Raw genomic sequence first — 44,690 nt, 5'->3', positions numbered from 1 at the left:
GGCTATTTCAGCGTACTGAGCGGCACGAAGGCGGCCGGCCTTTTGGGCTCCGCGACCGCATCCTTCAGGACCTTGAAGACCCGTTGGTCGATTGGCGATGACGCCACGAAATCGGCATAGGCCTGCTCCAGCATCGCCTTGCAGCGCGCAGCGATCTCCGCTTCCGCGGCAGCGGCGAATTGCTCCTTGGCGAGATGTTGCCCCATGCGCTTGAGGATATGCAGGCGCGCGACATTGACGATCTTGGGATCGTAGTCGACGCCAAGCAGCGCAAAGATCTCCTCAGCCGAGGAGGCCCTGTTGAGCCGGTCGAGGATGCCGGCCCTCTGGGGTATATTGCTCATCGAGACTTCCCTGGATTGGGCCCGCCCGCCTCGGTCGAGGTCCGGCAGCGCCTGGTGAGTTCGCGGAAAAAGGCCGTTTCACGTGGGCCCTGCTGGACATGGCCACACAGCCCATGTCCTCGGACTTCAACGCGGTCTGCGCGAGTTTTGGCCGCCCTCCGATTGATTTGGTGGCGGGCCAAATGAAACTCGAGAGCTCACTCACATGCGATCGGAAGAGCATTCGCAAACATCGCGCCAGATCGCCGCCAGCGTGTCGCGCGCGACCAGACGCTTGTGCTCGACGGCGTATTTTCGCACTCGGGACAGGATGTGTCTGGTCTGTTCGGTGCTGGCGGCGAGTTGCAATTCGCCAAGCAGCGTGGTGATGGCCGAGAGCCCGGAATGCTTGCCGAGCACGATACGGTTGGAGCGACCGAGCAAACGCGGGTCGAGCGACTGATAGGTGCGCTCGTCCTTCAGCAACCCATCAACATGAATGCCGGATTCGTGAGTGAACACATGCTCCCCGACGATCGCCTTGTTGGGAGGAATCGCACGTGTTGCCGCGGCCGCCACCAGCGCGGCGACGTCTATGAGCTCCGGCAGCACGATGCCGGTATCACGCCCGTAGAGCTGCTTGAGTGCGACCGCAACTTCCTCGAGCGGCGCATTGCCGGCCCGTTCGCCCAGCCCGATGACAGTGACAGAAGCGTGGCTCGCTCCACCCCTGATGGCAGCAAGCGTGTTGGCGGTCGCGAGCCCGAGATCGTCATGGCCGTGAAATTCGAGCTCGAGATCAGTGGTCGCGCGCAGGCGCGCGATCAGCGCATAGGCGGAATCGGGATCGAGGACACTGAGCGTATCGGCGATCCGAAACCGCCGCGCGCCCGCGGCTGTCGCAGTCGCGATGAGGCTTATGAGAAATTCGACATCGGCGCGGGAAGAATCCTCGCCTCCGACGGCGACATCAAGCCCTCGCTCGCGGGCGTAACCCACCACCCGCTCCACCCGCTGCAATGCCTGCTTGCGGTTCCCACCAAGCTTGGCCGCGATCTGCACGTCCGAAGCCGGGATCGAAACATTGACCATCGACACCTTGGCCTCGATTGCCGCGTCGACATCGGCCTCACGCATGCGGCACCAAGCAATAGGCGTGAGCGGCAGCCCCTCCTCGACAATAGCGCGAATAGAAGCGATCTCATCATCGCCCATGGCGGGGGTTCCGGCCTCGATCTCCGTGATGCCGGCCCGGGCCAACGCATGCGCGATGGCCACCTTTTCCTCCGTGGTGAACGCAACACCAGGCGCCTGCTCGCCGTCGCGTAGCGTTGTGTCATTGAGCACGGTCCGCTGGTTCCATGCCGACTCGAACCATGACGGCTTGACAGCGATGGCTTTGGCGTCGATCAACGAAGCCTCCTGATTGCGTTTGGTAAGGACTGCTTTGGCAAACCGCATGCCACGCCCGCAGGATCCCAACCTACTGAAGATTCGCGAGCTCTCGCCCGCGACCGGATGCGCCAGGATGACAGTGTCGCAAAACCGACGCGCCAGTTGAGCTCTCACCTTTCTACGTCCTGGATCAGCTCGGGTTGCGGAGCGGATCGAATATCAGAGCGACGCCTCAGAGTTCATCGGTTCGCAAACCCGGGCACATCGCATCAGGGCGGTCATAGTGAGCAGCACGCCCACTGCAGTAGACAACCCTACGGATGCGGGGTGGTATCGGTGTCGAAAACGGTCGTGAGGCATCAAAATCCATCCAAACGCAACAGGACTGCTTGCGCGACTGATCCGCAATCTCTGGGGTTGAGCAATCTCGCCCGAACACAAGCCGCAGCGACCTCGCTTGTCCGCGCTGGCAAGGCACAGCTCCCTTCAGACCAAAAGAGCTTATCGGCTTGGGCGCAAGCCCGCCTTGAGCAGCAGATCGTCCCGCTGGTTCGCGCCGTAGTCCGCTGCAGCAGATTTGGCCGCATCATCTGCGCGTCCTCGACCGGCTGCGCGTCGTCCGCCGACAGTTGTTGCGACAAAGAACCATCTATCAGGCGGCGGGAATACGGGTCAGCTGCCGCCCGCGACCGGAGCGGCCGGCGCCAACAGAACGTCGCGCCGGCGCTCGGCCATACGGCTCTCACCGCTTTCATCGCCAAAGCAGTGGTTGAAGTCCTTGCACTCTGTGCACACCGGCATCGTGCACAAGATGAGGCCCTCGTCCTCGCATAGCCTGCGATAAAAGAAGCGCTTCCAGCGCATGTTGTTGACGTTGCGCCTGGCGAGCGGCCCGAAATGCCGGCTAAGGAGACGGGACAGTTCGCCACGATTCCGCAAGCCGAGATCTTCCCACAGATGATTCGGCTCCATGACGCGGCGCGCGATCATTGCGGCCAGCCAACGGCCGGTGTCCCCTTCCGTCGATCGTTGCGCGAGCAAGAGATCACGCACCATTGTAACCTCGTCGTTGTCGTCGCGCTTGGAACCCTGCGGCAAGTCATCGCCTTTGATCCGAACCGACGGAAAATTTTGCTTGAGCAACGCCGCCAGCTCATCGCTGGACAGGCCGACCTTCTCGAAGAGAAGACCACCTTCCATCACACCGGCCGCGAGAATAGACGCCAGCACGTGGCGGTCGAAATTGCTGTCATTGCCTGTGTCGGCATCTGCAGGGTGCATCCCGGTCAGGAGGCGATAGCTGGCAATTCCCCCACTTCCATGGACGCTCCCATCATTCGTCTCGACAACCATGACAGGATAGAACTGCTCTTCGAACATGGGTGTTCGCTACTCTTTCCACATTGGTCAAGGATGCATCACCGCATCGGCACTCGGGAGACACCCTTTCGCCCGACTGCCGGCCCTCCTTTTTTGTGGCTATTGGGAGGGCCGGGCTGCCGCGTTGTGCCCCTTTACGATGCCGCAAGTTCCGCGGCGCTCTTCCCGACGATGGACTCATCAACGGCCTTCATGATGCCGTGCTCCATCAGCATGTCCTCGAGCTCGTCCATGGTGATCGGAGTGGGGATGATGCCTTTGCCGCCATTGTTGTGGATCCTGCCCGCGAGCTTGCGGTAGTGATCGGCCTGCTGGGAGCCCGGCGCATATTCCAGCACAGTCATGCGCCGCAGTTCTGCATGCTGCACAATGTTGTCGCGCGGCACGAAATAGATCAGCTCAGTACCGAGCTTCTTGGCGAGCGCTTCGGCGAGCTCCAGCTCCTTGTCGGTCTGCCGCTCGTTGCAGATGAGGCCACCGAGCCGCACGCCGCCTGAGCTCGCATATTTCAGAATGCCCTTGGAGATGTTGTTGGCGGCATACATGGCCATCATCTCGCCGGACATCACGATGTAGATTTCCTGCGCTTTGTTTTCGCGGATCGGCATCGCAAAGCCGCCGCAGACGACGTCGCCGAGCACGTCGTAGGAGACGTAGTCGCGCTCCTCATAGGCGCCGTTCTCTTCCAGAAAGTTGATCGAGGTGATGACGCCGCGCCCGGCGCAGCCGACCCCGGGCTCCGGGCCGCCCGACTCGACGCAGCGGATGTCCTTGTAGCCGATCTTCATCACGTCCTCGAGTTCGAGGTCCTCGACGCTGCCGGCATCGGCAGCCAGGCTCAGGATCGTATCCTGCGCCTTGGCGTGCAGAATAAGGCGAGTCGAGTCCGCCTTGGGATCGCAGCCCACGATCAGGATCTTGTGACCCATTTCGGCCAGCGCCGCCAGCGTGTTCTGGGACGTGGTCGACTTTCCGATACCGCCCTTGCCGTAGAACGCGATTTGTCTCAGTGAAGCCATGTTGCTTTCTCCATCAACCGATTTGCCAAAGATTGCGTGCTGTTTTGCACGCGAGCTTGTTTCTCTTTCAGAAACGGGGCACACGGGTCCAAGGGTAGGAGAGCATCGCTCGTCTTGCGCGTCGGCGTGCACTCAGCCCTTACTCAGTGTTGCTGCATCGCAGTAGCAACTGCCGTGCCAACGCTGGGCCTCTCGTTTAAGCTTCTGACGATGCAGTGCAAACTTCGCGAGATCCCTCGCCGCGCTGGGTGTTTCGAACCTGACAGCAGCTGTGCGGCTGTGAGCAATCTGACAGCGCTCACAATTTTTCAGGGAACATAAGTCTGCTTGCGGCGCATTCATCCGCGAAGCGGAACTCCCTCAACGCAAGGCAAAAATGCAACTGCGGCCGAGCCTCTCGGCACGATTTTCAGAAGCGATGCTCCGATCAGCAACGAAGTTCGAGCGCCGTGCTCCAAAGACGGGTGTTCGCGTTTGATGAAAATGTCCTGACCGGTCGTCCTTCCCGTTCGCGTGGCATCAGGACAACCGAAACCGAGAAGCTTCCGACGCCAGCGCGCAGCGATGTCGAATCACCCGAATTCGACCTGTGCCGACCGCTATTCTCACGAGAGCGACGCATGAGCGGGCGCTGATCGGTCATCGCGAGCCCGACTTGGGCCGTTCGCATGCCGCTTCTTCAGGACAATCGACGGGGAGATCGCGATTGGGGCATTAATGGCTGATCCACATGCCGCTCCCGGACCGCCTGCCCTCGATCTGGCTCCAGCGGCTCCTCATAGATGGCTCCGCGCATGCCAATGTTGATGGGCGCACCGGCCATTATCCGCTCGATGAGCTCGATCCCTCATCGGTGCGAAAGCGGCAGCGCCACCGCGCCGTCGGCGGTTTTTCCGCATTCAGGAACTCGTCAAGGCGGTAACGGTGATGCGCTTGCCCGCACCCAGCAACAGGGCCGTAAACGTCTGCGAATGCAACCCCAGTCACCCCGAAGGGCCCCTTGTCGCCAGAACGATGCCAATCGCCAGCAGCGGATCGGCTGTGATCTGGACGCAGTGTTCGGATCGTTCGAGCATGTGCAGGTCGAGTTGCGGAAAGCTGCGGAAGGGCGGCTCGGTGACATCAGACGCATCGCATCGCACCAGGGCGAGATGCGGAAAGCGGCGCCGCAGCTCGGTAAAGGGGCTCACGCGGCCTTCTGCCGCCGTGATCACCTGTTCAAGTTCGATCAGTTCGTTTTCGTCCAGTGCCATGACCGCCTTTGTCGTTTGTGTGCGTAAACAATAGCGTTATCGCCAGAACACCCGGTCGAGATCGGCATTAACCTCATCGTTCACTGCGCTCAGCCGCCGATGGACGCTGTGGAATTGCCAGATTCCTCGCGCATGGTCTTTCCAGAACAGCTTCCACAGTTCGCATACGGCGTCATGATGGATCAACGCGACATCAATCACGCGGCCGTCCTTGTCGATGTCGCGTGAACAGCAGGGGCTCTCGATGAGATAGCCGTCCTTGACCGGCCTCACACTGGGCGAGACATAACGATAGCGTCTGCGGGAGCCTAATGAGCATTCGATCCGCTTGCGATCGACCTCGTTCGGGTGAGCGTTCAGGCCGACGACTGCCCTTTTCGTGACAGCAGCATTCATTGCGAAAGCCCCTTAAAGCCGCGTTCTTTGCTCTTCAAGACAGCCGACCGGCCGCCCGGCAAAACTCTAGAAGCCAAGTCCGTACGTTCGCTTGTGTGTGCGCTCTCAAGCGTACGATCTCGCCGATGCGGCCGATGCCGGCCAAAAAAGTCCATCAAGCGGCGACCATCCGTGAAACAGCCGTTTATGGGGTCGCTGGCGGATTTGATCCGCGGGCGCCATTCGGATGTCGAATGAAGGGGCGCGATCATGACGGGGGCCCTTCTCGCGATAGCGGCCCGTCTAGCTCGGTGCGTGCGTCGACCGAATTCAGTTCCTTGCATTTCATTCCGACGCGGTTGCCGGTTTGAAGAAACTCGACACCGTAGACGTAGAATTGCTGCAGGAACGTGCCGATGGAAACGACGTAGCCGACCTCACCTTTCTTGGCCAGGACGTCCCCGATCTCCTTGCCAGCATAGGTCCCGTCATTGCGGACGGTGCGGTTGGCCTTCACCTTTTCACCAAGGTTGAAGACCGGCGGTCCATCCAGCTCTATGACCTCAGTGTCGCGGATGATGTTGCTCATGCATCACTCCGTCGTGAACTTGGTCGAGCCGCATTCGGCGAGCTCGCAGGCCGCCGCGGCCGCAATTGCCGGGATGAAACGGGCGGGTTTCCCGGCAGCTACCGTCAACGTGAACGCCATCAAGCTTACTCTCGTTCAGGCCGGCGGCTGATAACGCGGCAATGAGGTGTCGATGACGCAGGTCTTGTCCACCGGGCAGACCGCGACACATTGCGGCTCCTCGAAGTGACCGATGCATTCGGTACATTTTTTCGGATTAATCACGAAGGTTCCGCCCTTCTCGAAGATGGCCACGTTGGGACATTCGGTCTCGCACGCGGAGCAGCCTGTGCATTGCGAAGAAATGATCTTGAACGGCATCCGATGTCCTCTTCACGCCACCGAAATCATCGGGTCCTGCCGGATCGTTCCGTCGCCCCGCTCGACATGCTGGATCTGGCCGCTTTGAACCTTCTCGAGATATGAGCTGAACCATGCGATCGCGGAGTTCTCGATGAACTCGTGCGCGTATTGATCGACCGGCTCGATGCCAGCCTTCTTGAGCTCGCTCGTTGGGCGGCCACCGATCCTGGCGACGAACACAGCATGGCAGTCATTGATGGAGCTGATGATGGCCGCAAGGTCATCCTGCGCGCCATAACCGCCTTGGCAGTAGTGATCGACGCGGCGGTGCCCGACGAATTTGGCGCGGGATCTCGAAACTTCATACACCTGGAACTCCTTGGCATGCCCAAAATGCTGGTTGATGAGGCCAGCGTCCTTGGTTGCGACCGCGATCAGCACTTTGATGTCGCTTGTCCCGCCTGCATGCTCCCGCACTTCCTCCCGCCCGGGCACACTTCTGGCGCGGCGCTCCTCCTCGATTCCAACCTGGTAGGCCTTGCGCGCCTCAGGGTCGTAGTTGACGGTCATGGTCACAATCTTCTCCTTCGTAAAGTCCGCGCTTCGATCCTCGCCGAGCAGTCCGACTGCGTCGGCGCGGCATTGGCGGCAATGGCGCATCATGTTCATTTCGCCTTCGCATGCGTCCTGCAGCGCCTTCAACTCGCGGGCCGTCGGCGTGCGCTGGCCCTTGAGACCGAACACGGTTCCGTGCTCGAGGGCTGCGATCAGCGGCATGATGTTGTGCAGGAACGCGCCGCGTGACTTCACGGCTTTGTTGACCTCAACCAGGTGCCGCTCGTTGATGCCCGGGATCATGACTGAATTGACTTTGCAGAGAATGCCTCGCGCGGAGAGCATTTCGAGGCCCCGGAGCTGACGCCTGGTCAGGATTGTCGCCGCCTCGACCCCGCTGTATCGCTTGTGGTTATAGAAGATCCACGGATAGATCTGGGCTCCGATCTTGGGATCGATCATATTGATCGTGATGGTGACGTGCTCGATGTTCAGTCGGGCGATGGTATCGACGTGATCGGGCAAGGCGAGCCCGTTGGTGGATAGACACAGTTTGATATCGGGCGCGGCTTTGGCCACGAGCTCGAGCGTCCTGAAGGTCTTTTCCGGATTGGCCAGGGGATCGCCGGGACCGGCAATGCCAAGCACGGTCATCTGCGGAATGCGGGAGGCCACCGCGAGCACCTTTTTGGCCGCCTGCTCGGGGGTGAGTTTCTCGCTGGTCACGCCCGGACGCGATTCGTTGGCGCAGTCATATTTGCGGTTGCAGTAGTTGCACTGCATGTTGCAGGCTGGCGCAACCGCAACATGCATGCGGGCGTAATGGTGATGCGCCTCTACGCTGTAGCAGGGGTGATTCTTCACCTTGTCCCAGATCGCCGGCGGCAGATCGCCTTGGTCTCCGTGTGCCCCGCAGCTAGCTTTGCCGTGTCTGGTCGAGGTGCCGCAGCCCTTGGGCTCTGCGGCCAGCATGGTCTCGCCGCCACCTCGTGCATTTTTGCCGCTGCTGCCGCGCTCCACTGCGTCCATATCCAATTCTTCCCCTAAGCCAAACAGGCTTACCAGAGCCACTCCTGAGGAGCCCCTGCACTTGGATTAGCAACTCGCATGCCATCGCCGCCGGCGATGGATTTTCTCATCAACACCAGTCGGTTAGCGGGAACGATCTGCCCTGTTGCGCCCCGACAGCGAGCATGGGGCGTGTCGGAAATGCGACAGACTTTGGGATGCTGGGAGCGATTGCCACGCCCGTCCATCAATGCGCTCCCGCTCAGCGGCACCGGTACTCTTTACCGTAGTCGAACGGTTGCCACGGGCTGGGCAGAGGCGAGCCGGCTTCGGTTTGACAGCGCCTCTAATTGGCCAGCAAGATCTCCACGGCGCGCGGGAGCGCCACCGCAAGCGGGATCAAGCCTTGGTCGAGCAGGAAGCTCCGCTCGTTTCGCGAGAGCACGTCCGGTTCGACAAGTGCGTAATGAACGTTTGCCGAGCGCTTCGTGATCTGCCGCGCATAAATGCGCAAGAGCTGATCGTCAAACCGACAGCCGATGAAAAGAAAGCTCCGCCCAATCCGCCGCTGCTTGACTACTTCCGGAATCGGCGTCTGGATATCGATCTCGGTCAGCACCTCGACATAATCGGCGTCGGAGATCAGGAAGTTTCTTGCCGGCAGCACTCCGCCATGCGGCTTGTAGAGGACCATGGTCCAGTTGCCGGCGGCCACGGAATCGGCTTCGTTGCCATCGGCATCGTAGAAACGATACCAGCGAAGCTCGCCGATGCTAGCGCGGGTGATGCCCTGGACCTCGCCCCATCCGTCACGCGCGCCAAGCGCCGCACGCATCGCGCCATCATACCAAGTATCGACGATCATCGGTAAGCGTAACGTAGCGAGATGACGATGCAAGGCCGTCGGCTCGACCGGTGCAGCAAACGCCTGAGCCATCAATCCCGTCACCGTGGACCGATGCTTGTTGCTCTCGATATACTGTGCCGCAGCCCAGGCATTGCCACGGGCCCGGCGCGGCAGCGCGACCTTGGTGCCGAAGAAGGTTGCCAGCGCATCCGGTGTCCGTGGCACGTCAGGCTTGGACAACTCGGCGACGCCGGGTCCGAGGTAGGGAACAATGCTACCGTTCCGCAGTCTGGCCGCGACATTGGCGAGCAAAGTGTCTGCATCCGTCCCCTCGAGAAAGCTGATTTGCGGTATTGCGTTCATCGTTCATCGCCGTTCCCGCCAAGCCTTTTCGCATTGATCGTGATCGGCAGCGGCGTATCGCTCGCCAGTTCGGGCAAATACAGCACCCATCCATTCGTTAATCTGATCCAACCGCCCCACAGCGTCTCGTGCTCGGATTCGACGATCTGCTCTTCAATATCCTTCTTCGGCACGTAAATCGACAGGCCCGCCTCAGGAGAGCGGCGGATCATGATTTTCATGAGATCAACTCCAGGGATTACGCGTTGCTGGCTGGATTAGCGAACTCGAGGGACATGCCACGCAGACGAGCCAGGATGTCGGACAGCGCGCGCACGACCTGGTCGATCTCTTCAGCGGTGGTTTCATGGGACAGGGAAAAGCGAACCGCGCCGCGCAGGCTGCTCGCCGGCACATGCATGGCGCGCAGTACATGCGAGGGCTCCATCGCGCCTGAGCTACAGGCCGATCCGATCGACGCGGCAATGCCGCCGCGATTGAGGTGATGGACGATCGCTTCGCCTTCAAGATGCTCGAAGGCGATATTGGCTGTATTCCACAGTCGGTTACAGTGGTCGCCAAGGACCTTGCAGTGACCGTTCTGCAAGATCGACTGCTCCAGACGATCGCGCAGCGCAGCAACACGAACGGGCTCTCGGTCGAGCCGCTCTGCAGCAAGCTCTGCCGCTTTTCCGAGGCCGACGATGCTGGGAACGTTCTCAGTTCCGCCGCGGCGACGGCGTTCCTGGCCTCCGCCCCAGATCAGCCGCCTGAATTTCGTGCCCTTGCGCAAATAAAGCGCGCCGATCCCCTTGGGTCCGTGCAGCTTGTGTCCGGACATCGACAGCATGTCGATATTGCTGACCTTCAGGTCGATAGGTACCCTGCCGACGGCCTGCACGGCATCGGTATGAAACAGCGCGCCACAGGCGCGCGTCCATCCGGCCAGACGTTCCACCGGGAAGATCGTGCCGGTCTCGTTGTTGGCCCACATCACCGATGCAATCGCCGTACGCGGTCCAAGCGCCGACCGAAACGCCTCACAGTCGAGCCGGCCGCGCGAATCCACCGCGATCAGATGAACCTTGACACCGGCTTTGGCCAACTGTTCGACCAGCGCCAGGATCGCCTGATGCTCGACCGAGGTGGTGACGATCTCGTCCCGGCCCTCCTGCGTCGCAATCGCCGAGGCAATGGCGGCATTGTTGGATTCCGTTGCGCCAGAGGTGAAGACGATCTCATCATCGTGGGCAGCCCCAACTAGCGCCTGGACATTGCGGCGTGCCTGCCGCATCGCGCCCGCGACCTGCCTGCCAAAGGCATGGGCTGACGAGGCATTGCCGAACTGCTCAGTGAAGAACGGCAACATGGCTTGCACGACCGACGGGTCCGTTCGGGTCGTCGCATTGTTGTCGAGATAAACCGCCACTGAAGCCTTGCTCAATATGGCGCCGTGGGGGCGCCGGCAACCGGGATCAGGCGAACGAATTCGCCGAGCTTTTCGATCAACCGCGCCTGAATGCCCTCGAGCGTCGCAGCTGACAGCTTGCAGAGCACGCAGGCCCCGGTCAGCTTGACCATGATCTTGGTGCCGTCGATCGCAACCAGCTGACAGTCACCACCGTCGCGTTTCAGATTGGATCGGATCTCCTCGATCACAGCGCGAATCACTTGGTCCCGGTCCACCTCGGCGGCGGGCAGTTGTTTTGGATGCTTGGTTTCGGCCAGCATGCTTGTGATCTCTTTCTAGCTGAAGGATTTGCCGCACGAGCAGCTCGCCTTGGCGTTCGGGTTGTCGAAGGTAAATCCCGAGCCCTCCTGCGCCAGCACGAAGTCGATGGTGGTGCCGGCGAGATATTTGTGGCTGTCGTTGTCAACGAACAACTTGATCCCGTCGCGCTCGATCACGGTATCGTCGGATTTCGTCTCATTGGCCAAGCCCATGATGTACTTGAAGCCGGCACAGCCGCCGGACTCAACCGTAATGCGCAAGCCGCTCGCTCCCGATGTTGAGATCACGCCCCTGACCGCATTCAGTGCGTTATCTGTCAAATTGATCATGGCTCACCCTTTCACCTGCGTGGCTCGGCTGACTGCAAGTTGGCAATTCGCATGCCAGCGCACACGCGCCTGATAAGGCTGCCTTTTCGCTTCCCGCCTGTTGGCTTTGCGACCCGTGTCGGCTTTCCGACCATGCTGCTTCCGGATTGAAGCGCGCTCGTCGCGTTTCTTCAGCGGTTACAGAGATGAAGCGCAGTGCCGGGGTCGGCAAGCAATTTGCATTCCGTGTTGTGCCGGTCGACGGCCGGTGATGAGCTTAGATCGAGGACACTTTTCATGACTGCAATCGAGAACACCGCACTCGGCCGACTGGACAAGGAGGGACGACTTCTCAACGCTGTTCTCAAGAGCAAGACGACCAGGCCGGGCCGATTCGGTTTTCGTGGCGATATCGCGTTAAAGTTCCAGGCCCAGCTCGCGGACGAGAAGCGGCCGCCGGATTATTCAATCGAGCAGGTCTTGACGGTTGCGCAGGACGGCGAAAGCACGATCCCGGTGCTGGCCGGTTATCTGCACTCATTGGCCTATCTCAACGACGTCGGCAGCGTTCTGGACGGCGCGCTGCGGCCCGACGGGCGCTACTTCATGTTCTGCAACAATATAGATCTGCTGGCGAAATATCGGACCAAGGTCGGCGACATCACCTTTCACATCCTCCCGTGCGATGAATCGACCGTCTGGAAAGAGATGATGGACCTGGCCGGGCTCGACAAGAACGACTTCAAGAAATTCGATGCAGGCGGCAAGCTGGATTACCTGCTCGACGCAGCCACGGCTCTCGATGTCTCCTATGAGGAGATCCCTTACGAAGTCGGGCTGAAGCGAATGGGGCCCGTGAAGAATCGCAACCAGAACCGACCGGTCTGAGCAGTGACTTTGGATCTCGCCAAAACGGCCTGCCCGACGAGTCGCACCGCCACCAGATGTCGCCGTCCATTTCCATCGCCGTGATGAGCGTGAGCCGCGCGCGTTGCAGCGCCATCAACGCAGCGCGCGTGCGGCGCTCGATGCGAATCTTCCGAGCCACGCATCAGCCAGATGCTGTCGCGACGAGGAACTGCAGGCTCGCACTCCGAATTGATGGGGATCCCAACCTAGAAAAGAAACGCTTACCCCAGCACACCGCAAAGGATGGACGACAGCCTGCGGCTGTCGTCCTCGTCAACGACCACGAGATGGAAATTCATGCGCCTAGGCGCACTGCGGGCGCTCGAACCGACGAGCAACGTGGATGCGTTCGGGCCTTCTACAGGACGTGCTTTTCCAAACAGGTCTGCGGCTCTGCAACAAGCCATACGTTTGCTTTGGGACAGAACTCACGCTGAACGGTCCTGCTGTCATTCGCGATACTAGTGCTCAGGCGCCTGTTGATTGGCGCGGCTCTTGCTCCCGTGTCTCACCGTAATCACGCAGCCTAACTGGTTGTCCGGCAGCGTTTGCTGCAGCGAGGACACTTCGCTTCGAGGTCTGAATGTCTCCAGGAACTGATCACCAGGGTCGACTGTTCGCGATTATCCTCGGCACCAATGAGATTGCATCCGCGATCGCCGTCCAGCTTGCACGCGGCGGAACTTGCGTGGTGCTGTCGCACGATCCCGATCCGCCTGTGATCCGGCGCAGGATGGCTTTCCATGACGCGCTGTTCGCCGGGATCGCACAGGTCGAAGATATTGTGGGTGAGCGCCTCGACGAGGCCATGCAGGTGCTTAGGGTGCTACGCGGGGACGCTAGCCGAGGAAGACGGGTGATCGTCTCCCGTCTCGGCCTTGTCGACCTGCTGCCGATCCGCCGTATCGATGTGCTGATCGATGCGCGTCTGCAGAAGCGCCGGATCAGGCCCGACCTGCGGCGGCTCGCGGGACTGACAATAGGTCTGGGCCCCGGCTTCTCCGGAAGCTCGAACTGCGATGTCGCAATCGAAACCCGGCCCGGCAGGATCGGCCTGGTCCAGCGAGACGGGTGGACGGACGCGGCTGACGGAATTGCGAGCCGGCTCGGTGATCTCGGCGCGGAACGTTTTGTCTATTCCAGCTTCGTTGGTACCTGGCGAACATCGATCGCAATTGGAACGCATGTCGAGAAGGACCTCGTGCTCGGTCATCACTCCGGCGTACCCATCATGGCGCCGCGCAATGGGGTACTGCGCGGCATCATCCGTGACGGGACCGAGGTTCCTTCCGGGGTCAAGCTGCTCGAGATCGACCCGCGCGGCATACTGGCGCAATGGACCGGCATCGACGACCGCGGTCGGGCAATCGCCAACGCGACGTTAAGTGCGGTCCTTCGAGGTTCGGCGCCGCGGTTCGGCCTGGTCATTGAAGCGGAGATGTCGGGACAAGCGTAACAGGCCGCCCTACCGGCCGCCTCAAACGCGTCACTCTGCCTTTTGGAGAGGGCCAAAAATCCGCTCCGCACGGTCGGGTGAGCTAGCATGGAGCAGGAACGTTGCAGACCTCCATCCTCAAAAGGCATTACGATGCCCGCCTGCCTTGGTACACCATCTATCCAACCGTACCGGAGTTCTCGGCGGCGGTCGGCGCCAGGGATTGTGAGGAATGGCTGAAGCGCCTGCCGACGGATGAGGCCGTGTCGCTCTATATCCACGTTCCGTTCTGCCGGTCGATCTGCTGGTATTGCGGCTTTCCGAGGAGCAGCACTGGCCGGGATGCGCCGATCCTCAACTATCTGGAGGTACTGCGTGAGGAGACCAATCTGGTGGCGGCGAAAGCGCCGGATGCGCTGCCCGTGAGCGATGTGCATTTCGGCGGCGGAACGCCGACCCTCATTGCGCCAGCCGAGTTCCTGGCCCTGATGGAATTCCTGCGCCGCCGGTTTAGCTTCAGGCAATCAGCTGCGGTCGCCGTCGAGATTGACCCTCGCACGTTCACAGTCGAAATGGCCGAAACCCTCGGAGCAGCCGGCGTCAACCGCGCGAGTCTAGGTGTGCAGAGCTTCGATCCGGTCGTTCAAAAAGCCATCAACCGGACCCAGAGTGAAGCGGAAACGGCGGCGGCCATCGAAGCTCTTAGCCGCAATGGAATAACCCGCATCAACTTCGACCTCATTTATGGTCTGCCAAAACAGACGGTGCAGTCCTGCATACGGACCGCCGAGACGGCGGTGGCGATGCGCCCCGACCGCCTTGCAGTCTTCGGTTACGCGCATGTTCCCTCCTTCAAGAAAAATCAGCGTCTGATCGAGGAGACCGCGCTGCCGGACACGCTTGCCCGTGCCGAACAGGCTGCGGCCGTGGCCGGCACGCTGGTTGCTGCCGGCTACCGCCAAATCGGGCTCGACCATTTCGCCTTGCCGGACGACGAACTCACGCTGGCGCAGAAAACCGGTCGCTTGCGACGTAACTCGTTGGGGTACTCGGCTGATACGCGTCAAACCGTTATCGGCCTCGGCGCCTCGGCCATCGGCCGTGTCGGCCACGGCTATGTGCTGAACGAGGTTGCAACGGGTTCCTACACGCGAGACATCCGAGCTGGCCGTCTGGCGACGTCAAAGGGCTATCCTCTCTGCAACGAAGACCGCGTTCGGGCCGCGATCATCGAGCGGCTGATGTGCGACCTGGAGGCTGATGTTCCGGCAATTTGTGCGGCCTTTGGCTTTGATCCGGTTCCCCTGCTCGATTCAGCTGAACGCTTGCCGATGCTCGCCGAAGACGGGGTCGTGGATATCGAAAGCGGCTTCATCCGCGTGAGGCAGGAGCACCGCTTCTTGCTTCGCGCTGTCGCTGCGGCATTTGACACTTATCTCGACCGCTCACCCTACTAACTCATGCGGCCGACATTTGTGGAAGACAACCACTAGCAACCGCCGCCGTGGTGGGTTGCTTCGTGCAAGTGGGCTGGGTTCGAAACTCAGCTGGGTCATCAATCCGGTGAGACTTGCGATGATCGCCCTGGCTCTCGGCTGGGCATCGCCTTCCCGCCCGCGCGTTCGCCAGTGACTTACGCGCGCCGCTCTGACACCAGAACACTCGGCCGCTTGCCAAACTGAACACGCTCCCAATACAGGCAAGCACCCGTCCGCGAAGATTCTTCGACAAGCGGTTTCGCCATGCCCGCGGGCGTCCCATCGCGAGCCGCTTTCATCTCCAAACCGCTGATCTGGAGCACATCCCGACGATTCAGGCAGCCGGGTTTATCCTTACATCGGCGAAACAGCTGTCTTTGCGCGAATACGCGAGTTTCGTGAAGCTCAACTCGAGACGATCACGATACCAGCATCGCGGCGATTTTGCGGTTCCGCTAAACAAAGCCAGCGACGTCGCATTGAGATATCAATTCTATAATCCCTGCGGCTAGCCTGCCCGCGAGATATGGCTGAACTCGGTGACCTGTCTCTCGAACAGGCCGCGATAGATTCCGCCGGGCCTCTTGGTCAGTGTAAGATGCGTGCCTTGCTCGACGATCTGGCCGCGGTCGAACACCAGGATACGGTCGAGGCCGCGCACCGTCGACAGCCGGTGCGCGATCACGATCGAGGTCCGTCCCTTCATCAGGCGCTCCATTGCCTGCTGGATCAGCGCTTCCGACTCCGAATCGAGGCTCGCGGTCGCCTCGTCCAGGATCAGCACCGGCGCATTGGCCAGGAACGCGCGCGCCAGCGCCACGCGCTGCCGCTCGCCGCCAGAGAGCTTGACGCCGCGTTCGCCGACCAGGGTGCCGTAGCCCTTGGGAAGGCGCAGGATGAAGTCGTGCGCGTTGGCAAGCCGCGCTGCCTGCTCGATTGCCTTCAGGCCGGCGCCGGGCTGGCCGTAGGCGATGTTCTCGGAAAGCGAGCGGTGGAACAGCATCGGCTCCTGCTGCACGATCGCGATCTGGCTGCGCAGCGATTGCTGCGTGACTAGCGCGATATCCTGTCCGTCGATCAGCACGCGGCCGCCAGAGACGTCGTAGAGCCGTTGCACCAGCTTGACGAATGTGGTCTTGCCGGAGCCGGAGCGGCCGACCAGGCCGACGCGCTCGCCGGCGCGGATGCAGACCGACAACCCCTCATAGAGTGGCGCGCAATGGTCGCCATAGTGGAAGGTGACGTCGTCGAACGCGATCTCGCCGCCCTCGATCAGGATCGGCCCCGCATCCGGTGCATCCTCGATCCCGTTCGGTACGTCATGGATCGCAACCAGCTCCTCCATATCGTTGACTGACCGCTGCAGGATGTTGATGTGCATGCCGACGTCACGCAAATAGGCGTGGATGACGTAATAGCTTGTCAACACATAAGTGACGTCGCCGGGCGAGGCATACCCCGACATCCATAGCAGCACCGAGACCCCGATCACCGACGTGCGCAGGCCCAGCAGCAGCAGGTGCTGCGATATCGCGCTGCAATTGTAGCGCAGCCAGCTCCGCCGCACGCGCACCCGCCAGCGGTTGATGACGCGGGCGAGCCGGGCATTCTCACGCGCGTCCGCGCCGAACGATTTTACCACCGCATTGCAGGTCAGCGCATCCGCGAGCGTACCGCCGATCTTTGAGTCGCAGGCATTGGCGACACGGGCAGCAGGCGTGATGTAGCGCGTCGAGAACAGCGCGGTCATCACGACGTAGAGCACCCCGCCCAGCGCGATCACCACGCCGAGCGAGGTCCAGCGCACCCCTAGCAGGATCATCGAGCCGAGCAGCACGCTGAATGAGGGCAGCAGCACCATCATGATGGTGTTGTTGATCTGTTCGACAGCCCACATGCCGCGCGTGATATCACGCACGGTCGAGCCGGCGAAAGAGTTGGCGTGCCACTCGGTCGAGAAGCGCTGAACGCGCATGAATGCCTCGCACGCTACGTCCGACATCGTCTTGAGCGTGAATGGTACGATCCCTTGCAGACCGACCAGGCGCAAGATGATCGACGCCAAGCCGAGAGCGACGATGCTTGCGAAGGCAACCAGCACCGCGCGTCGCGTCGCCTGGTCGTAAGGGCCTGACGTCAATGCGTCGATGAGATGGCCGGAGTAGACGGGCATGAACAGGTCGACCGCCGCTGCGCCAACAAAGCCAATGACCACGATGGCGGCCCGGTAGGGCTCGAGCAGCCAACGACGCAAGACGAACGGAATCACCGCGCGCATCGCACTCCGACGTTTATCAGCTGGGGCGCTCATAGCTCAATCCGGCCATGCTCACCGCGCAAGCTGGCTCGTACCGAATTACCCGCAGCGTCGCAAAGGCGCGAGAGATCGCCGGTCCTCGGTCGGTACCCCTTCGCGGAGCGAGACGCTCGACGCCAACAGCCCAAGTTGGTCGGACCCGGAAGCCTGGCATTCTTGGCCGACCGGGAACGCCCCGCCTCTTCCACCATACGGCTTCGGCATTTTCTCACACATAGCGTCTTGCTCGCGGCAAGACCTCTCCTTCGAGGGATCGCAGAGATCGGAAAGCAGGGCATCGCGCGCCTGCTCGGCAATCGCGACCGAACATCCATCATGCCTTTGTGTGATAAAACAACGATCGCGCTTGGAGTAACCCTTGTCGTTGCAGACGGCCAGTCAACATGCCCATCAGGCTCGTTCGCGCGCACAGACCTCAATTGCATTCCGATTTCCTCGACGCATGACATGCGCAGCGTCATGCCGCCACGATTGCCATATGTGCGCCGAAACGATCAATTGCTAAGGTTAGTAGTTGACTGGGGCGCAAGGCGTTCCTTCCGGTGCCCGTAACGCGGTTGTTACAGGCTCTGAGTGAGCACATCCCGTCATCTAGACGAACCCCGGACGTCTTGATTGGCGCCGCCTCGTCGGCGGTAAATTGCGGACAGGCGCCTTCTCGATCGTGCGTCGGAGGACAGGGCTGGCCCGAGCCATCGGAACGCCTCTAGTCTGAGGGTCAGATTCTGAAAGTCCTCAACCCTTTCAGACAAGAGGCGGCCGTGCAAATTCTCCTCGCATGTCACAATGCGTACGCTTCTCTCTTTCTCACCTCGAATACCGCAGGGTACGCTGTAGGTTTCCTAGCGACGGGCTTACGAGGCGTCGCAATACCCTGCGCGCCATTTTTGGATTCGCCGGTCAAGCACCACATTTCATTCGGCAAGCAATTTGCATCGCGTATCGCGCCACCGAAACGGAGGCATTGTCTTAGGTAGAGGGATCATTCTCATGACTGCAGCCAAGCATTACGCCACCAAGCCGCTGGAGATCGAGGCGCTCCTCCTGATCGCTCGATGCGAAGGTGCGGCCACAAAGCCGCGCGACTTCGAAGCTCACGGCGGGTTGAATTCGACGTCCCATCACGAGCGAGACACGGTCATGGGACTATTCAGCCAAGAACCGAACAGCGAGAGTCGCCAGCGCACCCCATTTGCGAAGCTGGCGTGGTCCATTCTCAGCCGCCTCACCGATCCAATCCTGTCATGGGAGCCAATTCATCCGCTCCATCTCATACTCTAAAGCGCATTGTCAGGCGGCCAGCTAAATCGCCGCCCGTCCCCAGCTAGCCTCTCGGTCTCGGGGACAGGAAGATGCAGAACTGCTGCACCGCCTGATGAAGTCCAGCTTTGCAGGCCTTTCGTCCCAGCGAGCTTGGATCGGTCCAGACTGGCGGAGGTAACCAGATTGACCGATTCCAGGAAGGCCCGCACGGGGCTCCGCCGTGCGGGCTTTTTATTCTCAGTTGTATCGGGCGTCGTTCGCGAGCGGCGGTATGGGCCACGTCGCCACCCAATAGAAACCACATCGCAATTCGATTTCGCTCGCACAAGCGGCCGGTTGTGGCGTGCCAACAACCCGCATTGTCGCAAGTCGCACCCATTACGCTCCGAACCGACGTCGCTTTGGCTGGTGTTGTACATCATCCAACGGCCGGGGCCAGAAAGACATCCGGACCATCAAAAGCTGGATCTGCCATTCTTTGTGCGGCGTCTGCATGATCCGGCTCACCGCTGCATGCATTTGACCTTCTCGCCAAGGAACGGCACGGAATCGAGATACACCCTTGGTGTCAGCAATGCTTGCTCGTGGTACTCGCTCCACACGCACGTAGCGACGACCATATTGCTGAGAATGGCGCACTGTATCGCTACTTGCGCCAATCGCACATCGTCAAACACCAGCGGCGACGCAATACAATTAGATCCTCAGCTCTTCTACCGCCACGGCTGCTGAGACATGACCCATGGGGATACAAGGGGTCTGACGCGCAGCATTCCCTCGTCAATCTCGCATGAACGTGGATAGGCCTAGGTCAACTACCAGTCTTTGTAATTGTCCGAGGTGACCGGGCATGTCAAACGGCCGGAAAATGAGAAAATGAGACGTCGTGCAGGTCGATCGTGGTCTCGTTGTTATCGCGTGAAACGCGCAGCAACGGGTCCATTCGCAGCGGCAATTGATAACGCTGCATGTGCCGTCCGATTCTGCGACTTACTCATTCGCGTCCCAGCCCAAAAGGTTGGTTTTGCGAACAGATGCGCTTTCAGGAGAATGACAGCATGACCAAGATATCCTCGATCGACAGTATCATTCCGCAAGCCGACATCGCAAAGCGCGCGGCGCGGATCGGCGCTGAAATCAGGAACATCAAGCTGTCGGGCGATTTGCCGGCGGAGACGATTACCGCGATCAACAGCCTGCTGCTCGAGCACAAGGTTCTCTTCTTTCGCGATCAGGGCCATCTCGACAACGCAGAGCAGGAGCGCCTTGCCCTTCGTTTCGGAACGCTTATGGCGTATCCGATACTCGGTGCCATCGAGGGAACGGTATCGATGATCGAGCTTGATTCCGCGCGCCCCCCTCGCCGAGCCGACCTCTGGCACAGCGACGGGACCTTCTTCGAGGCTTATCCTAAAATCGCGGTCCTGCGAGGCGTTGTGATCCCACAATTTGGCGGCGATACGATCTGGTCAAACACCGCGGCCGCCTATCTGGACCTCTCCGCGCCGCTGCAACGGCTTGCCGACGAACTCTGGGCGGTTCACAGCAATGCGTTCGACTACTCCGTCATGGCCAACAGCGAGGCCGACAAAAAGCATCTCGACGAGGTGTTCGCCAGGACGGTGTATGAGACCGAGCATCCCGTCGTGCGTGTCCATCCCGAAACCGGAGAACGCGCGCTGGTGCTCGGCGATGTGGTGCAACGCTTGGTTGGCATCCCGAAATATGACGGCCAGAAGCTATTCACCCTTTTCCAGTGCCATATCACCGCGCCCGAAAACACCGTGCGGTGGAGTTGGAAGGTGGGCGATGTGGCGATCTGGGACAACCGCGCCACGCAACATTATGCGGTCAGGGATTACGGCGACCAGCGTCGTGTCGTTCGCCGTGCCACCGTCGCTGGCGAGGTGCCCGTCAGCACGGATGGTCGATTGAGCTCGATGCGCATAAAGGCCGCCAAGGAGCCGTCCGCTTAGGTCGCTTAAGGCTCCCCAGAGACGTCAAAGATCCCGCCGACGCAGTCTCTTCCGCTCGTTTGCTCTTACAGCATCCACGAGCGTGGTCCGCTGTCGGCATTGAACAATGTCCAGTCCCGGCGCCTGCAGCGATGATCTCATCTCCGACCGCGATCTCCCCTTGCTCATGGACGTCCATGTCGCGCTTTCTGACGCAGCAGCTTCCGGGCGTTGCGCGTGAGCTACGGACCAATCTGGTCGGCGCACACTTTATCAAGGCCAGCAACAAGGAGGGGAAACTCACGTCGCATGCGAGCGTGGCGATGACGGTTCGCACTCGCTCGGCTGCGGCTCCGGTCTTCAGCACTCGATCAACTATGTCGCAAACCGGGCTTGCCGTCGCCGTATCCTGTGCGGCGAGTCTTGTCTGCAGCACGGCCTTGGAAGGAGCTGAGAAAACATCAAACACCCGGAGCGAGGCGCCGGATGAGGCTCCTGGACCAGCAATTCAAAAGCAGAGCGGCGCGACCATCAGTGTCCGAAGCCATCAGCTCAAACGAACAGCGCCTCTCGCCGGCCGCTCGGCGGCGGCTCAACCGATCAATGCCCCTGCGTCGAGGCACGATCGTCCGGACAAAGCTGCTACGACCAGGCCCCCAGAGAAGATAGACCCCTTCGCGAAGTTCGATAACCTGCGTGAGAAAGGCATTTGGCTCAATATACCCGGGCCTGCGGATACGATCGATCAGGACAAGGTTGGGGTTAGATCTGCGCTGGCGGATCTCGGGATCGGCTATGTGGGCTGGACACAAAACAGCTTGATTGATAACCGAATGCCGAATGCATCCAAGAGCACCACGTTCAATCAGCGGTATATCGGCGAGAGTCCGACATTCAGTACGGTAAATTCCATGATCGTGACCTACGATCTCGGCCGATTTGGAATTCCTGATGGTCAGATAACCGTAGGGGCCGAGCAACAATATTGGACCTGGAAGCCTGCGGGGCCAGATCGGGTGGGAATCAATACAATCGCCTATTACCAGACGTTCTTCGACAGGAAGCTCGAACTCAAGATGGGTTACCTCCGAAATCATGACGAATTCTTGGGAATGAATCCGTTCGGGCCGACGCCAATCATCTTGTCCCAAGCTGGAATGAGCAACAATTCCGCGCCGACGCCGGCTCTCAACGTGAAGTACAATCTTGACGACCGCCTCTACACCAAGATTTCGATCCAGCGATCGCTCAGTCCGGATGGACAATTGGTGCACATGACCGAAAATCCCACCGGCTTGAACTGGCGCACGGCCAATGCCGGCATTTTGTTGCTTGATGAATTTGGATATAAGAACAAGGCGGCTGTGGGATCGCCCGAGACCTGGTTGCGGGCCGGAATCGGTTTCAACGACAGCCGCTATCCGCACTTGGCATATCCGATCCAACCGAGAGCCAACGCAAACAGCGCTTATTACGTGGCCGTGGACAGGCAGTTTTGGCAATCTGATGCCCAGGGCTCGCCAGCTCGGGGGATCTATGGTGGGTTCTCCGCCATGTACGCTCCGTCTGACGTCAACAAGGTCAGCCGCTATCTCGAGCTTCGTCTTTATGCGAAAGGACTATTTAGCAGCCGGCCCGGTGATCAGATTGCCATTGCTGCCACCAACATCGCTTGGAGCCATTTTGCAGTCGATGCGGCCCTGGCTAGAGGCGATCTCGTCCATCGCGATAGCACGGCGATCCGGGGAAGATACACCGCACGGCTGGCGCCAGGGGTTTATGCAACCCTGGGCCTGCTATACATCAATAATCCGACAGCCATTACCTACACACGCCAAACCGGACATGCCCTGAACGTCTTGGTGTCGACATCCGTATTCTTCTAAGTCCGTTGGTGGATTCTGCCGCGAGTACCACGCCAGGGGCAACTGCCGAGTTCTGAGCGCGAGCTGCGCAAGGACTCCGCCGTCGCCAGGCCACCGCGAGCTTCAGTCCGAGCATCGAGTGGTCCCGCTCCTAAATGCGGCGGCACGAGGACCACGGCGGTGATGCCATCCACGCCGCGCGCGGAGATACCATCCATTGTCCCATGCGCTTAGCAAACCCTTCCTTGGGGCAAGTCCTGGCCAGCCTTCTCGCCCGAACATTGATCGCTCCAACATGAAGTGAGCGTACCTTTACGGACCGGACATCGTCATCAGGTCTCCGTCAAGGGAGACGGGCATGTTCGTGTGTTCGGATGCTCATCGAAGCGGGCCTAGCTACTGTCCGCGGCTTTCGCCAAATTGCGCCACCGAACACGCAGCATGAATTTGCAGCCGCCGAAATTCTTTCGACCACGGCTCCGCACCGAGCGTCCGTCCTTGTCCTCCACAGACGAACGGAGCCGGCCGTCAAGCCCCTTCTGCCGCGGCGGCCGCGTGAGTCTGGCAGCTGGTCGGACAGACCCGGGCGCAGGCGCCGCAGCCGATACAGGCACCCTCATCATTCATCACCATGATTTTCTTTTCGATCTCATCGTCCTCGTCGCTGTCAAGCTCAACAAGATCGCCCTCCTCGTTGATCCCTTTCAATATCATGACATGGCGACCACAGACCTTGAAGCAGCGTCCGCATCCGATGCATTTTCCGGAATCGATCGAGACGAGATAATCGGGCATCCAGCCGCGGCCGTCGCGCGTTGCAAATGACATGCTTGTATACCCTTAGGCCCTTTCCTGCGCTTTGAGATCCTCGCGCTTTTTCTCGAGCTCGGCAAACGCTTCATGTGCTCTTTGCGCCACCGCCATGATCGAGTGCCAGTTGAGCGGGAGCTCCTCTGACAGGTCGTGCAGATCCATCTTGGCCTGCGTCGCCTTGGCTGACAGCTTCTTGATGTCTGCCTTCAGCCTTTCAAGTTCGCTCATGTCCCGCCCTCAGTAATTCGCCGCGTCCGGAAACTTCTGGATCATCCCGATCCCGTCTGCGACATATTTGTCACCCTCGGCGGCGAGCTTCGCAAGATTTTCGAACCCGAAGCGATGCACATCGCGCAGCTGTTTGTTAACTGCGATCAGGCGGCCTCCGATCAGCACCATGCGGCCAAAGCCTTCATGATGCATCTTCAGCATCGGCTGGATCATCACGCCGGTTGCCTTCTCGATCGAGAGCGCGACCGCATTGAAGAACAACTCGACGCGCCATACCGTGTCTGGATCTGGATCGCCCACGATCGGCAGCGCGTGCCGCTTGTCCTTGTCCAAGATATAGGGCTCGAGCAAGTCGAGATCGCGCTTGCCCTCCCATGTCCCATGGCTGTCCTCAGCGCGCCAGATCTTGACCAGCTGCTTGACGAACGGCGCATCGAGAGCAGTATCGGGTTGCCTCGCTTTGGCGGCCTCAGTCATGTGACCCTCATTCCTCGAAATCGAACGTGCGCTCCCCGGCCTTCGCCAGGGCCTTGCGGATCCAGGGGGGCGGCGTGCCCTTCAGCATCCGTTGGAGCTTCACGAGCAGATCGAGGATGTTCTCGGGCTTGTCCACCTTGATGGGGTGGATTTTATTCGCCACCACCCGCGCCGCACCGGAGCCGCCGATGGCAACGACATAGAGGATGGCGCAATCCCTGATCGCCTCGATCTTGGGCGCGAGCTTATCCTCGTTGCCGTCTTCCCTGAGATCGCCGTCGAACTGCACCGCCTTCAGAAAGACGTGCCCGTCCGGCCCGACATCGTAGATGACAATGTTCTTGGCCCAGCCGAAATGCGCATCGACGCGCCTCAGGTCCTGGGTAGCGAATGCGACTTTCATGCAATCGAGCTCTCTGTTGCGTCGGTGTAGCTGCGTCCGGACTTGAGAGGCGGCGTTGAGGTCCGCCAGCTATTGGGGCAGGGCTGATGATTTTCCTCGCGGTCGGCGATGAGAAGGTTGGCGATCTGGAAGATCAAATCGCGCGTGCCGCGATACCCAACGGACAGCTGGTGTCCTGCGCCAACGCGGTCGAACATCGGAAATCCCGCGCGATGAAACGGGATCTTCAGCCGTGCCGCCGCTTGGCGGCCGTGCGAATGCGTGATCAACAGATCGCAATTCTGTCTCCGAGCTCGCTCTTCGAGGTCCTCGAGATCGCCGATCAGCACCTCGTCGGTCCTTATCCGCTCCAGCACCGGCGAGGGCGTGGTCGTCACAGCCGCCGTGACCTGCGCGCCCATGTCGTGCAGCATGCTGGACAGGTCAAACAGGAGGTCAGGCTCTGCACCGATCGCGAGCTTACGGCCGCCGATATGGAAATGAGCGTCCAGCATCGCATCGGCGAGCTGCCCGCGCTGACGCCGATACTTTGGTGGCACAGGGCGGCCGCTGATCTCGCTCAAGAAAGCGATGAATTCATCGCTGGGGATGAGGCCGCACAATCGCTCGAACAGGCGAAACGGCACCCCGGTCCTGGTCTGCATGGCCTCTGCCGCCCGCCGCATCTGCGCACCGATGGCAATGGTCCAGCCGGACTGGCCCATGCTGGCAATTTCCTCAATGCCGATGCCGCCGATGGCCGTTGACGTAAACTCCTTGGGGATATGCCCGTCCAGCGATCCCGCAAGGTCAGGCAGGAAGCTTGGCTTTAGCCCGAAATCCTCCAGAATCGTCCTGACCTCATCGAGGTCGGCGGGCGTCAGGTGACATCCGGGAAGGACATTCACCCGCGCGGGATCGCGCTCTGCCTCGATAGTCGGAGCGCTTACAAGCACCTCGACCATGCGCGCCACTGCCTTTTCCCAGCCGTCCTGAAAAGCATCCTTGAAATCGGGCGTCGAGACATGGACCAAAGGAAATGTGGCGAGTTGCGGATGCTTCTTGCGGATAAGCTTGATGGTACCGTCGATATCGTCGCCGTTCGTTTCCGTTACCCCGGTCGAGCAGATCCCGATGATTTCCGCCTTGGTTCGATTGTGGATGTTGAGGATGGCCTGCTCGATATTTTCATACCCGCCGAGCACGGTTGTCACCTCGCTCATCGCGGTGGTCTGCAGCGGGACCGGCTCCTTGAAATGCCGCACGAACAGCGTGAGCCCAAACGAAGTGCAGCCTTGCGAGCCGTGCAGAACCGGCATCGCCCCGCGCAGGCCCATGAACGCGAATGCGCCACCGATGGGCTGGCTCATCTTCAGCGGGTTGACCGTGCAGGCCTTGCATCGCGTGCTGACGATAGCCATGGCGCCGTCCTATTCCGCGGCCTGCTGCATGGCAGGCGGCTGGGAGACCGACATCACCTTAAGGATGTCCTGGATCCGGCTCCTGCAGCAACCGCCGAACGCGTTGGTGTGTTGTCTGACAGAATCGACGCTGGTCAGACCGTGCAAGCGAATTGCATCTTCGATCGTGCCGCGATCAACCGTGTTGCAGAGACAGACCCTTTTTGCGCGGCGGCTTACCTCCAAAAGCGCAGGGGTCTCGGCCCCCTGCCCATCCGCCTGCGCGAGGACCATGGCGTTGAGGTGGCCATCCTTGGCGATCCCGTCCCATGGGGCCGGCCGGCGCAGCTGCTCCCACATCGGGTTGAACAGCGCCTTGTCGATCTCCTCGACCAGCTTCACGATCCCCAAATAGCCCATATAGGCATGAGAGCGCTCCTGGTTGATGTCGAGCCAGGGCATCGCCGCCTTCAGTGCGACGAATTGCGACTTGCCGCCGGAGAGCATGATGTCCGCTTTTGCTCCCTTCAGCATCTTGTAGATGTCGCGTGGCGCCATGTCGTCGATCATATGGGCGTCCTGCCCCATTCGCTGCTTGATGCGCTCCTTGTCGTCTTTTGTGGATTTTTTGACGCTGGTGCCAACCAGCTCAAGGCCGGCCTCCTGCAATGCGGCCAGCACGGACCAGGATTTCACGCCACCTGTGATGAGGAGTGCTCTCTTTCCGGCCAGGCGGCACCTGTAGGATCCGATTGCGGCCCACGCGCGCGCCTCCTCCCGCGCTATGACCACCTCGGTACGGCCGATCAGATCTTCCGGGGCCCCGCGCGCGACCAAGACGCGTGCAATGTTGCGCAGGGCATCGCTGGAGTCCTGGATACCGTAGAACGAGCCTTCGAAGAACGGGATGCCGTAGCGCTCCTGCATTTTGCGCGCGACATTGATCATCGACTTCGAACATACCAGCATGGCGGCGCGCGCCCGATGCGATGAGGCAACTTCACGATATTTGCCATCCCCGGAAATGCAGGAGAGGATGCGGATGCCCAGCTCGTCCAACAGCGGCTTGACCTGCCACAATTCGCCCGACAGGTTGTATTCGCCGATCAGGTTAATGTCGCAGGGCGTGGTGTAGTCCGGCTCTTCGGTGCCGATGACATGATCAAGCAATGCTTGCCCCGCAAGCTTGTTGCCGAGATTTTTCGAACCTACGAAGCCTGGCGAATTGACCGGAATTACAGGCTTGCCGAGCTTCCGAGAAGCCGCCTTGCAGACGGCATTGATGTCGTCGCCGATCATGGCAGGAATGCAGGTCTGATAGACAAAGATAGCCGCCGGATTGTATTTCTCCAAGATCTCCCTGATTGCCTTGTAAAGTCGCTTCTCGCCGCCGAACACGATATCGGTTTCGTTCATGTCAGTGGTGAAGCCGGTGCGCCAGATGCTGGCACCGGACGAAACTGCACCGCGGTTGTCCCAGGAATTGCCCTCACAGGCGATGGGTCCATGCACCAGATGGGCCACGTCGGTAAAGGGCTGCAGCGCGATCTTGGCGCCGTCGAAGGCGCAACCGCCGGCCGCGCTGCCCGGCTTAGGTTGCTTGGTGCAGCCCTTCTTGCGGTCAGCCTCCGACTTGTCGGCGTTTTTGGCGCAGCCCGGCTCGTTGAAGACGTCCAGGATTCTGGCCGAAAGCGAACTCATCGGTCTCTCCTCTCAATCGCGATTATGTGAAAAAGCGGCCCCTTCTTCGCTCAGCCATCGCCGATGTCTGCTGGCGATGGCTTCGCGTCGTTCGTCATCAACGAATGATGTCAAAGCTATAGTCGGTGCCCGCCACGCTGGTCTTCTTGTCGATCTCGTCGAATATCTTGTCGAGGATCTTCACCAAAACGTTCATGCCGCCTTGATAGCCCCACACCGGAGAGCGGTGATGGTGATGCCGATCAAAAATGGGGAAACCGATGCGGATCAGCGGGGTGCCGGTATCGCGCTCCAGATATTTGCCATGCGTGTTGCCGATCAGGAAATCGACCGGCTCCGTGAAGAGCAGCGAGCGCATGTGCCAGAGGTCTCGCCCCGGATAGGCATGGCAGTTCTGGCCAAAGGGCGAGCTCGCAAACAACGCCTGCATTTTATCGTGCCAGGCCTTGTTGCCGTTCGTGGACAGCACATGGACCGGTTCGGCGCCCAGTTCGAGCAGGAAGGCAGTTAGCCCATAACATAGGTCTGGATCGCCGTAGATCGCGAATTTCTTGCCATGGATATGCGCGCTGGAGTCGGCCATCGCGTCCACCAGGCGGCCGCGCTCTCGCGCCAGCGCCTCGGGGATTTCCTTGCCGGTGATGCGCGATAACGCCATGAGGAGCTCGTCGGTCGCGGAGACGCCGACCGGATGATTGAACGCCAGGACCTCCTGGCCATGGCCGGCGATGAACGCAAGCGTCTTTTCCGTGCACCATTGCTGCGCAGAGAGCGTCGCCTTGGCGTGAACCGCGTTCGCGGCGTCTTCCAATGTGGTGCCGCCGTCATACATCCTGAATTCGCCGTCGGTCGGCGTATCGAACACATCGGAATTATCAGCGAGGATAGTGTACTGGACATCCATCAAGTCGAAGATGCGCTTGATTTCACGGGTATTGCCAACAGTGAAGCCGTCAAAGCCGCCGATAAAGTTGATCTTCTCGTTGGGGGTGCGATCGAGCTTCGGTGCTGTTCCGGCTTTGCCGTCCCAGAAATGCTCTAGGATACCCTTCAGCGCATTATCATAGCCCGTAATGTGGCTGCCGACGAAGGCTGGCGTGTGCGCGAACGGCACATCGAAATGCTGCGGGACCGATCCTCTCTCCTTGGAGGTCTTGATGAAGGCGTTGAGGTCGTCCCCGATTACCTCCGCCATGCAGGTCGTGGAGACCGCGATCATCTTGGGCTTGTACATGTTATAGCTGTTGGCGAGCCCATCGGCCATGTTGTTCAGGCCGCCGAAGACTGCGGCATCTTCCGTCATCGACGAGGAGACGCAGGAACTCGGCTCCTTGAAGTGCCGCGACAGATGGCTGCGGTAATAGGCGACGCAGCCCTGGGAGCCGTGCACGAAGGGCAGCGTGCCCTCGAATCCGACGGAGGCGAAGACCGCGCCAAGCGGCTGGCAAGCCTTGGCCGGGTTTATCGTCAGAGCTTCCCGCGCAAAGTTCTTTTCGCGATATTCGGGCGTCTTCGACCATTCCCTGATGCGTTCGACCTCCGCGGGATCTCGAGCGTTCTCGAACATCTTCTTCTTGTTGGCCAGCATTTGCTGGTATTCCGGACCGCGGAACAGCTCGACATGATCGAGCACGTGTTCTGCATTCTGCGCCATTTCGTGGGAATCCTTTTGATATCGTGGTCAATGTCGGCTCGACGCCTCTGAAGAGAGGCGGAGAGGCCGCCTATTCCGCAGCCATGAGCCTCGGTTCTGCGACAGCCTTCCAAGGCGCCTTGGTCTTCCTCCAGACTGGCGAGTTGATGGCCATGTCCATGTCGCGCGCGAAGATCGGAAAGCCGTCATAACCGTGATACGGACCCGAATAGTCCCAGGAGTGCATCTGCCGGAACGGCACACCCATCTTCTGGAACACATATTTTTCCTTGATGCCCGAGCCGACCAGGTCGGGCTGCATCTTCTCGACGAAGCGCTCGAACTCATAGCCATTGACATCATCGTAGATGAGCGTGCCGTCCTTGACGTAATGCTGGGCGGTTCGCTGATAGTCATCGTTGTGGCCAAACTCATAGCCCGTGCCGACGACTTCCATGCCGAGGTCCTCGTAGGCTCCGATCACATGGCGTGGACGCAATCCACCAACGAACAGCATCACGGTCTTGCCTTCCAGGCGGGGGCGGTATTTTGCGACCACCGCATCAACAAGCGGCTGGTATTTCGCAATCACCCGCTCGGCTCCTTCCTTGATCCTGTCGTCGAAATAGCCCGCTATCCTGCGAAGTGACTCCGCGATTTTTGTGGGACCGAAGAAATTGTATTCGCACCATGGAATGCCGAACTTCTCCTCCATGTGACGGGAGATGTAGTTCATCGAGCGGTAGCAATGCAGTATGTTGAGCTTCGCCTTGGGTGTGGCCTCGAGTTCGGCCAGCGACCCATCTCCGGACCACTGGGCGATGACGCGCAGCCCCATTTCCTCCAGCAGGATCCGAGACGACCAGGCATCACCGCCGATGTTGTAATCTCCGATGATCGCAACGTCGTAGGGCGTCGGCTCGAAGCGGGACGACTTCTCGGGCGTGAGCCTGTCGAAGACCCAATCGCGCACGGCATCGTTGGCGATATGGTGCCCGAGCGACTGCGAGACGCCGCGGAACCCCTCGCAGCGAACCGGCACGATCGTCTTGCCGCCATATTCTTTCGACTTGGCCTTGGATACTGCCTCGATGTCGTCGCCGATCAGGCCGATCGGGCATTCCGACTGGATGGTGATGCCGTTGTTGAGCGGGAACAGCTCCTGGAGCTCGTCGATGAGTTTGACGAGCTTCTTGTCGCCGCCGAACACGATATCCTTTTCCTGGAAGTCGGACGTGAACTGCAAGGTCACGAACGTATCGATACCGGTCGTGCCAGCGTAGTAGTTGCGCCGCGACCCCCAAGAGTACTGGCCGCACCCCACCGGACCGTGGCTGATGTGTATCATGTCCTTGATCGGCCCCCAGACCACGCCCTTGGAGCCTGCATAGGCGCAGCCGCGGATCGTCATCACGCCGGGGATGGATTTGAGATTTGACTTAACTCCGCAATCCGCCTTCCCTGCCTCATGAACGTTCAGATGCTTGGCGCGCCGTTTTGCAGTCTTGTCAGGATAGACCGTCAGCACCTCCTGGATGAGTTCCTTATTGCGAGCCTTGATCTCTTCAATGCTTTCGGTCGTAGCGAAGCTCATGCTGATTACCTTTGAGAGTTAGCGCGACAGTGCTCGGCCAGGAGTTTAGCAACGACCGTGCCAGCCGCGTGCAATCGCAAAAACTAGCGGAATTGGAAGCACATAGCTTTGTCGGCAAGCCCGACCAGACTGTGTTGCAAACCCGACATCGGGAGCTTCCCCATAGACGGACTCGTTTGCGCCTGTTCGATAGAAAACAGGACCAGCGTGTCATGCACCGCTGATATTCGACTGCAAAGCGTTAGCCTTGGGTGGGCTTGGCGCGCCCGCTGCCAACTGCATCATGGCCGGGCGGGCACCAGCTCAAACCGGTCGCACCAGCTGATGCGCTGAGGTGTTAAGCCAGAGAAGCGCGCGTGGATGTATCCGCCAGGTCGATGCGTTCTATCAAAACAATGAATTGTTCTAATCGGCCGACGAGCAATATGAACGAGCCAGGTGGCGTGGTGGGGCTGTCTAACAAGGAGTATTCGCGGTGGACAAACCAATTGTTGGCGGTCCGGGCAGCAACAGTCTCTTTGGCGGCGACGGTAACGATATAATCATCGACCCCAAGGGCGATGACTGGATCGACGGTCGTGCCGGAAACGACGTCATCTCGGCCGGTGAGGGCAATGACCGAGTCTTCGGTGGCGAGGGCAACGACAACGTCTTCGGCGACGAGGGTAACGACTTCCTCTATGGCGACAACGGCCCCGACAAACCGCGAATCATCAATGAGGGCAATGATAAACTCTACGGCGGTCCCGGCGACGACGTCCTCTTCGCCGGTGACGGAAGGGATTCCCTGACGGGAGGCACCGGCAACGACACCTTTGCGTTCCAGTTCCACAATCCGATCCCCGGGTTCGACAAACAGTACGGGCCGGACGCCGACCACACTACTATCGTGGATTTTGACCCGGCACAGGACACCTTCGCATTCGACGCGGTCGGCTTTGGCAGCGACGGTCTCAACGCGAACTTCCTCAATCACGCGCGCCCGGGCAATCAGGTGGACACGTTCTACAGTGGCCCGGCCTCAGGTGCTCACGGGGAACATGTCGTGGTGATCACCGATCGGGGTTTTTCCAACGGCTCTGACGCAGCCAGCGCCATTTCCGCGGCCCCCGGCGACATTATCGTCTACTTTGGATACAATAGCATGAGTGCGAATCTGGCCTACGTCACCTCCGCGAACCACGTGGATGAGTTCGCCCACCTGAGCAATGTGCACAGCGTGGACGGCCTGGCCAGCTTGGGCCTGAGCGCATCGGACTTCACATTCCACTGACCCGCAACCCAACCGCGCCCGCCCTCTTCGGGCGGGCGCTTTCGTTTTCCGCTGCTTGCCAGGGCAATGGCCGGCGCAGCGTGTTCAGCTTGATGAAGCTGTGCGAAGCGCGCTGCCGCAGTCCCGACCCCCTGAAGCTCGTCGGGCGAACACCCCAAAGTCAATCAATGAGTTTGCTGCCGCCACTTGATCTTTTTTGCCTCTGTCCGAGATCAGGATGACTTCATCGAAGCCGCAGTACGCTTCGCGTCGAAGGGCATGTCGGGTGCAGTCCGGGTCTCCGGTTCGGTCGGTTTGGTGGCAAAATAGCGGCCACCGTCTTCACCCCAACGACAGCAAGGGCGAAGACCGGTCTGGATCCGGCGCGTCGTAGCGCGCATCACCGCGAGCAGGACCTGCGGATTGAAACGTGACTTGGCAGGGATGAAAGCTCCAGCATTGCAACCGGATTTTCATGTCGCTCGCATCGGCCAATGCCGCGCCATTGTCCTCCAGCGCGCGTGCCCTCGTTTTTGGTCGCGACGAAGAACCGCCTTAACCACGCCGGCAGGGGCCACACGCTAATAGGATTACACGTATTGATGCGGCGATGCGACGGAGCACCCGCCCGTTTATGCGAGCAATTCATCGACCGCAATAACAGCCCGCGCGAGTGCATCAACATTTGCATGCGTGTTGTAGAGCGCCAATGACGCACGGCACGTGGCCGGCACGCTGAACAGCTCGATCAGCGGCATCGCGCTATGGGGTGCCGGCGCGCATCGCCATCCCGAAGATTTGCAGCTCCAGCTTGTTGCCGATCTTGGCCTGGTCAGACAGGAGCAGCGCCCGCGTTATTATCCTGCCCTGCGATTTCTGTGGGTTTCCGATGATGCGCTCCTGGAACACGGAATGGCCGCGATCGCCACCAGGGAGCGGAACTCTCTTTGCCAGCTCACCGGCAACCAGGTCAGCACAAGACAGGCAGCAGCGCTCCATTGTGGGACCGGGCTGCTCGTACCGGCCATCCTCATCAGCGCTCCACTAGACCGCGACACACGTGTTGGGAACGGGGCAGACAGCGGCGCATTGGGGCGTGTCAGAATGTCCCTCGCATTCGGTGCACTTCTTCGGATCGATCACATATACGTCACGTTTGAGGTTGACTGCCGCGTTGGGGCATTCAAACTCACATGCGCCGCAGGCGGTGCACTGGGACGCGACTATCTTGTAAGCCATAATGGTGATTTCCTGGGAATGCGATGCGGGACAGCCTTCGCCCGTTCAAGGCACGTGCCAACTCACAACGCTGCAATTGTCTTGCGTATTTTCTGGTCTTGCAGGTGTATGGGCGGAGCAGCGTGTCACAAGCCGGACCTTCGGGGCGCGAGGCTTCATCGCAAATAGCAGCATGCTCCGCCCCTTCGGAAAGGCCGCCCTAACCGGGCTACCTTTAGTCTCTCGACTTGCTCTCGCTGAGCGCAGCCTCGAGCTGGACGCCCGTTATCCCGACTGTCGCCGCAACGGGCGCTACCCCCACAATCCAAACCAATTCCGCCGGCGCTCGATGGCTTGCGCCCCTCAACATTTCGTTCTCGCTGCGCAAGCCCTGCGAATATCTGGATAATCTCGAAAGGGGTCCACGGATGGGCTTGAATCGCACGTAGCGTCAGATTGTAGGTTTTCCGACACGGACTGCGAGACGCGTCGGTCGCGTCGGAACATCCTGACAGCTAGCAGACTTGCGAATGTCTCGAACCCTTAAGCTTGCACCGCAACCTCTTCAAGCTTCGCGCGGTTGCAGGTTATCAATATGGCCGGTGGGAAGGCGGGAGAACCACCGCCGACCCACTTGCGCCAGGACCAGGACGGTCAGTTGGAGATCAACGATGGCTGTGTTGGCGTGGCTCTTGTCGGATCGGTGAACGACCTGAATTCGTCGCAGATTGACGAAAGAAGATGAAATGCGAACACTCTTGGTTGATCATCACACCGGCTTTGCGCGTTCCGTCCAAGGAGCTCTGTTGAACTGCGGGTTCGCCGTCGACGTGACGCACACTCTGGATGAAGCGGGGGCCGCTGTTGGTTGCGCGCGGTACGACATTCTTCTTCTCGAGTTGGCTCTACCCGATGGGGACGGCTTGGACTGGCTGAAGCAATTGAGGCGGAACGGAAAGGCGATGCCCGCGATGGTGATAAGCGATCTCGATCGCCGGATTGCAAGTTTCAACGGTGGTGCGGACGATTTCATGTGCAAGCCCGTGTCCACTGATGAACTCATCGCCCGGATGCGAGCCATGTTGCGGCGATCAAAGCAAATGACAGCCCCACTTATCGGGCTTGGGAATGTCGAGTTCGATCCGATCGGCCGGCAAGCTTGGGTTGATGGCCGGCCGCTAAGGATCGCACGCCGTGAACTGTGCATTCTGGAGCATCTGCTCAGTCATGCAGGCCGCACGGTGCCGCGCGCGTCACTGGAGGATAGCATCTATTCGTTCGACAATGACGTCTCGACCAATGCGCTTGAAGGCGCAATCTATCGCTTGCGCGGGCATTTGAGGAAGTCCGTTGCGACGCTACGGATCAGGACCGCGCGCGGCATCGGCTACTCAGTTGAATTGAATGGCGCGGCATCCGTCCCGCCCTGAGTCGGACTAGAAAAGCACGGCTTCCTTGAACATCGGCCGTGACAATCATTCCGGCGACGATCGATGATCATCATAGAGCCTCGACCCCGTTGGTTTGCTCTATCTGTGTGACCTCTTTGCGGCCTTACTGCTATGTCCAGTTCGTGCCGCAGTCCGGATCAAGCGCAATGAATCAAGCGGCGCAGACGCGTGCCGCTCCTTATCGCATCATCGGCAGGCCGGCTTTTCTGCTCGCAGAAGATTCACTTGTCCGTGCCGCCCTCATAGCCGACCCGACGATCGGGGATCATCAGGCGCCCGAACACCAGACGGTTTTCGTCGCCTTGTCTCTTCTCGGTATTTCACAGCCTTTCAAAGCAGCGGTGCGTTCAAGACAGGATAGAACATTGGCCGGCGCATGCGACGAGACCAAGAACTACACCTCGGACGAGATCATGATCTAGTGCTGAATCCTTGTCAGCTGGGTCTCGGCGGACAGTGCGAGAGCTGACGGACGTCGGCTCCTCCGACGTTCAGGCATCGATGGCACCCGAACGATATTCGCGCGATGGCCTACCTGTTCTCACCGCACGCAGCCGAGGTTCGCATCGGGCAACCACAGAGCGGTACTCGCAACGAGCTAGCTCTCTACGTCGTCCACACTCGTGCAGGAGTCACGTCCCCGACGCGCCGCCCACAACATCTTTTTGGGACCTTACAATACGTATTTCATGTTCCAGGCAAGATTCCGAGCTCCAACGACATCCCGGGCGGCGCAATAATTGATCAAACGATCAAACGGCAGAGGCAACGGCTATTACAATTTTGATGAGTGATCCCGGCTCAAGCTGATCTGTTACAGCACGTCCTAGAATGAGTTTGGCGACCTCTGTTCGATAACCAAGAGTTCGCATATCTTCCGGTAAAGCCGCAACTGCGTCGTCAAAGATACGTCCGAGAGCCGAGAGCTGTTCTGGATCGCATACGCTGCAGTGATCCTGTAAGAATCGCCCTGTCCCACCACTTATGACCGCCTTGTCGGATCGCTCGTCTCGTTTCGGCCCGAGCCCTGCGGATATCAGCTCGATTGTGAGTTCAGTCAGCAATTGCGTCGCTTCCCGCTCGTTCCTGCCATCGTCAATCAGGCTCCTAATCTCTTCGACTTGCTGCCCAATCCTCTGCTTGAGGCGCTGGACACCCGAATTGCAGCGATGAAACTGAGCGATGCGCTCCACAGGGAGAGGTTCAGCTGGACCCGGCTGTTGACGTGTCCTCACTGGGACTACGAAGAACGCTTGACGCGCCTGTGCAGGTGAAATGCGAAAAGTCGAAGTGGGAGCGCCCAAAACGCTGTCACTCGATACGCTTACTTCAGGCGCTCTATTAGTCCCTTCTCCGGACCCGTCCACGCTCATAGTCATGACTGCCTCATGCACCCTTCTGGCACGCGAATTTAAAGATTGAGACCTGCCGGCCCGCAGATTGCGTTGGGCTGCCTGACTGCCTCACCGATCGACAATCGATCTTGACGACGTGCCTCAATTCCATTTCAGCCGGCGCTTGACTATCAGCGATCAGGTCGATCGGTAAAATCGATTGTTATGATCGAATGTATCCACAGCATGGATGCAAAGGGGGACCGTTATACGATTCAAGCCGTAGACGGTGTTGCCTTGACTCTCTTGATTGGCGGCGCACCATTGCTCGCCCGCCCAACCGATTATGAGAGGTCCTGCGCAAGGAGGCCTACACCGCGCGTACATCGGACCATGAACCCTGATCAAAGCGCGAGTGCTGAAGTAGGCTAGCGGGCTGGCCGTCTTTGTCAATGATGCTTATCGCTGACGATCACGGCCGCGCGACGGCCGGTCGGACGGTTTCGAACACGGGCATGGCCGCGGTCTACTATGGCCGATTGCGCGTTTCGCATCAGGACACGACTTGGAAACTCACTCGTGCCGGGACACCTCGCGCTCGATCGAGTTAATTTGGTGGACCCTCCGGGCGATCAGCTTTTGGCTTTGCAAGACAGCATCTGCTGGACCGATTGAGCAGTCCCAACAACATCCTGGGCCGTCGGAGTCAAATCCGGGTCAACGGGCAGGCTCAGGCAGAATGGACAGACGCGTCCCAAGGGTGCGCTGAAAGACGTTGAGCTCGCTTGCGAACCCTGGCCCGCTAAACGCGGATGGATCCGGCCGCATAAAAAAGAGCCCGACCCTTTGGGGGCCGGGCGAAGTTCAGTCTGGGAGGAGCGATGCTTCAAGACATCGCACCAGCTTCCGTCGGCAGATGGAGGGCTGCCGGCGGTTCATTTACGGCGAGGGCATTCGCCGTTAACCTTGGCGACGAGCAGGCTGATATCCATTACGAACACAAAGTGCTGTCGCTTGCGATTTTTCTATTGATGGCGCGAGTCAACAATTCTTCCGCGCACTCGCGCGTAGACAAGTCGACATCGACGTCGTGTTTGTTCATGAGGCCTTCAACACGTCAAAATGAAGGCCATTGCCGAATGACGCCCGCCGCAAAGATGCGTGATGACAAGCCCCTCAAGAACCGACAACCGGCATCTGAGACGGCCCTCACATGAAACGAGGCAAAACCGGCCTGATGATCTATTTCTCCAACTGAGCTTTTTTTTATCCGCCATTCCGCACGATTGGTAAAATCGATTCTGTCGATGGCGCACATCCAGACGATAAATGGAGAGAGTCGCTCCAGGGCTTCGGTCTTGAAATGGAGTTGATCTTGATCTCCTCATCTCATAACAAACGGCTTCGAGCACGCGAGTGAGGTAGTCATTGCAGATGCAATCTGTTCCCACCTTTCTCCGTTCTCAACCCTTGCGCCGGCGGGATATGGAAACGAAAGCTGCACGTAAGCAAGGCACTTGATCTGGATCAGTTTCGAGAAGCTCACGCGGATATTCGGCGTAATTGCTGTTCACCGTGACGAACGTTGAGAGCGGCCCCATGAGCTACGGCAAGCTAGATCATCGAAACGGCGACTTGCCGCGCGGCGAACATCAGATGTTCAGAATGCACGCACAAAATATCACTAAACCACAGACTCGCACGCTGCCGCGGCGTCTGCGGCGGCTGGAAGCCGAGTCCATCGAGATCATGCGCGAAGTGGTTGCCGACTTTCGAAAGCCAGTCATGCTCTATTCGATCGGCAAGGACTCGAGCGTCATGCTGCACCTGGCGCAGAAGGCCTTCTATCCGGCGAAGGTCCCGTTTTCGCTGTTGCATGTCGACACAACCTGGAAGTTTCGCGAGATGATCAGCTTTCGCGATGAGACGGCCCAACGTCTTGGCATCAACCTGATCGTTCATGTGAACCGCGACGGGATCGAGCGCGGCATCAACCCGATCGATTCCGGATCAACGCTGCACACCCAGGTGATGAAGACAGACGCGCTCAAGCAGGCGCTCGACCTCTACGGCTTTGACGCAGCGTTCGGGGGCGCCCGGCGCGATGAGGAAAAAAGCCGGGCGAAGGAGCGCATCTTCTCCTTCCGTTCGCGCGGACATGTCTGGGACCCGTGCAACCAGAGGCCGGAGCTGTGGAATCTCTTCAACACCCGCAGCCGGAAAGGCGAGACGATGCGGGTATTTGCCATTTCGAATTGGACGGAACTCGACGTCTGGGAATACATCATGCTGGAGGACATTCCGGTCGTTCCGCTTTATTTCGCGAAAAAGCGGTGGGTGGTCCATCGCAATGGCGCGCTGATCATGGTGGATGACGAGCGCCTGCCCTTGGTGTCGAACGAGACGCCCGAGCTCAAGATGATGCGTTTCCGCACGCTTGGTTGCTATCCGCTGAGCGGCGCCATCGAGTCCGACGCCATCACCATCAAAGACATCGTCGCGGAAATGCAGGTTGCGACAGTCTCCGAGCGTCAGGGACGGCTGATCGATACCGATGAAGTTGCCTCGATGGAGAAAAAGAAGCGGGAAGGCTACTTCTGAATGGATACTGATGCGCTGCGAGAGCTCACCTTTACCGACAGCAAGGATCAGCTGCGCTTCATCACTTGCGGCTCGGTGGGCGATGGAAAATCGACGCTAATCGGCCGGTTTCTGCACGACAGCAAGGCTATCTATGAGGATCAGCTGCAGACGCTTGCGCGCGACAGCGTCAAGCACGGCACAACCGGAGATGCTATCGACTTTGCCCTGCTGGTCGATGGACTTGAGGCCGAACGCGAACAGGGCATCACCATCGATGTCGCCTATCGCTTCTTCACCACGCCGCGCCGATCGTTCATGGTGGCCGATACGCCCGGTCACGAACAATATACGCGTAACATGGCGACCGGCGCCTCCAACGCCCAGCTCGCAGTCATTGTGATCGATGCGCGCAAAGGGGTCCTGGTCCAGACCAGGCGGCACTCCTATATTTGCTCGCTCCTGGGCATCCGGCACGTGGTCGTGGCCCTGAACAAGATGGATCTGATCGATTACCGCAAGGAAGTGTTTGATCGCATCGTGGCCGACTATGTCAAGTTCGCTTCGAATCTCGGCTTCACGTCGGTCGCGGCTATCCCGATCTCCGCACGACACGACGACAACATCATCAACCGCTCCCGCAATACCGACTGGTTTCACGGCCCTTGCCTGTTGGACTATCTCGAAAGCATCGACATCCAGTCCGAGACGGCTGGCTTGCCGTTCCGTTTCCCGGTCCAATGGGTGAACCGGCCGAATATGGATTTCCGCGGCTACGCTGGAACGGTGGTCTCCGGCAGCATTGCGGTTGGCGACGAAATCGTCGTTCCGGCATCGGGACGCAATTCGCGCGTCAAGCAGATCGTGACGTACGATGGCGAGCTTGTGCGCGCCGAAGCCGGCGATGCGGTGACAATTACACTGGCTGACGAGATCGACATCGGCCGCGGCGATATCATCGCTAAGCCGACGGAACGACCGGAGGTCGCTGATCAGTTTGCCGCCCACGTGATCTGGATGGACCAGGAGGACATGGTCCCGGGCCGATCCTATGGCTTCCGGATCGGCACGCAATCCAGCGCGTCCGGCAGCATCACCGCGATGAAATACAGGATCGACGTCAACACAGGCGCGCACGTGGCAGCCCGCACTTTGCGCCTCAATGAAATCGGCTTCTGCAAGATTGCAACCGCATTGCCAGCAACCTTCGATGCCTATGAAGCGAACCGGCGTACCGGCTCCTTCATCGTGATCGACCGAGACACCAACCGGACCGTCGGCGCTGGCATGATTGCCTTCCCGTTGCGGCGTGCCGCCAACATAGCCCGGCAGCCGCTCTCACTCGGCAAGAAGGAGCGCACCGCTCTCAAGCACCAAAGACCCTGCATCATCTGGTTTACCGGGCTTTCCGGCGCTGGCAAATCGACCATCGCCAATCTCGTCGACCAGAAGCTATTTGCGATGTCGTATCACACCATGCTCTTGGACGGCGACAATCTCAGGCACGGTCCCAATCGGGATCTCGGCTTGACCGAATCCGATCGGGCTGAAAACATCCGCGGTGCAGGCGAGGTTGCCAAACTGATGGTCGATAGCGGCTTGCTCGTCATCTGCTCGTTCATCTCGCCCTACAAGGCTGAGCGAGACATGGTCCGCGATGCCGTGGGCGACGGCGAATTCATCGAGGTCTTTGTGGACACGCCGATCGGCGAATGCGTGCGGCGCGATCCGAAGGGGCTCTACGCCAAGGCGAAATCAGGCATGGTCAAGACTTTCACCGGCGTCGATGCGCCGTACGAGGCGCCGAGCGTGCCAGAGATCCATTTGACAACACTGAACCAGCAGCCGGAACGGTTGGCCGATACGGTGCTAAACTGCCTGGCCGCACGAGGGATCATCGTGCCGACTAACCGGACGGAGAATTAGCCGGCCGGCTGTCAGAGCTGTTTGCCGACGGACTGACATTCTCACCTCCAACCCAATCTGGCTGAGCGGACCAAATACCACGCCGTCACATGATGCCAAGCTCCTGCACCATCCGCTGAGGTCGAGCTTTGCGGGCTTTACATCGCTAGCGAGCCTGGATCGGTCCAGACTGGCCCGACATTCTCCATCATGAAACGCGCGGCCAGACGCGGCGCGCTCGGCTTGGCTTCTCTGGCTCATGTCATGCGTTCCTGCGTCAGTCGGGGCACCGACCAACAGCTGACTACGGTCGCTCTTGTAAAAGACGCCTTGGTGTTGTGGTAGAGCTCGTCTCCGGCACTAGCTTTACCCACACAGGCTTGTGTCTCCGGTTCAGAACGACGTTGTCGATCAAACGCGCGGCCTGCGAGCCCGGCTCGCCACATCGCGCCACCTGGGATAGGCACGCGCTTGCCGTTGCTGCTGAAGTGCGACGAGGTTCTGAGCAGTTCTTGGAAAACGACCCTGCTGCCGATTCAGCGCCGCCTGATGCCGCTCCTACCCAAACGAGCTGCTTGCATTCGACGTTACTCCGCCGGTTCGGATAGTTTACGCAGAAACATATCGCCGCGGAGAGATTCCTTGATCACCTCTACCACGCGCTCTTGAACGGAGCTGCAGGCCGCACGATCTACCGAGACTCGGTCGGTCGTTACACAACTCCTCTCGCCTTCGTTCTGGACAAAGCGAACCCAACAAAGAAATCGCATTCCAAGGGTTCAGTGTCACCTCCGCTAAACATGTTTCTTGTATGTGTCGGGTGAGACGGCAACCAAGCCGACTGCACCAATCACCAGACGACACGGGATTATCGAACGGTGGGCTTCGACGGATCTTCTCAGGAACACTGGCTGAGAGCCGAAGCCAACGCGCACAGATTTGATCCGTTGGATGAGCCCCATGACAGCTGCGAATTCAGAAGCTCACTTGCGTGCCGTGTTGCGGCGCGTCCTGGACGATGCTGTCCAAATGGCACCGGAACCTGCGCGGACGTCTTCCTTAAAAGCATGCCTTGCCGAGAGGATCTTAAATCTCGCCGCGGGCGGCGAAACAGATCCCAAAACTCTAGCGCGGCTTGCCATTCGGCTGATTCAGGACTCATGTCCGAGCTGTTCGGGGTGTGACGGTTGGCGACCGGCCGTTACCGCGACGGAGCGGACCGATCACCCACATGCTGCACATCCACTACCTTCAGACTAGCGCGACCCGAGGCGAACGACGTATGCACGCCGTGGTCTTCATAGATGGCGTCGTCTTTCCTGAGCGGTCAGCCGAAAGATTGCGCTGCAACGTCGGAAGACAGGCCGCAGCTGACAGAATGGACCCCAGGGTGATCAACCAGCCCGCCGCGCAACAAGAAGTGAAGCTCGACGTGAAGATCCCAGCGTCCACATAGCTGCACCAGATACTGGTCGCATTTTGGCGAGGGCAGATGGTCGCTTGGCCAGGCCCGCTCGTGCTTTGGCCGCCTAATGGGTCACGACCACATCGGCAGCAGTATTGAGCGCAACTGAAACGATCCCAAGGATGACAAACTGCCGGGCGACATCGGCGGTTGTTCGATAAATTGCGGGGCGAAGGCGAGAAAGAATGCAGCCGACTTCGGATTCAGTGCTTCGACAATAATGTCTTGCCGAAATACCCTCCGACACGGCTATCTCCACTCCGATCGGGTCGACGATCTCGGCTTCGTTCCATGTCTTGAAGCCAAGCCAGATCAGACAGACAGCTCCGGCGAGCTTGAGCAGAGTGAAGGTTTCCGCACTCGCCATAACGAGCGCAGAGATCCCGACCGCCCCGGCAATGACATGCACCAGACTCCAACACCGGTACCAAAGCTCGATGCCAGACCATGCGCACGGCCACCTGTAAACGTTCGTGCCGCAACGTAAAACATCCCGGGTTCTGGTGTGATCGCCACCAGGCGCGCAGCTCCCAAGAACAGCAGGAACGCCCGAAATTCGACGATCATTCACCCCATCCCGGCAGCCTCCAGCTCATCCTCTCGGTATCAGAGCGGCCACAATATGGTCTTCAGGGCGCTCGCTCCTCGACAATCCATCGATGACGCCGGCGCGATCCGCTGCGTTGCGGTTCTGGCTCACCTTCCGTTTGGCGTCGCACCTTGTGATCGGCATGCGCAGGCCGACGATCGCCTTGAGCTGCGCTTGGATGAAATCAGCCGGAGCGTCCGCGACTGCCCAGCGGTCCTTTTGCGATTGCTCGTGCAGGTCCGTCAGTCGCCTCACTATGTCGAGTAACCGATCCGCATCGTCGAAAAATTCGATCGCACCGTAGGCATGTACCGCAACGTAGTTCCACGTTGGCACGACCTTGTGCGTCTCCTGCTTCGTCATGTACCAGGACGGAGTGACATAAGCCTCAGGCCCCGCAAAGATGGCCATCGCCTCACAGGAAGGCCGCAGCTTCCACTGTGGATTAGACCTTGCCACGTGCGCGTAAAGCGTGCCATTCGCACCCTCCGTCTCGTCGAGAAGCATCGGGACCGGCGTTCCGACCAGCCCCTCTTCGGTTGCAGTGACAAGGGTTGCCGAGCGGGCCTCACGCATGGTCCGGTGAATCTCGGCGATGTCCTCGACGCGAAAGGCTGGCGGCATATACATTGCTAGAACTCCTCCGCATCCGAACACCTCGATCGGATCTTGATGCCTGACCATCTAGGCCGCACACAGGCCACTTTGAAGGACCAGTTTGGAGCGGTATTGGTGGGCCAGTCAGAGACAGGAAAGCGGTGCCATAAGCCAAATGGGGCGCGGCAAATTTATGAAGCATTGAAGGCCCAGATCGAGGATGGCGTCTACAGACCGCGCGACCAGCTTCCTTCGACCCGCGCCCTCGCAGCCGAGTTTGGAGCCTCACGAACCACGATTACGGCAGCCTACGAGCAGCTTCTGGCGGAAGGCTTCATCGAGACGCGGCAGGGACGTCGGGCCTTTGTTGCGCCTGCGCTTCAATCGGGGCGCCTGTCGCGGGCGGCCGGCAAGCAGGCGCCAAGAACGGCGCGTCTATCGGCGTTCGGGCGACGGCTCCTCGCCTTGTCCGGACCGCCGATCGCGACCGAGGCCCTGCCGATCGACTTTCGATACGGCGATATTGCAGCTGCCGATTTCCCGAGCCTGACCTGGCGGCGCGCTCTGACGAAAGTCCTGACGGCGTCTGGTCCGCGCAGCCTGCGCTATCAGGACCCGCAGGGATCAATGGAGCTGCGAACAGCGCTGCAGGCTTATCTGTGGCGTGCGCGCAGTCTGCGCTGCGGCGTCGAGCAGATCATCATCGTCAACGGATCACAGCAGGGTCTGGATCTGTGCTCGCGAATATTGCTCGATCCCGGCGATCGCTTCGTGATCGAGACGCCATGCTATTGGGCCGCCCGGCATGTTTTTGAGAGTTCCGGAGCCACGCCTCAGTTCGTCCCGGTCGATGAAGACGGATTGCAGACACAAGCCCTTAAGGATGTCAAAAAGGCTCGGCTTTGCTACGTGACGCCTTCACATCAATTTCCGTTAGGTCACGTTCTCTCAGCATCGCGTCGTGCTCAACTGCTGCAGTGGGCCGATAAGGCGGGAGCCTATGTCATCGAGGACGACTATGACGGCGAGTACCGATACGATATTGGTCCCATTCAGCCCTTGCATGTCTTCGATGAGGCGGCTCACGTCATCTATCTCGGAACGCTGTCAAAGACGCTCTCGCCCTTGCTGCGTCTGGGGTATGTCGTGGTTCCGCCAGAGCTCATCCACGCATTCCGCACGGCCAAGCGCTTGACCGATCGGCACTCGCCGACGCTTGAGCAAGCGGCGCTGGCCAGCTTCCTACACTCGGGCGCCTACGAGCGGCACGTGAGAAAGCTGCGGCGAAAGAACGCGCAGCGCCGCTCGGCCTTGCTCGAGGCCCTCGCTGAACATTTTGGTGAGGCTATCGAAGTGCAGGGCGCGGAGGCCGGGCTCC

The 44,690-nt window shown here is 59.7% G+C and carries 41 protein-coding genes (1 of these 41 only partly in view); 13 read left to right on the top strand and 28 right to left on the bottom strand.

Features of this window, described 5'->3' with window-relative positions; all coding sequences use genetic code 11:
- Positions 1 to 2 precede the first annotated feature (2 nt).
- The 14 genes from nifW to YUA_RS0135200 form a co-directional block, all read right to left on the bottom strand.
- Positions 3 to 344 (bottom strand): nitrogenase stabilizing/protective protein NifW, encoded by a 342-nt coding sequence (gene nifW, locus YUA_RS0135275; RefSeq protein ID WP_027534365.1) that lies wholly within the window; start codon positions 342 to 344, stop codon positions 3 to 5.
- A 201-nt stretch (positions 345 to 545) separates the two neighbouring features.
- A complete protein-coding gene (gene nifV, locus YUA_RS0135270; RefSeq protein ID WP_051383495.1) occupies positions 546 to 1,718 on the bottom strand; it encodes a homocitrate synthase in 1,173 nt (390 codons plus the stop codon).
- 672 nt (positions 1,719 to 2,390) lie between these two features.
- The gene (locus YUA_RS0135265; RefSeq protein ID WP_245285342.1) at positions 2,391 to 3,071 is read right to left on the bottom strand and encodes a nitrogen fixation protein NifQ; all 681 of its coding nucleotides are present in this window, start codon (positions 3,069 to 3,071) and stop codon (positions 2,391 to 2,393) included.
- 161 nt (positions 3,072 to 3,232) lie between these two features.
- Positions 3,233 to 4,117 (bottom strand): nitrogenase iron protein, encoded by an 885-nt coding sequence (gene nifH, locus YUA_RS0135260; RefSeq protein ID WP_027534893.1) that lies wholly within the window; start codon positions 4,115 to 4,117, stop codon positions 3,233 to 3,235.
- 983 nt (positions 4,118 to 5,100) lie between these two features.
- Positions 5,101 to 5,370 (bottom strand): hypothetical protein, encoded by a 270-nt coding sequence (locus YUA_RS0135250; RefSeq protein ID WP_027534891.1) that lies wholly within the window; start codon positions 5,368 to 5,370, stop codon positions 5,101 to 5,103.
- A 36-nt stretch (positions 5,371 to 5,406) separates the two neighbouring features.
- Positions 5,407 to 5,766, bottom strand: a complete 360-nt coding sequence (locus YUA_RS0135245) for a DUF3024 domain-containing protein (RefSeq protein ID WP_027534890.1) — start codon at positions 5,764 to 5,766, stop codon at positions 5,407 to 5,409.
- Between the two features lie 247 nt (positions 5,767 to 6,013).
- Complete coding sequence (locus tag YUA_RS0135240; RefSeq protein WP_027534889.1) at positions 6,014 to 6,334, bottom strand: nitrogen fixation protein NifZ; 321 nt, start codon at positions 6,332 to 6,334, stop codon at positions 6,014 to 6,016.
- Between the two features lie 135 nt (positions 6,335 to 6,469).
- Complete coding sequence (locus tag YUA_RS0135230) at positions 6,470 to 6,694, bottom strand: 4Fe-4S binding protein (protein ID WP_027534888.1); 225 nt, start codon at positions 6,692 to 6,694, stop codon at positions 6,470 to 6,472.
- Positions 6,695 to 6,706: 12 nt separating this feature from the next.
- Positions 6,707 to 8,203 carry a nitrogenase cofactor biosynthesis protein NifB gene (nifB, locus tag YUA_RS0135225; RefSeq protein ID WP_245285341.1) on the bottom strand — a complete coding sequence of 499 codons (1,497 nt, stop codon included), beginning with the start codon at positions 8,201 to 8,203 and terminating at the stop codon, positions 6,707 to 6,709.
- Positions 8,204 to 8,585: 382 nt separating this feature from the next.
- Positions 8,586 to 9,449 carry an SIR2 family protein gene (locus YUA_RS0135220; RefSeq protein ID WP_027534886.1) on the bottom strand — a complete coding sequence of 288 codons (864 nt, stop codon included), beginning with the start codon at positions 9,447 to 9,449 and terminating at the stop codon, positions 8,586 to 8,588.
- Positions 9,446 to 9,670, bottom strand: coding sequence for a putative nitrogen fixation protein NifT (gene nifT, locus YUA_RS0135215; protein ID WP_027534885.1), 225 nt, complete (start codon positions 9,668 to 9,670; stop codon positions 9,446 to 9,448). Before nifT ends, YUA_RS0135220 begins: the two co-directional genes overlap by 4 nt.
- Positions 9,671 to 9,687: 17 nt before the next feature.
- Positions 9,688 to 10,857: a cysteine desulfurase NifS gene (nifS, locus tag YUA_RS0135210; protein WP_256375399.1), complete on the bottom strand. Its 1,170-nt coding sequence runs from the start codon at positions 10,855 to 10,857 to the stop codon at positions 9,688 to 9,690.
- Between the two features lie 11 nt (positions 10,858 to 10,868).
- Entirely contained in the window at positions 10,869 to 11,159 is a 291-nt protein-coding gene (locus tag YUA_RS0135205; protein WP_027534883.1) for a NifU family protein, read from the bottom strand.
- A gap of 15 nt (positions 11,160 to 11,174) precedes the next feature.
- Positions 11,175 to 11,489 (bottom strand): iron-sulfur cluster assembly accessory protein, encoded by a 315-nt coding sequence (locus YUA_RS0135200; protein ID WP_027534882.1) that lies wholly within the window; start codon positions 11,487 to 11,489, stop codon positions 11,175 to 11,177.
- Positions 11,490 to 11,765: 276 nt separating this feature from the next.
- On the opposite strand from YUA_RS0135200, the gene YUA_RS0135195 reads away from it, so the two are divergent.
- From YUA_RS0135195 to hemN, 3 genes are all read left to right on the top strand, one after another.
- Complete coding sequence (locus tag YUA_RS0135195) at positions 11,766 to 12,356, top strand: hypothetical protein (protein ID WP_027534881.1); 591 nt, start codon at positions 11,766 to 11,768, stop codon at positions 12,354 to 12,356.
- 604 nt (positions 12,357 to 12,960) lie between these two features.
- Positions 12,961 to 13,833, top strand: a complete 873-nt coding sequence (locus tag YUA_RS46020) for a xanthine dehydrogenase (RefSeq protein ID WP_051383543.1) — start codon at positions 12,961 to 12,963, stop codon at positions 13,831 to 13,833.
- A gap of 101 nt (positions 13,834 to 13,934) precedes the next feature.
- Positions 13,935 to 15,269, top strand: a complete 1,335-nt coding sequence (gene hemN, locus YUA_RS0135185) for an oxygen-independent coproporphyrinogen III oxidase (protein ID WP_027534880.1) — start codon at positions 13,935 to 13,937, stop codon at positions 15,267 to 15,269.
- 529 nt (positions 15,270 to 15,798) lie between these two features.
- Here the strand turns inward: hemN and YUA_RS0135180 are convergent.
- Entirely contained in the window at positions 15,799 to 17,601 is a 1,803-nt protein-coding gene (locus YUA_RS0135180; RefSeq protein WP_027534879.1) for an ABC transporter ATP-binding protein, read from the bottom strand.
- Positions 17,602 to 18,597: 996 nt separating this feature from the next.
- Here YUA_RS0135180 and YUA_RS0135175 point away from each other — a divergent pair.
- The 3 genes from YUA_RS0135175 to YUA_RS0135155 all read left to right on the top strand — a co-directional run bounded on the left by YUA_RS0135175 (position 18,598) and on the right by YUA_RS0135155 (position 22,711).
- Positions 18,598 to 18,888 carry a hypothetical protein gene (locus tag YUA_RS0135175; protein WP_027534878.1) on the top strand — a complete coding sequence of 97 codons (291 nt, stop codon included), beginning with the start codon at positions 18,598 to 18,600 and terminating at the stop codon, positions 18,886 to 18,888.
- Positions 18,889 to 19,928: 1,040 nt separating this feature from the next.
- Entirely contained in the window at positions 19,929 to 20,846 is a 918-nt protein-coding gene (locus YUA_RS0135160; RefSeq protein ID WP_027534877.1) for a TauD/TfdA family dioxygenase, read from the top strand.
- Positions 20,847 to 21,022: 176 nt separating this feature from the next.
- The gene (locus tag YUA_RS0135155; protein ID WP_245285339.1) at positions 21,023 to 22,711 is read left to right on the top strand and encodes a carbohydrate porin; all 1,689 of its coding nucleotides are present in this window, start codon (positions 21,023 to 21,025) and stop codon (positions 22,709 to 22,711) included.
- Positions 22,712 to 23,218: 507 nt separating this feature from the next.
- On the opposite strand, the gene fdxB is transcribed toward YUA_RS0135155, so the two are convergent.
- From fdxB to nifD, 8 genes are all read right to left on the bottom strand, one after another.
- Positions 23,219 to 23,518, bottom strand: coding sequence for a ferredoxin III, nif-specific (fdxB, locus tag YUA_RS0135150; protein ID WP_027534875.1), 300 nt, complete (start codon positions 23,516 to 23,518; stop codon positions 23,219 to 23,221).
- Positions 23,519 to 23,530: 12 nt separating this feature from the next.
- Positions 23,531 to 23,731 carry a CCE_0567 family metalloprotein gene (locus tag YUA_RS0135145; protein WP_027534874.1) on the bottom strand — a complete coding sequence of 67 codons (201 nt, stop codon included), beginning with the start codon at positions 23,729 to 23,731 and terminating at the stop codon, positions 23,531 to 23,533.
- Positions 23,732 to 23,740: 9 nt separating this feature from the next.
- Complete coding sequence (locus YUA_RS0135140) at positions 23,741 to 24,211, bottom strand: NifX-associated nitrogen fixation protein (RefSeq protein WP_027534873.1); 471 nt, start codon at positions 24,209 to 24,211, stop codon at positions 23,741 to 23,743.
- 7 nt (positions 24,212 to 24,218) lie between these two features.
- The gene (gene nifX / locus YUA_RS0135135; RefSeq protein WP_027534872.1) at positions 24,219 to 24,614 is read right to left on the bottom strand and encodes a nitrogen fixation protein NifX; all 396 of its coding nucleotides are present in this window, start codon (positions 24,612 to 24,614) and stop codon (positions 24,219 to 24,221) included.
- Positions 24,611 to 26,014: a nitrogenase iron-molybdenum cofactor biosynthesis protein NifN gene (gene nifN, locus YUA_RS0135130; protein ID WP_027534871.1), complete on the bottom strand. Its 1,404-nt coding sequence runs from the start codon at positions 26,012 to 26,014 to the stop codon at positions 24,611 to 24,613. Before nifN ends, nifX begins: the two co-directional genes overlap by 4 nt.
- A gap of 9 nt (positions 26,015 to 26,023) precedes the next feature.
- On the bottom strand, positions 26,024 to 27,694 hold the full coding sequence (nifE, locus tag YUA_RS0135125) for a nitrogenase iron-molybdenum cofactor biosynthesis protein NifE (protein ID WP_027534870.1): 1,671 nt from the start codon (positions 27,692 to 27,694) through the stop codon (positions 26,024 to 26,026).
- A 97-nt stretch (positions 27,695 to 27,791) separates the two neighbouring features.
- Positions 27,792 to 29,348 carry a nitrogenase molybdenum-iron protein subunit beta gene (nifK, locus tag YUA_RS0135120; protein WP_027534869.1) on the bottom strand — a complete coding sequence of 519 codons (1,557 nt, stop codon included), beginning with the start codon at positions 29,346 to 29,348 and terminating at the stop codon, positions 27,792 to 27,794.
- Between the two features lie 70 nt (positions 29,349 to 29,418).
- Positions 29,419 to 30,921, bottom strand: a complete 1,503-nt coding sequence (gene nifD, locus YUA_RS0135115) for a nitrogenase molybdenum-iron protein alpha chain (protein ID WP_027534868.1) — start codon at positions 30,919 to 30,921, stop codon at positions 29,419 to 29,421.
- Between the two features lie 475 nt (positions 30,922 to 31,396).
- On the opposite strand from nifD, the gene YUA_RS0135110 reads away from it, so the two are divergent.
- Positions 31,397 to 32,194, top strand: coding sequence for a calcium-binding protein (locus YUA_RS0135110; protein WP_027534867.1), 798 nt, complete (start codon positions 31,397 to 31,399; stop codon positions 32,192 to 32,194).
- Positions 32,195 to 32,805: 611 nt separating this feature from the next.
- Here the strand turns inward: YUA_RS0135110 and YUA_RS50540 are convergent.
- Genes YUA_RS50540 through YUA_RS49200 form a run of 3 tightly spaced genes read right to left on the bottom strand, consistent with a single transcriptional unit; the run spans position 32,806 to position 33,412 of the window.
- Positions 32,806 to 32,931, bottom strand: coding sequence for an aminotransferase class V-fold PLP-dependent enzyme (locus tag YUA_RS50540; protein ID WP_245285338.1), 126 nt, complete (start codon positions 32,929 to 32,931; stop codon positions 32,806 to 32,808).
- Between the two features lie 4 nt (positions 32,932 to 32,935).
- Positions 32,936 to 33,172 (bottom strand): hypothetical protein, encoded by a 237-nt coding sequence (locus YUA_RS52840; protein ID WP_371259934.1) that lies wholly within the window; start codon positions 33,170 to 33,172, stop codon positions 32,936 to 32,938.
- 45 nt (positions 33,173 to 33,217) lie between these two features.
- Positions 33,218 to 33,412 carry a 4Fe-4S binding protein gene (locus YUA_RS49200; RefSeq protein WP_084293074.1) on the bottom strand — a complete coding sequence of 65 codons (195 nt, stop codon included), beginning with the start codon at positions 33,410 to 33,412 and terminating at the stop codon, positions 33,218 to 33,220.
- A gap of 725 nt (positions 33,413 to 34,137) precedes the next feature.
- Here YUA_RS49200 and YUA_RS0135090 point away from each other — a divergent pair.
- The 5 genes from YUA_RS0135090 (at position 34,138) to cysN (ending at position 40,682) form a co-directional block, all read left to right on the top strand.
- Positions 34,138 to 34,821 (top strand): response regulator transcription factor, encoded by a 684-nt coding sequence (locus YUA_RS0135090; RefSeq protein ID WP_027534866.1) that lies wholly within the window; start codon positions 34,138 to 34,140, stop codon positions 34,819 to 34,821.
- Positions 34,822 to 34,988: 167 nt separating this feature from the next.
- A complete protein-coding gene (locus YUA_RS0135085) occupies positions 34,989 to 35,264 on the top strand; it encodes a hypothetical protein (protein ID WP_027534865.1) in 276 nt (91 codons plus the stop codon).
- Between the two features lie 1,793 nt (positions 35,265 to 37,057).
- Positions 37,058 to 37,393: a hypothetical protein gene (locus YUA_RS50535; RefSeq protein WP_156947480.1), complete on the top strand. Its 336-nt coding sequence runs from the start codon at positions 37,058 to 37,060 to the stop codon at positions 37,391 to 37,393.
- Between the two features lie 448 nt (positions 37,394 to 37,841).
- Positions 37,842 to 38,777, top strand: a complete 936-nt coding sequence (cysD, locus tag YUA_RS0135075) for a sulfate adenylyltransferase subunit CysD (protein ID WP_035972547.1) — start codon at positions 37,842 to 37,844, stop codon at positions 38,775 to 38,777.
- Entirely contained in the window at positions 38,778 to 40,682 is a 1,905-nt protein-coding gene (gene cysN / locus YUA_RS0135070) for a sulfate adenylyltransferase subunit CysN (RefSeq protein ID WP_027534863.1), read from the top strand.
- A 1,508-nt stretch (positions 40,683 to 42,190) separates the two neighbouring features.
- Here the strand turns inward: cysN and YUA_RS52835 are convergent.
- Positions 42,191 to 42,535 (bottom strand): LysE family transporter, encoded by a 345-nt coding sequence (locus YUA_RS52835; RefSeq protein WP_371259933.1) that lies wholly within the window; start codon positions 42,533 to 42,535, stop codon positions 42,191 to 42,193.
- A gap of 183 nt (positions 42,536 to 42,718) precedes the next feature.
- A complete protein-coding gene (locus YUA_RS0135060) occupies positions 42,719 to 43,345 on the bottom strand; it encodes an FMN-binding negative transcriptional regulator (RefSeq protein WP_027534862.1) in 627 nt (208 codons plus the stop codon).
- Between the two features lie 42 nt (positions 43,346 to 43,387).
- On the opposite strand from YUA_RS0135060, the gene YUA_RS0135055 reads away from it, so the two are divergent.
- Positions 43,388 to 44,690, top strand: the 5' portion of a protein-coding gene (locus YUA_RS0135055) for a PLP-dependent aminotransferase family protein (RefSeq protein ID WP_084293073.1). The gene runs 224 nt beyond the window's last position; 1,303 of the gene's 1,527 nt are visible here — the first part of the coding sequence; the start codon lies at positions 43,388 to 43,390; its stop codon lies beyond the right edge, outside the window.

Source organism: Bradyrhizobium sp. WSM3983 (assembly GCF_000473045.1).
GTDB lineage: Bacteria > Pseudomonadota > Alphaproteobacteria > Rhizobiales > Xanthobacteraceae > Bradyrhizobium.
The sequence above is the reverse complement of the archived record's forward strand: the minus strand, read 5'-3'. Positions and strand labels throughout refer to the sequence as shown.

Bases quoted from the DNA above. Each gene is read 5' to 3' on its own strand.
- YUA_RS0135085 (WP_027534865.1), top strand. From the start codon at position 34,989: ATGAATCAAGCGGCGCAGACGCGTGCCGCTCCTTATCGCATCATCGGC.
- nifX (WP_027534872.1), bottom strand. From the start codon at position 24,614: ATGAAAGTCGCATTCGCTACCCAGGACCTGAGGCGCGTCGATGCGCAT.
- YUA_RS0135140 (WP_027534873.1), bottom strand. From the start codon at position 24,211: ATGACTGAGGCCGCCAAAGCGAGGCAACCCGATACTGCTCTCGATGCG.
- nifB (WP_245285341.1), bottom strand. From the start codon at position 8,203: ATGCTGGCCGCAGAGCCCAAGGGCTGCGGCACCTCGACCAGACACGGC.
- YUA_RS0135240 (WP_027534889.1), bottom strand. From the start codon at position 6,334: ATGAGCAACATCATCCGCGACACTGAGGTCATAGAGCTGGATGGACCG.
- YUA_RS46020 (WP_051383543.1), top strand. From the start codon at position 12,961: ATGTCTCCAGGAACTGATCACCAGGGTCGACTGTTCGCGATTATCCTC.
- YUA_RS50540 (WP_245285338.1), bottom strand. From the start codon at position 32,931: ATGCCGCTGATCGAGCTGTTCAGCGTGCCGGCCACGTGCCGTGCGTCA.
- cysD (WP_035972547.1), top strand. From the start codon at position 37,842: ATGCACGCACAAAATATCACTAAACCACAGACTCGCACGCTGCCGCGG.
- YUA_RS0135090 (WP_027534866.1), top strand. From the start codon at position 34,138: ATGCGAACACTCTTGGTTGATCATCACACCGGCTTTGCGCGTTCCGTC.
- YUA_RS0135155 (WP_245285339.1), top strand. From the start codon at position 21,023: ATGTCGCGCTTTCTGACGCAGCAGCTTCCGGGCGTTGCGCGTGAGCTA.
- YUA_RS52840 (WP_371259934.1), bottom strand. From the start codon at position 33,172: ATGGAGCGCTGCTGCCTGTCTTGTGCTGACCTGGTTGCCGGTGAGCTG.
- YUA_RS0135245 (WP_027534890.1), bottom strand. From the start codon at position 5,766: ATGAATGCTGCTGTCACGAAAAGGGCAGTCGTCGGCCTGAACGCTCAC.
- cysN (WP_027534863.1), top strand. From the start codon at position 38,778: ATGGATACTGATGCGCTGCGAGAGCTCACCTTTACCGACAGCAAGGAT.
- YUA_RS0135160 (WP_027534877.1), top strand. From the start codon at position 19,929: ATGACCAAGATATCCTCGATCGACAGTATCATTCCGCAAGCCGACATC.
- YUA_RS0135175 (WP_027534878.1), top strand. From the start codon at position 18,598: ATGACTGCAGCCAAGCATTACGCCACCAAGCCGCTGGAGATCGAGGCG.
- YUA_RS0135200 (WP_027534882.1), bottom strand. From the start codon at position 11,489: ATGATCAATTTGACAGATAACGCACTGAATGCGGTCAGGGGCGTGATC.
- YUA_RS0135180 (WP_027534879.1), bottom strand. From the start codon at position 17,601: ATGAGCGCCCCAGCTGATAAACGTCGGAGTGCGATGCGCGCGGTGATT.
- YUA_RS0135145 (WP_027534874.1), bottom strand. From the start codon at position 23,731: ATGAGCGAACTTGAAAGGCTGAAGGCAGACATCAAGAAGCTGTCAGCC.
- YUA_RS0135060 (WP_027534862.1), bottom strand. From the start codon at position 43,345: ATGTATATGCCGCCAGCCTTTCGCGTCGAGGACATCGCCGAGATTCAC.
- YUA_RS0135230 (WP_027534888.1), bottom strand. From the start codon at position 6,694: ATGCCGTTCAAGATCATTTCTTCGCAATGCACAGGCTGCTCCGCGTGC.
- nifE (WP_027534870.1), bottom strand. From the start codon at position 27,694: ATGAGTTCGCTTTCGGCCAGAATCCTGGACGTCTTCAACGAGCCGGGC.
- YUA_RS0135205 (WP_027534883.1), bottom strand. From the start codon at position 11,159: ATGCTGGCCGAAACCAAGCATCCAAAACAACTGCCCGCCGCCGAGGTG.
- nifW (WP_027534365.1), bottom strand. From the start codon at position 344: ATGAGCAATATACCCCAGAGGGCCGGCATCCTCGACCGGCTCAACAGG.
- YUA_RS0135250 (WP_027534891.1), bottom strand. From the start codon at position 5,370: ATGGCACTGGACGAAAACGAACTGATCGAACTTGAACAGGTGATCACG.
- YUA_RS0135195 (WP_027534881.1), top strand. From the start codon at position 11,766: ATGACTGCAATCGAGAACACCGCACTCGGCCGACTGGACAAGGAGGGA.
- nifK (WP_027534869.1), bottom strand. From the start codon at position 29,348: ATGGCGCAGAATGCAGAACACGTGCTCGATCATGTCGAGCTGTTCCGC.
- fdxB (WP_027534875.1), bottom strand. From the start codon at position 23,518: ATGTCATTTGCAACGCGCGACGGCCGCGGCTGGATGCCCGATTATCTC.
- nifH (WP_027534893.1), bottom strand. From the start codon at position 4,117: ATGGCTTCACTGAGACAAATCGCGTTCTACGGCAAGGGCGGTATCGGA.
- nifN (WP_027534871.1), bottom strand. From the start codon at position 26,014: ATGGCTATCGTCAGCACGCGATGCAAGGCCTGCACGGTCAACCCGCTG.
- YUA_RS50535 (WP_156947480.1), top strand. From the start codon at position 37,058: ATGCTTCAAGACATCGCACCAGCTTCCGTCGGCAGATGGAGGGCTGCC.
- YUA_RS49200 (WP_084293074.1), bottom strand. From the start codon at position 33,412: ATGGCTTACAAGATAGTCGCGTCCCAGTGCACCGCCTGCGGCGCATGT.
- nifD (WP_027534868.1), bottom strand. From the start codon at position 30,921: ATGAGCTTCGCTACGACCGAAAGCATTGAAGAGATCAAGGCTCGCAAT.
- nifT (WP_027534885.1), bottom strand. From the start codon at position 9,670: ATGAAAATCATGATCCGCCGCTCTCCTGAGGCGGGCCTGTCGATTTAC.
- YUA_RS0135220 (WP_027534886.1), bottom strand. From the start codon at position 9,449: ATGAACGCAATACCGCAAATCAGCTTTCTCGAGGGGACGGATGCAGAC.
- YUA_RS0135265 (WP_245285342.1), bottom strand. From the start codon at position 3,071: ATGGTTGTCGAGACGAATGATGGGAGCGTCCATGGAAGTGGGGGAATT.